Annotated in this window: 49 protein-coding genes, 2 tRNA genes and 5 pseudogenes (1 of these 56 running past the window's edge); 24 read left to right on the forward strand and 32 right to left on the reverse strand. The window is 57.1% G+C overall.

What is annotated here, in order from left to right:
* Positions 1-624: 624 nt before the first annotated feature.
* The 4 genes from MO767_RS26420 to MO767_RS26435 all read right to left on the reverse strand — a co-directional run bounded on the left by MO767_RS26420 (position 625) and on the right by MO767_RS26435 (position 4305).
* The gene (locus MO767_RS26420) at positions 625-1023 is read right to left on the reverse strand and encodes a putative zinc-binding protein (RefSeq protein ID WP_282482940.1); all 399 of its coding nucleotides are present in this window, start codon (positions 1021-1023) and stop codon (positions 625-627) included.
* Positions 1024-1097: 74 nt separating this feature from the next.
* Complete coding sequence (locus MO767_RS26425; protein WP_282482941.1) at positions 1098-1772, reverse strand: Crp/Fnr family transcriptional regulator; 675 nt, start codon at positions 1770-1772, stop codon at positions 1098-1100.
* An 86-nt stretch (positions 1773-1858) separates the two neighbouring features.
* Positions 1859-2506, reverse strand: a complete 648-nt coding sequence (gene narL / locus MO767_RS26430) for a two-component system response regulator NarL (RefSeq protein WP_129444700.1) — start codon at positions 2504-2506, stop codon at positions 1859-1861.
* Complete coding sequence (locus MO767_RS26435; protein WP_282482942.1) at positions 2503-4305, reverse strand: HAMP domain-containing protein; 1803 nt, start codon at positions 4303-4305, stop codon at positions 2503-2505. The genes narL and MO767_RS26435 overlap by 4 nt, the downstream gene beginning before the upstream one ends.
* A 305-nt stretch (positions 4306-4610) precedes the next feature.
* Between MO767_RS26435 and MO767_RS26440 the strand changes: the two genes are divergently transcribed.
* From MO767_RS26440 to MO767_RS26495, 12 genes are all read left to right on the forward strand, one after another.
* On the forward strand, positions 4611-5915 hold the full coding sequence (locus MO767_RS26440; protein ID WP_282482943.1) for a nitrate/nitrite transporter: 1305 nt from the start codon (positions 4611-4613) through the stop codon (positions 5913-5915).
* Positions 5893-7290, forward strand: coding sequence for a NarK family nitrate/nitrite MFS transporter (locus tag MO767_RS26445; RefSeq protein ID WP_282482944.1), 1398 nt, complete (start codon positions 5893-5895; stop codon positions 7288-7290). The genes MO767_RS26440 and MO767_RS26445 overlap by 23 nt, the downstream gene beginning before the upstream one ends.
* Before the next feature lie 69 nt (positions 7291-7359).
* Entirely contained in the window at positions 7360-11133 is a 3774-nt protein-coding gene (locus tag MO767_RS26450) for a nitrate reductase subunit alpha (RefSeq protein ID WP_282482945.1), read from the forward strand.
* A 1-nt stretch (position 11134) separates the two neighbouring features.
* Positions 11135-12673, forward strand: a complete 1539-nt coding sequence (gene narH / locus MO767_RS26455) for a nitrate reductase subunit beta (protein ID WP_282482946.1) — start codon at positions 11135-11137, stop codon at positions 12671-12673.
* 2 nt (positions 12674-12675) lie between these two features.
* Positions 12676-13431, forward strand: a complete 756-nt coding sequence (gene narJ, locus MO767_RS26460; RefSeq protein WP_282482947.1) for a nitrate reductase molybdenum cofactor assembly chaperone — start codon at positions 12676-12678, stop codon at positions 13429-13431.
* On the forward strand, positions 13424-14104 hold the full coding sequence (gene narI / locus MO767_RS26465; protein ID WP_282482948.1) for a respiratory nitrate reductase subunit gamma: 681 nt from the start codon (positions 13424-13426) through the stop codon (positions 14102-14104). The genes narJ and narI overlap by 8 nt, the downstream gene beginning before the upstream one ends.
* A 10-nt stretch (positions 14105-14114) precedes the next feature.
* The gene (locus MO767_RS26470) at positions 14115-15074 is read left to right on the forward strand and encodes a peptidylprolyl isomerase (protein WP_282482949.1); all 960 of its coding nucleotides are present in this window, start codon (positions 14115-14117) and stop codon (positions 15072-15074) included.
* A 24-nt stretch (positions 15075-15098) separates the two neighbouring features.
* Complete coding sequence (gene moaA / locus MO767_RS26475) at positions 15099-16091, forward strand: GTP 3',8-cyclase MoaA (protein WP_282482950.1); 993 nt, start codon at positions 15099-15101, stop codon at positions 16089-16091.
* Between the two features lie 316 nt (positions 16092-16407).
* Positions 16408-18423 carry a ribonucleoside triphosphate reductase gene (locus tag MO767_RS26480; RefSeq protein ID WP_282482951.1) on the forward strand — a complete coding sequence of 672 codons (2016 nt, stop codon included), beginning with the start codon at positions 16408-16410 and terminating at the stop codon, positions 18421-18423.
* Between the two features lie 32 nt (positions 18424-18455).
* The gene (gene nrdD, locus MO767_RS26485) at positions 18456-18623 is read left to right on the forward strand and encodes an anaerobic ribonucleoside-triphosphate reductase (protein ID WP_017338867.1); all 168 of its coding nucleotides are present in this window, start codon (positions 18456-18458) and stop codon (positions 18621-18623) included.
* A complete protein-coding gene (locus MO767_RS26490) occupies positions 18620-19315 on the forward strand; it encodes an anaerobic ribonucleoside-triphosphate reductase activating protein (RefSeq protein WP_046052648.1) in 696 nt (231 codons plus the stop codon). Before nrdD ends, MO767_RS26490 begins: the two co-directional genes overlap by 4 nt.
* A gap of 93 nt (positions 19316-19408) precedes the next feature.
* Positions 19409-21028, forward strand: a complete 1620-nt coding sequence (locus MO767_RS26495) for a methyl-accepting chemotaxis protein (protein WP_282482952.1) — start codon at positions 19409-19411, stop codon at positions 21026-21028.
* 33 nt (positions 21029-21061) lie between these two features.
* On the opposite strand, the gene MO767_RS26500 is transcribed toward MO767_RS26495, so the two are convergent.
* The 5 genes from MO767_RS26500 to MO767_RS26520 form a co-directional block, all read right to left on the reverse strand.
* Positions 21062-22441: a 4Fe-4S binding protein gene (locus tag MO767_RS26500; RefSeq protein WP_282482953.1), complete on the reverse strand. Its 1380-nt coding sequence runs from the start codon at positions 22439-22441 to the stop codon at positions 21062-21064.
* Positions 22429-23283, reverse strand: a complete 855-nt coding sequence (locus MO767_RS26505; protein WP_282482954.1) for an FTR1 family protein — start codon at positions 23281-23283, stop codon at positions 22429-22431. Before MO767_RS26505 ends, MO767_RS26500 begins: the two co-directional genes overlap by 13 nt.
* A 22-nt stretch (positions 23284-23305) precedes the next feature.
* Positions 23306-23638, reverse strand: coding sequence for a cupredoxin domain-containing protein (locus tag MO767_RS26510; protein WP_150636922.1), 333 nt, complete (start codon positions 23636-23638; stop codon positions 23306-23308).
* The gene (locus MO767_RS26515; RefSeq protein ID WP_008153602.1) at positions 23639-24169 is read right to left on the reverse strand and encodes an iron transporter; all 531 of its coding nucleotides are present in this window, start codon (positions 24167-24169) and stop codon (positions 23639-23641) included.
* 93 nt (positions 24170-24262) lie between these two features.
* Complete coding sequence (locus MO767_RS26520) at positions 24263-24610, reverse strand: hypothetical protein (protein WP_282482955.1); 348 nt, start codon at positions 24608-24610, stop codon at positions 24263-24265.
* A 173-nt stretch (positions 24611-24783) separates the two neighbouring features.
* On the opposite strand from MO767_RS26520, the gene MO767_RS26525 reads away from it, so the two are divergent.
* The 3 genes from MO767_RS26525 (at position 24784) to MO767_RS26535 (ending at position 25564) form a co-directional block, all read left to right on the forward strand.
* Positions 24784-25005 carry a DUF3079 domain-containing protein gene (locus tag MO767_RS26525; protein ID WP_033055179.1) on the forward strand — a complete coding sequence of 74 codons (222 nt, stop codon included), beginning with the start codon at positions 24784-24786 and terminating at the stop codon, positions 25003-25005.
* A 203-nt stretch (positions 25006-25208) separates the two neighbouring features.
* Positions 25209-25282, forward strand: a tRNA-Cys gene (locus MO767_RS26530).
* Between the two features lie 195 nt (positions 25283-25477).
* Positions 25478-25564, forward strand: a tRNA-Leu gene (locus tag MO767_RS26535).
* Between the two features lie 94 nt (positions 25565-25658).
* On the opposite strand, the pseudogene MO767_RS26540 reads toward MO767_RS26535, so the two are convergent.
* From MO767_RS26540 to MO767_RS26550, 3 genes and pseudogenes are all read right to left on the reverse strand, one after another.
* Positions 25659-26348: pseudogene (locus MO767_RS26540) on the reverse strand (tyrosine-type recombinase/integrase); the annotation flags it as partial.
* Between the two features lie 90 nt (positions 26349-26438).
* Positions 26439-26573, reverse strand: a pseudogene (locus tag MO767_RS26545) (methyl-accepting chemotaxis protein); the annotation flags it as partial.
* A 331-nt stretch (positions 26574-26904) separates the two neighbouring features.
* Positions 26905-27810: a LysR family transcriptional regulator gene (locus MO767_RS26550; RefSeq protein WP_140678275.1), complete on the reverse strand. Its 906-nt coding sequence runs from the start codon at positions 27808-27810 to the stop codon at positions 26905-26907.
* A 97-nt stretch (positions 27811-27907) separates the two neighbouring features.
* On the opposite strand from MO767_RS26550, the gene MO767_RS26555 reads away from it, so the two are divergent.
* The 3 genes from MO767_RS26555 (at position 27908) to MO767_RS26565 (ending at position 31831) form a co-directional block, all read left to right on the forward strand.
* Entirely contained in the window at positions 27908-28693 is a 786-nt protein-coding gene (locus MO767_RS26555; protein ID WP_282482956.1) for an SDR family NAD(P)-dependent oxidoreductase, read from the forward strand.
* Positions 28694-28992: 299 nt separating this feature from the next.
* Positions 28993-30393 (forward strand): aspartate aminotransferase family protein, encoded by a 1401-nt coding sequence (locus tag MO767_RS26560; RefSeq protein ID WP_282482957.1) that lies wholly within the window; start codon positions 28993-28995, stop codon positions 30391-30393.
* A gap of 70 nt (positions 30394-30463) precedes the next feature.
* Positions 30464-31831, forward strand: coding sequence for a glutamine synthetase family protein (locus tag MO767_RS26565; RefSeq protein ID WP_282482958.1), 1368 nt, complete (start codon positions 30464-30466; stop codon positions 31829-31831).
* A gap of 304 nt (positions 31832-32135) precedes the next feature.
* Here MO767_RS26565 and MO767_RS26570 read toward each other — a convergent pair whose 3' ends face one another.
* From MO767_RS26570 to MO767_RS26605, 8 genes are all read right to left on the reverse strand, one after another.
* Positions 32136-32834, reverse strand: coding sequence for an outer membrane beta-barrel protein (locus tag MO767_RS26570; RefSeq protein WP_282482959.1), 699 nt, complete (start codon positions 32832-32834; stop codon positions 32136-32138).
* Positions 32835-32921: 87 nt separating this feature from the next.
* Positions 32922-33395, reverse strand: coding sequence for an SRPBCC family protein (locus MO767_RS26575; protein ID WP_282482960.1), 474 nt, complete (start codon positions 33393-33395; stop codon positions 32922-32924).
* Positions 33396-33455: 60 nt separating this feature from the next.
* The gene (locus MO767_RS26580; protein ID WP_282482961.1) at positions 33456-36872 is read right to left on the reverse strand and encodes a beta-ketoacyl synthase N-terminal-like domain-containing protein; all 3417 of its coding nucleotides are present in this window, start codon (positions 36870-36872) and stop codon (positions 33456-33458) included.
* A 75-nt stretch (positions 36873-36947) separates the two neighbouring features.
* Positions 36948-38033 carry an acyl carrier protein gene (locus MO767_RS26585; RefSeq protein ID WP_282482962.1) on the reverse strand — a complete coding sequence of 362 codons (1086 nt, stop codon included), beginning with the start codon at positions 38031-38033 and terminating at the stop codon, positions 36948-36950.
* Positions 38034-38151: 118 nt separating this feature from the next.
* On the reverse strand, positions 38152-39912 hold the full coding sequence (locus tag MO767_RS26590; RefSeq protein ID WP_282482963.1) for an FAD-dependent monooxygenase: 1761 nt from the start codon (positions 39910-39912) through the stop codon (positions 38152-38154).
* A 3-nt stretch (positions 39913-39915) separates the two neighbouring features.
* On the reverse strand, positions 39916-40527 hold the full coding sequence (locus tag MO767_RS26595; RefSeq protein WP_201181655.1) for an HAD-IB family hydrolase: 612 nt from the start codon (positions 40525-40527) through the stop codon (positions 39916-39918).
* Positions 40514-42037 (reverse strand): class I adenylate-forming enzyme family protein, encoded by a 1524-nt coding sequence (locus MO767_RS26600; RefSeq protein ID WP_282482964.1) that lies wholly within the window; start codon positions 42035-42037, stop codon positions 40514-40516. The genes MO767_RS26595 and MO767_RS26600 overlap by 14 nt, the downstream gene beginning before the upstream one ends.
* Positions 42038-42117: 80 nt before the next feature.
* Positions 42118-43131 carry an SDR family oxidoreductase gene (locus MO767_RS26605; protein ID WP_282482965.1) on the reverse strand — a complete coding sequence of 338 codons (1014 nt, stop codon included), beginning with the start codon at positions 43129-43131 and terminating at the stop codon, positions 42118-42120.
* A gap of 615 nt (positions 43132-43746) precedes the next feature.
* Here MO767_RS26605 and MO767_RS26610 point away from each other — a divergent pair.
* On the forward strand, positions 43747-44343 hold the full coding sequence (locus MO767_RS26610) for a TetR/AcrR family transcriptional regulator (protein WP_282482966.1): 597 nt from the start codon (positions 43747-43749) through the stop codon (positions 44341-44343).
* A gap of 245 nt (positions 44344-44588) precedes the next feature.
* Complete coding sequence (locus tag MO767_RS26615) at positions 44589-44783, forward strand: hypothetical protein (protein ID WP_282482967.1); 195 nt, start codon at positions 44589-44591, stop codon at positions 44781-44783.
* A gap of 77 nt (positions 44784-44860) precedes the next feature.
* Here MO767_RS26615 and MO767_RS26620 read toward each other — a convergent pair.
* A pseudogene (locus MO767_RS26620) lies at positions 44861-45910 on the reverse strand (carbohydrate porin).
* Between the two features lie 265 nt (positions 45911-46175).
* On the opposite strand from MO767_RS26620, the gene MO767_RS26625 reads away from it, so the two are divergent.
* The 4 genes and pseudogenes from MO767_RS26625 to MO767_RS26640 all read left to right on the forward strand — a co-directional run.
* Positions 46176-47468: an MFS transporter gene (locus tag MO767_RS26625; RefSeq protein ID WP_282482968.1), complete on the forward strand. Its 1293-nt coding sequence runs from the start codon at positions 46176-46178 to the stop codon at positions 47466-47468.
* Positions 47469-47481: 13 nt separating this feature from the next.
* Positions 47482-48956 (forward strand): annotated as a pseudogene (locus MO767_RS26630) (glycoside hydrolase family 32 protein).
* A gap of 105 nt (positions 48957-49061) precedes the next feature.
* Positions 49062-50060, forward strand: a complete 999-nt coding sequence (locus MO767_RS26635) for a LacI family DNA-binding transcriptional regulator (RefSeq protein ID WP_282482969.1) — start codon at positions 49062-49064, stop codon at positions 50058-50060.
* A 174-nt stretch (positions 50061-50234) separates the two neighbouring features.
* Positions 50235-51008, forward strand: a pseudogene (locus MO767_RS26640) (AraC family transcriptional regulator); the annotation flags it as partial.
* A gap of 126 nt (positions 51009-51134) precedes the next feature.
* Here MO767_RS26640 and MO767_RS26645 read toward each other — a convergent pair.
* From MO767_RS26645 to modA, 11 genes are all read right to left on the reverse strand, one after another.
* The gene (locus tag MO767_RS26645; protein ID WP_282482996.1) at positions 51135-51365 is read right to left on the reverse strand and encodes an IS3 family transposase; all 231 of its coding nucleotides are present in this window, start codon (positions 51363-51365) and stop codon (positions 51135-51137) included.
* Between the two features lie 31 nt (positions 51366-51396).
* The gene (locus MO767_RS26650) at positions 51397-51993 is read right to left on the reverse strand and encodes an IS3 family transposase (RefSeq protein ID WP_349016936.1); all 597 of its coding nucleotides are present in this window, start codon (positions 51991-51993) and stop codon (positions 51397-51399) included.
* Positions 51990-52295 carry a transposase gene (locus MO767_RS26655; protein WP_282482970.1) on the reverse strand — a complete coding sequence of 102 codons (306 nt, stop codon included), beginning with the start codon at positions 52293-52295 and terminating at the stop codon, positions 51990-51992. Before MO767_RS26655 ends, MO767_RS26650 begins: the two co-directional genes overlap by 4 nt.
* Positions 52296-52574: 279 nt before the next feature.
* Positions 52575-52784: a hypothetical protein gene (locus MO767_RS26660; RefSeq protein ID WP_282482971.1), complete on the reverse strand. Its 210-nt coding sequence runs from the start codon at positions 52782-52784 to the stop codon at positions 52575-52577.
* A 292-nt stretch (positions 52785-53076) separates the two neighbouring features.
* On the reverse strand, positions 53077-53361 hold the full coding sequence (locus MO767_RS26665) for a hypothetical protein (RefSeq protein ID WP_282482972.1): 285 nt from the start codon (positions 53359-53361) through the stop codon (positions 53077-53079).
* Positions 53362-53668: 307 nt separating this feature from the next.
* Positions 53669-53899 (reverse strand): hypothetical protein, encoded by a 231-nt coding sequence (locus tag MO767_RS26670; RefSeq protein WP_010460746.1) that lies wholly within the window; start codon positions 53897-53899, stop codon positions 53669-53671.
* Between the two features lie 125 nt (positions 53900-54024).
* Positions 54025-54246, reverse strand: a complete 222-nt coding sequence (locus tag MO767_RS26675; protein WP_282482973.1) for a hypothetical protein — start codon at positions 54244-54246, stop codon at positions 54025-54027.
* A gap of 73 nt (positions 54247-54319) precedes the next feature.
* On the reverse strand, positions 54320-55360 hold the full coding sequence (locus MO767_RS26680; protein WP_282482974.1) for a DNA topoisomerase IB: 1041 nt from the start codon (positions 55358-55360) through the stop codon (positions 54320-54322).
* A 75-nt stretch (positions 55361-55435) separates the two neighbouring features.
* A complete protein-coding gene (modC, locus tag MO767_RS26685; RefSeq protein ID WP_282482975.1) occupies positions 55436-56515 on the reverse strand; it encodes a molybdenum ABC transporter ATP-binding protein in 1080 nt (359 codons plus the stop codon).
* Between the two features lie 3 nt (positions 56516-56518).
* Positions 56519-57199: a molybdate ABC transporter permease subunit gene (gene modB / locus MO767_RS26690; RefSeq protein WP_282482976.1), complete on the reverse strand. Its 681-nt coding sequence runs from the start codon at positions 57197-57199 to the stop codon at positions 56519-56521.
* Positions 57200-57671: the 3' portion of a molybdate ABC transporter substrate-binding protein gene (gene modA / locus MO767_RS26695; RefSeq protein WP_282482977.1), read on the reverse strand. The gene runs 296 nt beyond the window's last position; the window shows 472 of its 768 coding nt (coding positions 297-768); its start codon lies off the right edge, out of view; it ends in the stop codon at positions 57200-57202.

A 57671-nucleotide genomic window follows, 5' to 3' on the forward strand; every position in this document is an offset into this window, starting at 1 on the left:
ATCCATGGCCGGGGGCGGCTACCGCGGCATCCTTGCCGCGGTGCCCACTGCGCAGAACCTGCACTCGGCCTTCCGACGGGGCAGATCAAGATCAAGATCAAAATCAAAAGCGAGGCGGCCCACCGGTCGGCCCTAGATCATCGGCGGCGTACACCAAACCCGCACCTGGCAAAAATCCAAATGTGGGAGTGGGCTCGCTCGCGAAGACGGACTGGCATCCACCATTGATGTCGATTGACACGGCCCCTTCGCGAGCAAGCCCGCTCCCACAGGGGGAATGCGTGCGCTTAAAGAGACAGGCCGGCCGGTAGGCCGCCTCGCTTTTGCAGTACACGCCCCCTCGAGAGGCCGAGTGGAGGTTCTGCGTAGTGGGCAACCCGGCATGGATGCCGGGTTAGCCGCCCGCGGCCATGGATGGCCGATGGCGGTGGGCCCACGGAGCAGGACCGGAGCGAGGGAATGGCGAGCCTAGGCGAGCCACCGAACGAAAGGGGCAAAAGCGCTTTGGTTACTTTGGCGCTTTTCCAAAGTGACTCGCTGTAAAAGCGAAACCAATAGAAGCCGTTACCGCAGGAATGGATATGTACCCCGACCAAAATTATAGGTCAGCGGTTTTGTTGTTCTTCAGGCCATCGCTTCCGGCCGGCTTTCATGCTGCCGAGCATCACTGGCAATCAACTGCCTGATCTCTCCAAACAACTCATCCCCCTGCGCCTGCGTGCAGTCCTCGCCATTGCGTTTGCGCAACCCGTAATGGCTAAGAATCAAATGCACATCCGCGCGCAGCCCATGCTGCTTCAAGCAGTTTTCAACACACTGCAACGGACAACCATCCAACGCAAAAATCCGCCGCCCCGAGCGTGCCTTGTTGACCAACGCCGCCACATGCCCGCCGACCCCGACGATGCAGGACATTTCCGCCAGGCCGCTGCGATCAAGCCGCACGGCCAGGGTATTGGCCAGTTGGGCAACGTTGGAGCAGCCTGAGCAGGAGTAAATCAGGGGCAAGGTTGAACGGGACATGAGCGCTCTCCATGGATGGACTTCTTCAGTGTGCAAGGCCGGTGGCATTGCGCATTGACTGCGGTCAATTCCGTCTACTGGAAGGCCGCGAGATCCTCTTCGGCGAGGATGCTGATATTGCGTCGTTCCATGGCGATCAGGCCGCTGTCCACCAGTCGGTGCAAGATCCGCGAAAAGGTTTCCGGCTGGATACCCAGCTTCGAGGCGACCAGGCGTTTGGACACCTGCAAGACAATCAAACCGCTGACCGGGTTGCGCTCCTGGAACAGAAAATTGATCACCCGCCGGCTCGCGCTGGCCATGGTCAAGGTGTCGATGTCCCGCAGACGCAGGTGCAAGTGCACACTCATGCTCGCCAGGATCGCCAGGCAGACTTTCGGCTGGTCTTCCAGGGCGTTGCGGTAATGGCTGCCTTCGATACTCACCAGCACGCTGTCCTTCAGCGCCGTGGCGCTCACCGGGTAGAGACGGGCCTGGCTGAACAGCAAGGCTTCGGCAAACGTCTGGCCGGGCTGAATGATCTCCACCAGGTTTTCCTGACCTTCGCCGGTAAGCCGGTACAACTTGATCTGGCCGCTGACCAGCAGGAAAAAGCGCTTGGCCGGATCCCCTTGGTGCATGAGCGTGCTGTGACAGCTCAGGCGCTTGAGCATCGCCAGGCCGCAGACTTCCTCGAAGATTTTCTCCGGCAGTTGGCTGAACAGATGGTGACGACGCAGCGTTAAAACGATGGAAGGGTGGGTCAGCATGGCGTACCTCCGCTGACGCTCATAGTAGAGAGCGCCGGCCGGATGACCTATGCCTCTGCCGGCCTACCTCCAAAGAGGCATGCCCCTCAGCCTGCATTGCGCAAGTGCTCCATGGCCCACACCGCCGCCTCGACCCGCGAGCGCAAACCGAGTTTGTGCAGCAGGTTTTTCACGTGAACCTTGACCGTGCCTTCGGTGATGCCCAGCTTGTGCCCGATGACCTTGTTGCTGAAGCCGCTGGCGATGGTTTTCAACACCTGGCGTTCACGCTCGGTCAGTTCCACCACGGTCTGACGCTGCGGTGAGCGCAGCGCCTGGGCCATGACTTGGGTCAGCCCCGGGCTGATCACCAATTCGCCGTTCAAGGCATTGCGGATGTACTGAATCAACAGTTCGGGCTCCATGTCCTTGAGCAGGTAGCCGTCGGCATCCAGGCGCAGTGCATCGCGAATATCGTCTTCGGCATCCGAGACCGTAAACAGCAGCACCTTGCCGGTGTAGTGCATCGCCCGTAATTGGCGCAGGGTTTCAATGCCATTCATCAGCGGCATGTTGTTGTCGAGCAACACCAGGTCCGGTTGCAGCGGCTCGATCAGTCCGAGCGCTTCTTCACCGTTGCTGGCTTCACCGACGATCAGGAAATCGTCTTCGAGCTCGAGCATCTGCCGGATGCCGTGACGCATCATCGGGTGGTCGTCGACCAGCAGTATGGTGTGTTGCAGGGACGGGTTCATGTGACGCTACCTTCTGTTTGCTGCCCGAGAAACTCCGGTTGGAATTCCAGTTGGACGCGGGTGCCTTGCGGCTCCCTGGACACTATTTCGAGTTGACCGCGCAAGCTGCGGGCCCGCTCATCCATGATTTTCAGGCCGTGGTGTTCGCGCTGGTCGACGTCGCCGCTGAAGCCACGCCCGTCGTCTTCGACGATGAGCCTGACGGTTTCACCGTCCTGACGCAGTTGCAGCCAGGCGTTTTGCGCGTGGGCGTGGCGCAGGCAGTTGGAGAGCGCTTCGCGGGTGATCTGCAAGATGTGGATTTGCTCGCTGGCCGATAACTGAAAGGCCAGCGCGTCGACGTGCAGGTGTACCTGGAATTCCCCGCGCCGGGAAAACTCCTCGGCGGTGTCCTTGAGCTCCTGCACCAGTCCCGCATCGTGAATCTGCAGGCGAAAAGTGGTCAGCAACTCGCGTAACTGACGGTAGGCATTGTTCAGCCCTTCGCGCAATTCGGCGGTGACGTTTTCCAGGGTTTCGACCGGTTCGCCACGACGCATCAGGGTCTGCAGGCGGCTGACTTGCAGCTTCATGTAGGACAGGGCCTGGGCCAGTGAGTCGTGCAGTTCGCGGGCAATGATCGTGCGCTCGTCGAGCAGCAGCAGGCGATGATCCTGTTCCCGTTGACGCTTGAGCGAGAGCGAGGTGCCGATCAGGTTGGCCAAGGCCTGGATCAGTTGGGTTTCCCAGGCTTGCGTCGGGTGCCCGTCGACAAAATGCGCCTTGAGTTCACCCAGTTCGCTGCCCTGATTGCTGATGCTGAAGGTTTGCGGGCTGGCTTTATGGTGCTTCTGACACGTGGCGCAATCGCTGCTGGCGCAGACTTCCCGGATGTTCGCACCGTGGAGGGCGAGCAACTGCTGGGCCGGTGCTTGCAATTGCCCTTGCAGACACAGCGACAGGCGCAAGCCGGGCAGGCGCTGCTGGAAGCGTCGGATCAACTCATCCAACCCTTCGGCATTGGCCAGGCGAGTGGCCAGGCTTCGACTGCTTTGGTACAGCAACTCGAGGGCGGCATTGGCTTGTTGCAGGTTCAGGGTTTTTTGCTGGACCTGACTCTCAAGGGTGCGATGCGAGTCTTCGATCGTCTCGGCCATGGCGTTGAAGCTCATGGCCAACTGGCCCAGTTCGTCTTGGGACTGATGGTTGACCCGCACCTTGAAATCGCCGCGACGAAAGCGCTGGGTCGCATCCACCAACTCTTTCAAGGGCATGACGACCCCGTACTGCAATTCGTAGAGCCCAATCAGCAGCACGAACAGGGTGGTGAACAGGGCCAGGCCCTGGATCACCTGTTGCCAGCCTTGCTTCTGTTCGCTTTGGCGCTGTAACAGGTTGACGAACTGGTTCAGTTGTTCAATGAAGGGCAGGGCCTGGCCTTGAAAATAGGCGGCATCACCGCGCTCCAGTGCCGGACGCAAATCCTCGTTCCAGTGTTGCTGGATTTGCCCATAGCTGATTTGCAGGGCGGCGGTCGGGCCATCTTCCAGCACAGCCTTGAGCGACTGGCTGGTGAGACGGGTTTGCAGGCTGTCGGTGATGGCGATGATTTCTTCGCCGGTTGCACCCGCGGCCAGTTTCCAGCTCAGGTGGTAAGTCTCCATGCGCACCGAGCCTGCGGTGTTGATGGCGGCCGCATCGCCTTGGCTGAACCAGGCGATCAGTCCGGCGCTCAACGAACTGGCGAGGGCGAGCACGGCGATCAGGATCACCGCCAGCCCGGCGCGAGCGGGCAGGGAGCTGCGCAACCAGCGGATCATCAGCGCAGGTCTCGGAGAAAGACAGGAAAACAGAGCATGTGCAGCTCCAGGGTGGGGTTTTGCCGCCGATCCCGGGCGCGCTACCTCTAAAGAGTTGTCGACTGATCCTTGTCAGCAAAAACCTTGGCAGGAAACCTTAAGACGCTGATAAACCGCCGGTTTTAGGGTTTTCCTGTACTACCTCCTTAGAGGTAGACCGCACAAGCATAGGCCTATGCCCCCTGGGGCTTCGTTGACATGGATCAAGTTTTTGCGGGGTTCGCCTCTCTAGTCTGCCGCCATGGCTAATTGATTGGAGAGCATTTGTGAACCCACCGCGTGTACGACAAGGCTTGGTGCTGGGCATGAGCACACTGGCCTTCACTGTCTGTTTCATGGTCTGGATGATGTTTGCCGTGCTCGGGGTGCCGATCAAGGACCTGCTCCAGCTAAACGAAACCCAGTTCGGCCTGCTGGCCGCGACCCCGGTCCTGACCGGCTCGCTGGTGCGTTTGCCGCTGGGCCTGCTGACCGACCGTTTTGGCGGGCGCAGCGTGTTCTTCCTGCTGATGCTGGCCTGCGTGACGCCGCTGTACCTGATCAGTCACGCCACTGCCTACTGGCAGTTCCTGGTGCTGGGCTTGTTCGTCGGCCTGGCCGGCGGCTCGTTCTCGGTGGGGATTGCCTACGTCGCCAAATGGTTCGACAAGGAGAATCAGGGCTTTGCGATGGGCATCTTCGGCGCCGGTAACGCCGGGGCCGCGGTGACCAAGTTTCTCGCCCCGGCGCTGATCGCCGCCGGCAGCTGGCAGCTGGTGCCGAAAGTCTTCAGCGCGATCCTCTTTATTACTGCGCTGTTGTTCTGGTTCCTCAGTGCCGAAAACAAGGACCACCGCAGTGCCACCGGCGCCAGTTTGCGTGAGCAACTCAGCTCGCTGAAGGACCCGGCGGTGTGGCGCTACTGCCAGTACTACTCGATCGTCTTCGGTGGTTATGTCGCCCTCGCGCTGTGGATGACCAAGTACTACGTGCAGGAATACGGTTTCAGCCTGCAAAGCGCGGCGCTGCTGGCGGCGTGTTTTTCCCTGCCCGGTGGTGTGTTGCGTGCCGTCGGCGGCTGGATGTCGGATCGCTGGGGTGCGCAAAGCGTGACCTGGTGGGTGTTGTGGGTCAGCTGGATCTGCCTGTTCCTGCTCTCGTACCCCCAGACCCAACTGCAAGTGCAAACGATCAACGGCCCGGTGGATTTCCACATCGGCCTCAATCCCGCGCTGTTCACCGTGCTGCTGTTCGTCATGGGCATCGCCTTCGCGTTCGGCAAAGCCTCGGTCTTCAAGTACATCGCCAACGACTACCCGAAAAACATGGGCGCGGTGTCCGGCATCGTCGGCCTTGCCGGTGGCCTGGGCGGGTTCGTGCTGCCAATCCTGTTCGGCGCCCTGGTGGACCTCACCGGCGTGCGCTCTTCCTGCTTCATGTTGATGTACGGCGTGGTCTGGGTCTCCCTCACCTGGATGTACTTCAGCGAAATACGCAAAAGCGCGGTGCTGGGTAAAGCGCCGCTGCTGACCCCGTCCCCGATTTCCAGCATTGCCCTAGGAGAAGAACATGTCCGTTCTGCAAAAGCCTGACAAAGGCCCGGTCATTCATGACTGGCGCCCCGAGGACCCAGCATTCTGGGGACGTAGCGGCAAACAGACCGCCACGCGCAACTTGTGGATTTCCATTCCTGCGCTGCTGCTGGCCTTTGCGGTGTGGATGGTCTGGAGCACGGTGATCGTGCGTCTGAACGCCATCGGCTTCACCTTCACTACCGACCAGCTGTTCTGGCTGGCGGCGTTGCCGGGGCTGTCCGGGGCGACGTTGCGCGTCTTCTATTCCTTTATGGTGCCGATCTTCGGTGGCCGTCGCTGGACCGCCCTGAGCACCGCGTCACTGTTGTTGCCCTCTATCTGGATGGGCTTCGCCGTGCAGGACCCGAGCACCTCCTACAGCGTGTTCGTGTTGATTGCCTTGCTTTGCGGTTTCGGCGGCGGCAACTTCGCCTCGAGCATGTCCAACATCAGCTTCTTCTATCCTAAGTCGCAACAGGGCACAGCCCTTGGCCTCAATGCCGGGCTGGGTAACCTGGGCGTTTCGGTGATGCAGTTCTGTGTGCCGCTGGTGATTACCTTCGGTGTGTTCGGTTTCATGGGCGGCTCGCCGCAAGCGCTGCCGGACGGCGGTCAGTTGTGGTTGCAGAACGCCGGTTTCATCTGGGTGCCGTTTATTGTCCTGGTGACGGTGCTGGCCTGGTTCGGCATGAATGACTTGTCCAGTGCCCGCGCTTCTTTCAGCGAGCAGGCCGTCATCTTCAAACGCAAACACAACTGGCTGATGTGCTGGTTGTACCTGGCGACCTTCGGTTCGTTCATCGGTTTCTCCGCCGCGTTTCCGTTGCTGATCAAAACCTCGTTCCCTGATGTCATTGCCTTGAAATTCGCGTTTCTCGGGCCGTTGGTTGGCGCTTTGGTCCGTCCTTTGGGCGGCTGGCTGGCGGACAAGCTCGGCGGCGCGAAAGTGACCTTGTGGAACTTCGTGGCGATGATCGTGATGGTCTTCGGCGTCATGCACTTCCTGCCGCAGAACGGTGAGCCCGGCAACTTCTACGGCTATCTCGGCATGTTCATGCTGCTGTTCATTACCACCGGCATCGGCAACGGCTCCACCTTCCGCATGATCCCGGTGATCTTCCGCACCCAGCACGAAAAAGACTCGGCCGGCAAACCACCCGCCGTGCGTGAACAAGCGCTGAAAAATGCCGGCAAAGAGTCAGCCGCGGTCCTGGGCTTCAGTTCGGCCATGGGCGCCTTCGGTGCGTTCTTCATTCCCAAATCCTTCGGCACTTCGATGGCCCAGACCGGCGGCCCGGAGATGGCCTTCTACATGTTCGTCGGCTTTTACCTGAGCTGCATCGTGGTGACCTGGTGGTGGTACGCGCGCAAAGGCGCCGCGACACCCTGCTAAGACGACCCGAATCCAACCATTGCGTGGGCGGGGCACAGAACCCCGCAGCAAGCCTGAGAGGACTACACCGTGAGTCATTTACTGGATCAACTGAAGTTTTTCAATCGCAAGCAAAACGAGTTTTCCGACGGTCATGGCGAGACCCGCAAAGAGTCTCGCGACTGGGAAAACGTCTACCGTTCACGCTGGCAGTACGACAAGATCGTGCGTTCCACCCACGGGGTGAACTGCACCGGCTCCTGCTCGTGGAAGATCTACGTCAAGAACGGCCTGATCACCTGGGAAACCCAGCAGACCGACTACCCGCGTACCCGTAACGATCTGCCGAACCATGAGCCCCGTGGCTGCCCGCGTGGTGCCAGTTACAGCTGGTACATCTACAGCGCCAACCGGCTCAAGTACCCGAAAATCCGCAAGCCGTTGCTCAAGCTCTGGCGCGATGCGCGGCAAACCATGGCGCCGGTGGAAGCCTGGGCCAGCATTGTCGAGGACAAGGTCAAGGCCGACTCCTATAAAAGCAAGCGCGGCATGGGTGGCTTCATTCGCTCCAACTGGGAGGAAGTCAACGAGATCATCGCTGCCGCAAACGTCTATACGATCAAGCAGTACGGCCCTGACCGCATCGTCGGCTTCTCGCCGATCCCGGCCATGTCGATGGTCAGCTATGCCGCAGGTTCGCGTTACCTGTCGCTGATTGGCGGCGCCTGCCTGAGCTTTTATGACTGGTACTGCGACTTGCCACCGGCCTCGCCGATGGTCTGGGGCGAGCAGACCGACGTGCCGGAATCGGCCGACTGGTACAACTCCAACTACATCATTGCCTGGGGCTCCAACGTCCCGCAGACCCGTACCCCCGACGCGCACTTCTTTACCGAAGTCCGTTACAAGGGCACCAAGACGGTCGCGATCACCCCGGATTACTCGGAAGTCGCCAAGCTCACCGACCTGTGGCTGAACCCTAAACAAGGCACCGATGCGGCGCTGGCCCAGGCGTTCAACCATGTGATCTTCAAAGAATTTCACCTGGACAAACCGAGCGCCTATTTCACCGACTACGCCAAGCGCTTCACCGATTTGCCGGTGCTGGTGCTGCTCATGCAAATGGTCGACAAGGCACCAGGCGCCGGTTACCAGCCGGACCGCTTCCTGCGCGCCAGTGACCTGACCGACAACCTCGGCCAGGAAAACAACCCGGAATGGAAAACCATCGCCCTCGATGTCAGCGGCGAACTGGTGTCCCCTCAGGGTTCCATCGGCTATCGCTGGGGCGAGAAGGGCAAGTGGAACATCCTGCCTCGTGAAGGCGGCGAAGGCCGTGAGATCGATCTGAAACTGAGCCTGATCGGCGATGACGTCGCCGAAGTGGCGTTCCCGTATTTTGCCGGCGAGTCCCACGAGCACTTTCAGCACGTGGCCGGCGAAGCCGTGCAATACCGCCGCGTACCGGTGCATAACGTGGTGCTGGCAGACGGCAGCGTGGCCAAAGTCGCCACCGTGTTCGACCTGTCGGCCGCCAACCTGGCGATCGATCGCGGCCTCGGCGGCGAAAACGTCGCCAAGGATTACGACGACGCCTCGGTGCCCGGCACTCCGGCGTGGCAGGAGCAGATCACCGGCGTCAGCCGCGAGAAAGCCATCCAGATTGCCCGTGAGTTCGCCGATAACGCCGACAAGACCAAGGGTCGCTCGATGATCATCGTCGGCGCGGCGATGAACCACTGGTACCACATGGACATGAACTACCGCGGGCTGATCAACATGCTCATGCTCTGCGGGTGTGTCGGTCAGACCGGTGGCGGTTGGGCGCATTACGTTGGTCAGGAAAAACTCCGTCCGCAATGCGGCTGGCTGCCCCTGGCGTTCGGCCTGGACTGGAACCGTCCGCCTCGCCAAATGAACGGCACCAGTTTCTTCTACGCCCACAGTTCGCAGTGGCGTCACGAGAAAATGAGCATGCACGACGTGCTCTCGCCATTGGCCGATAAATCACAATTCCCTGAGCATGCCCTGGACTACAACATCCGCGCCGAACGCGCCGGCTGGTTGCCCAGCGCACCGCAACTCAACACTAACCCCTTGCACATTTGCCGCGACGCGGCTGCGGCCGGCATGGACCCGAAAGATTACGTGGTCAAGTCGCTGCAGGACGGTTCGCTGCGCTTCTCCTGCGAACAGCCGGACAGCCCGGTCAACTTCCCGCGCAACATGTTCATCTGGCGTTCCAACCTGCTGGGCTCCTCGGGCAAGGGCCACGAGTACATGCTCAAGTACCTGCTGGGCACCAAAAACGGTGTGATGAACGAAGACATCGGCCAGGTCGGCGACTGCAAACCCGAAGAAGCTGAATGGGTGGACGAGGGCGCCATCGGCAAGCTCGATCTGGTCACCACGCTGGACTTCCGCATGTCCTCGACCTGCGTCTATTCCGACATCGTGTTGCCGACCGCAACCTGGTACGAAAAAGACGACATGAACACCTCGGACATGCACCCGTTCATTCACCCATTGTCGGCGGCCATCGACCCGGCGTGGGAATCGCGTTCCGACTGGGAAATCTACAAAGGCATCGCCAAGGCGTTTTCCAGCATGTCCGAAGGGCATCTGGGCGTTGAGAAGGACCTGGTGACCATCCCGCTGATGCACGACAGCGTCGGCGAACTGGCCCAACCCTTTGGCGGCACCGACTGGAAAAGCGACGGCGTGGCACCGGTGCCGGGTAAAAACGCACCGAACCTGCACGTGGTCGAGCGTGACTACCCGAACATCTACAAACAGTTCTCGTCCCTCGGGCCATTGCTGGAGAAACACGGCAACGGCGGCAAAGGCATCAACTGGAACACCGAAGACGAAGTGAAATTCCTCGGTGAACTCAATCACAATGAAGGCGATGCCGGCATCAGTCACGGCCGTCCGAAAATCGACACGGCCATCGACGCCGCTGAAGTGATTCTGTCCCTGGCACCGGAAACCAACGGCCAGGTCGCCGTCAAAGCCTGGGCCGCGCTGTCGGAATTCACCGGCATCGATCACAGCCACCTGGCGCTGTCCAAGGCCCACGAGGCCATCCGTTTCCGCGACATTCAGGCACAGCCACGCAAGATCATTTCCAGCCCGACCTGGTCGGGGCTCGAAGACGATCACGTCAGCTACAACGCCGGTTACACCAACGTTCACGAAGGGATTCCATGGCGCACCATCACCGGTCGCCAGCAGTTCTACCAGGATCACCCGTGGATGCAGGCGTTCGGCGAGCAACTGATGAGTTATCGGCCGCCGGTCAACACCCGCACCATCGAAGGGGTGAAAGGCAAGCGCAGCAATGGCGAGATCGAAATCGTCCTGAACTGGATCACGCCACACCAGAAATGGGGCATCCACAGCACCTACAGCGACAACTTGCTGATGCTCACCCTCAGCCGTGGCGGGCCGATTGTCTGGCTCTCGGAGAACGACGCAAAACGCGCCGGTATCGAGGACAACGACTGGATCGAGTGCTTCAACATCAACGGTGCACTGACTGCCCGTGCGGTGGTCAGCCAACGGGTCAAGGACGGCATGGTGATGATGTACCACGCCCAGGAACGGATCGTGAACGTGCCCGGTTCGGAAACCACCAAGACCCGTGGCGGTCACCACAACTCGGTCACCCGGGTAGTGCTCAAACCGACCCACATGATCGGCGGCTATGCCCAGCAGGCCTACGGTTTCAACTATTACGGCACCGTCGGTTGCAACCGTGACGAATTCGTCGTGGTGCGCAAAATGTCCAAAGTCGACTGGCTCGATGGTTCAAGTGGCGATGACCTGCCGCGTCCACTGCCGACCGATATCGAGGAGAACTGAGATGAAGATTCGCTCACAAATCGGCATGGTTCTGAACCTGGACAAATGCATCGGTTGCCACACCTGTTCGATCACCTGCAAAAACGTCTGGACCAGCCGCGAAGGCATGGAATACGCCTGGTTCAACAATGTCGAATCGAAACCCGGGATCGGCTACCCGAAAGAATGGGAAAACCAGGACAAGTGGAAGGGTGGCTGGATCCGCAATGCCAACGGCACGATCAACCCGCGCATCGGCGGTAAATTCCGCGTGTTGGCGAACATTTTCGCTAACCCGGATCTGCCGAGCCTCGACGACTACTACGAACCGTTCGACTTCGATTACCAGCACCTGCACACCGCGCCGCTGGGCGAGCATCAACCTACCGCGCGCCCGCGTTCGCTGATCTCCGGCAAGCGCATGGAGAAAATCGAGTGGGGCCCGAACTGGGAAGAAATCCTCGGCACCGAATTCGCTAAACGTCGCAAGGACAAGAACTTCGACAAGATCCAGGCGGACATTTACGGCGAGTACGAAAACACTTTCATGATGTATTTGCCGCGCCTGTGTGAGCACTGCCTCAACCCGACGTGCGCAGCGGCTTGCCCGAGCGGGGCGATTTACAAGCGTGAAGAAGACGGCATCGTCCTGATTGACCAGGAGAAATGCCGTGGCTGGCGGATGTGCATCAGCGGCTGCCCGTACAAGAAGATCTATTTCAACTGGAAAAGCGGCAAGTCCGAGAAATGCATCTTCTGCTACCCGCGTATCGAAGCCGGGATGCCGACCGTTTGCGCGGAAACCTGCGTTGGGCGCATCCGCTACCTCGGTGTGCTGCTGTATGACGCCGACCGCATCAGCGAAGTGGCGAGCACCGCCAATGAGCAGGACCTGTACGAGAAACAGCTGGAGATCTTCCTCGATCCAAATGACCCGGGGGTGATTCGCCAGGCCCTGGCCGATGGCGTACCGCAATCGGTGATCGATTCGGCGCAACGTTCGCCGGTCTACAAAATGGCCGTGGACTGGAAACTGGCACTGCCGCTGCACCCGGAATACCGCACCTTGCCGATGGTTTGGTATGTACCGCCACTGTCGCCGATCCAGAACGCCGCCACTGCCGGCACCGTCGGTATGAACGGGGTGATCCCTGACGTCGACAGCCTGCGTATTCCACTGAAGTACCTGACGAACCTGTTGACCGCGGGCGATGAAAAGCCGGTCAAGCGTGCGCTTAAACGCTTGCTGGCGATGCGCGCCTACAAACGTTCCGAGCAAGTCGACGGCGTCCAGGATCTGCAAGTGCTGGCGGATGTCGGCCTTAGCGTGACCCAGGTCGAGGAGATGTATCGCTACCTGGCGATCGCCAACTATGAAGACCGTTTCGTGGTGCCGAGTGCCCACCGTGAAGACGCCATGAGCGACGCCTTCGCAGAGCGCTCCGGGTGTGGTTTCAGTTTCGGCAGCGGCTGTAGCGGCAGTTCCGACACCAACATGTTCGGCGCCAAGAAAGCCAACCGCCGCGACATTCTGAAAACCGTCCAGTTGTGGGAGGAATGAGCATGCAAATTCTCAAAGTGATTTCGTTGCTGCTCGATTACCCGACCGAAACACTGATTGGTGGTCGCGACGAACTGGAGCAAGCGATCATCCAGTCGCGGGAAATCAGCCCGACGCAGCGCGGTGCGTTGTTCGAATTGCTCGAGCTGATCTGTGCCAATGACCTGATGGACGGGCAGGAGCACTACGGTGCGCTGTTCGGTCGTGGGCGCTCGCTGTCGCTGCTGCTGTTTGAACATGTGCACGGTGAATCCCGCGACCGTGGTCAGGCGATGGTCGACATGATGGCGCAATACGAAGAAGCCGGTTTTGCCATCGGCGTCAAAGAGCTGCCCGATTACATCCCGCTGTACCTGGAGTTCCTCTCCACCCGCGAAGACATCGAGGCCCGCGAGGGCCTGGCGGATGTTTCGCATTTGCTGGCCTTGCTCGCTGCACGTCTGGAAGAGCGCGAAAGCGCCTATGCCAGCTGCTTCCGGGCGCTGCTGCAAATTGCCGGGGCCGAGCCGCATCAAGTGGTCGCCGACCTGCGGGCGCAGGTCGCGGCGGAACCTCGCGACGACTCCCTCGAAGCCCTCGACAAGATCTGGGAAGAGGAGGCCGTGGACTTCCTCCAGGCTGAACAGCAGGACCGTTGCAGTTCGCTGCCAAGCGCACCGGGCAAGGCCCGTGAGGAAAGCGCGGTGCCGTTGCACTGGGTGGATTTTCAGCATGAAGGGTTGGCCGCCGTGCCAGCCAAGGAGGTAGGCAATGTCTAAATGGAACCTGTTGTTGTTCGGGGTCTATCCCTACGTCGCCCTGGCGATTTGCCTGATTGGCAGTTGGGCGCGCTTCGATCTGTCGCAGTACACCTGGAAGGCGGGCTCCAGCCAGATGCTCAATCAGCGCGGCATGCGCGTGGCGAGCAACTTCTTCCACATCGGTGTGTTGTTCGTGCTGGCCGGGCATTTCGTCGGCCTGCTGACCCCGGCGTCGATTTATCACCACGTGATCAGCACTGAGAACAAGCAGTTGCTGGCAATGGTTTCGGGCGGGCTCTTCGGTCTGTTGTGCCTGATTGGCTTGCTGATGCTGGTTAACCGGCGGCTCAGTAATCCTCGGGTACGTGCCACCTCCAGTCCTTCGGACATCCTGGTGCTGCTGGTGTTGCTCGCGCAGTTGCTGCTCGGCCTGCTGACCATCGTCGCGTCTACCGGGCACATGGACGGCTCGGTGATGGTGATGCTCGCCGATTGGGCGCAGAACACCGTGCTGTTGCGTCCGGTGGAAGCAGCGGCGGCCATCGCGCCGGTCGGACTGATTTACAAGTTGCATGTGTTTCTCGGTTTGACCCTGTTTGTCCTGTTCCCCTTCACCCGTCTCGTACACATGATCAGTGCACCGATCTGGTACCTGGGGCGTCGTTATCAAATCGTTCGTCAGAAGTACTGAGGAGACAATCATGTCAGGTGGATGTGGATGTGGTGGTGGTAACGGGGGCAGCGGTGGCTGCGGTTCTTCAAAAAAAGCCGAGGACGTTCTCGACATCGCGCCGGTCGCACAGGCGCAGTTTGAAGCCCTGCCGGTTGAGCCCGCAGGGGCCGATGACGCCCCGGCGCAGTTGATCGCCAGCAGTGAACAGGAGTGGCCGATCATCAGCGTCAACGAGGTGTCGATCACCTCGGAAGCGATGGCCCAGGAGCTGCAATATCACCCGGCCGAAAGCCGCGAAGAGGCGGTCTATCTGGCCGCCCGGGCGCTGGTGATCCGCGAGTTGTTGCAGCAGCGCATCACCGAACTCGGTGTGTCGCTGGAAATCGGCGCCGGTGAGAACGAAGAAGAAGCGGCCACTCGCTTGCTGCTCGAACGTGAGGTGAAAGTGCCTCAGTGCGACGAGGAGTCGAGTCTGCGTTACTACGAAAATAATCGCGGGCGCTTCCACAGCGCGCCGTTGCTGGCGGTGCGGCACATCCTGCTCGAATGTGCACCGGACGATGTCGAGGCCCGCGAGCTTGCGCAGGGTCAAGCCGAAGTCCTGCTGCAGCAACTGGATGAGTTTCCCGGCAGTTTCGCTGAGCTGGCCGTGAAATATTCGGCCTGTCCGTCGAAAGCTCAGGGTGGTTCTTTGGGACAGATCAGCAAGGGCCAGACTGTGCCCGAACTGGAGCGTCAGCTGTTCACCCTGGCACCGGGCCTGGCCAGCAAACCGCTGGAAAGTCGTTACGGCTGGCATGTGGTCAGTGTCGATCAGCGAATCGAAGGCATGCCGTTGCCCTATGAAGTGGTGTCGACGGCGATCCGCACACAGTTGCAGCAAGGCGTCTGGCAGAAAGCGCTGGTGCAATACCTGCAAACCCTGATCGGTGCAGCCGATATCCGTGGCATCCACTTGCAGGGCGCCGACTCACCGCTGGTGCAGTGAGCCTTGGGCAAACCGGGAGAAGTGATGAACGCTGTGATGCAGGATGGTTTTGGGCGGCAGATCGATTATCTGCGGATGTCGGTGACGGACCGCTGTGATTTTCGCTGTGTGTACTGCATGGCGAAAAACATGACGTTCCTGCCGCGGCAGCAGGTGCTCACGCTGGAGGAATTGCAGCGTTTGGCAACGTTGTTCGTTGGCCTGGGTGTACGCAAAATCCGTCTGACCGGCGGCGAGCCGCTGATCCGTCCCGGCATTGTCGGACTGTGCCGCAACATCGCCGCCTTGCCCGGTTTGCGCGAACTGGTGATGACCAGCAACGGCTCGCAACTGGGCCGTTTGGCCCGGCCGTTGGTCGACGCTGGGGTCAAGCGGATGAACATCAGCCTCGATAGCCTGGACGGGCAGAAGTTTCGGGCGATCACCCGTAACGGCGACCTCGATCAGGTGCTCAACGGCATTGAAGCGGCGCGGGACGCGGGGTTCGAGCGGATCAAGCTCAACTGCGTGGTGATGAAGGGGCGCAACTTCGATGAAGTCCCGGCGTTGGTGCAGTACGCCATCGACCAGCGCATCGACATCAGTTTTATCGAAGAAATGCCTTTGGGCGACGTCGGTCGTTCCCGGGGCGAATCGTTCTGTTCCAGCGACGAAGTGCGCACGCTGATCGCCAGCCAGCATCGGTTGCTCGACAGCACCGAAAACAGCGGCGGACCGGCGCGCTATGTGCGTCTGGAACGCCATCCCGAGACCCGGATCGGCTTCATTTCGCCCAACAGCCACAATTTTTGCGGCAGCTGCAATCGGGTGCGGATGACTGTTGAAGGGAAGCTGTTGCTCTGTTTGGGTCAGGACGATGCGCTGGATTTACGCGGATTGCTGCGGCGATACCCGCTGGATGACCAACCGGTGGTCAACGCGGTGCAGAAGGCCCTGCGCGGCAAGCCACTGCGCCATGATTTCAGCCCCGACGGGGAGGTGCAGATTGTGCGGTTCATGAACATGAGTGGTGGTTGAACCAATCTGTAAATCACTGCAATTCCAATGTGGGAGCGAGCTTGCTCCGGGCGGCGTTCCGACGATGACGCCAGCACCTTCAACTTTAATGCCGACTGTTCTACCGCTATCGTCGGAACGCCGCCCGGAGCAAGCTCGCTCCCACATTGGATCTTCGCTGATCAAAGAGTTTTTTATCCGCCCCGCATCTGGGGCGGTTTTTTTCGCCGGAAAATCTTGATATCGATCAATTGCAGAACAGCACTTTGTCCGTAGCCTTCACTGCATGTTGTGGTTTTAAGTTTATTTAAGTCTATATGTAGTGTCTGGAGGCCAAATGCAGAGCACGCTGATCGCAGTAGGATGTAACCGCTTGCACAAACGCGATGGCAGTCAGGTTGCCTTCGATGCCGACAAAATCCGTCAGGCATTGATCGCCGCCGGCAAGGCGACGGGGGAGTACGGCGAGGTTGAGGTTGAAGGCTTGCTTCAGGCGGTTTTGGCCAGACTGGAAGGGTTGCCGAGGCTGCATGTCGAGCAAATCCAGGACCGTGTTGAACGGGTGTTGATGGATGCCGGTTTTTTCCTCGCCATGCGGGCCTACATCGTCTACCGCGAACAGCACGGACGCTTGCGCCGCGATCGCCGGACCATGGTCGAAGTGGCAACTTCGATGAACGAATACCTGGACCGTGAAGACTGGCGGGTCCAGGCCAACGCCAATCAGGGTTACTCATTGGGCGGACTGGTGTTGAACGTGTCGGGCAAGGTCACCGCCAACTACTGGCTGGACGAGGTGTACAGCGAGGCCATCGGCCAGGCCCACCGCGAGGCGGATTTGCATGTGCACGACCTCGACATGCTCGCCGGTTACTGCGCCGGCTGGTCGCTGCGCACCCTGTTGCACGAAGGGCTCAACGGTGTACCGGGGCGTGTCGAAGCCGGTCCGCCGAAGCACTTGAGCAGTGCCTTGGGGCAGATGGTGAATTTCCTCGGCACGCTGCAAAACGAATGGGCCGGCGCCCAGGCGTTCAGCTCGTTCGACACCTACCTGGCGCCCTATGTGCGCAAGGATCAACTGAGCTTTCAGGAGGTGCGCCAGGCGATTCAGGAGTTCATTTATAACCTCAACGTGCCCTCGCGCTGGGGCACTCAAACGCCGTTCACTAACCTGACCTTCGACTGGGTATGCCCGCAGGATTTGCGTGAGCAGATACCCGTCATCGGCGGTGAGGAGATGCCGTTTGCCTATGGCGACCTGCAAGTCGAAATGGAGCTGCTCAATCGCGCCTACATCGAGGTGATGCAGGCCGGCGATGCGAAAGGGCGGGTATTCACCTTTCCGATCCCGACCTACAACATCACCCATGACTTTCCGTGGGACAGTGAAAATGCCGACCGCCTGTTCGAGATGACTGCGCGTTACGGCCTGCCGTATTTCCAGAACTTCCTCAATTCGGACCTGCAACCCAATCAGGTGCGCTCGATGTGCTGCCGCTTGCAGCTGGATGTTCGCGAGTTGCTCAAGCGTGGCGGCGGTTTGTTCGGCTCGGCGGAACAGACCGGATCGCTCGGCGTGGTGACTATCAACTGCGCGCGTCTGGGCTATGTGTTCAAGGGCGATACCAGCGGTTTGCTCAAGCGTCTGGACATGCTGATGGATCTGGCGATGGAGAGCCTGGAGGTCAAGCGCAAAGTCATTCAGCACCATATGGATGCCGGTTTGTACCCGTACACCAAGCGCTACCTCGGAACCCTGCGTAACCACTTCTCGACCATCGGCCTCAACGGTATGCATGAAATGCTGCGCAATTTCACCGGCGACGAGGAGGGCATGCACACCGAGCTCGGCCGGCAGTTTGCCCTGAACATGCTCGATCATGTACGCGCCACGTTGCTGCGTTTCCAGGAAGAAACCGGCCACATGTACAACCTCGAAGCGACGCCGGCCGAGGGCACGACCTACCGCTTCGCCAAGGAAGACCTCAAGCGCTACCCCGACATCCTGCAGGCCGGCAGCCCGCAAGCACCGTATTACACCAACTCCTCGCAACTGCCCGTGGGCTACACCGAAGACCCCTTCGAGGCGCTGGAACTTCAAGACGAGCTGCAATGCAAATACACCGGCGGCACGGTCTTGCACCTGTACATGGCCGAGCGGATTTCGTCGACCGAGGCCTGCAAGCAACTGGTGCGCAAAGCCCTTGGCCGCTTCCGCCTGCCGTACCTGACCGTGACCCCGACATTCTCCATCTGCCCGGTGCACGGCTATCTGGATGGCGAACATGAGTTCTGCCCCAAGTGCGACGAGGTCCTGCTGCTGAAAGAACAGAAACTCGGCACCGTTCATTGATTTAGATCCACTCAACTGCAAGGAGCTTCACCATGACTGCATCGCAAACATTACCCCAGGCTCAACGTCAACGCTGCGAAGTCTGGACCCGGGTGATGGGCTATCACCGCCCTGTGTCGGCGTTCAATCCGGGCAAACAGTCGGAGCACCGCGAGCGGGTGCACTTCACTGAAAGCGCGGCGCTGGCCGGGCGCCAATGAGTCGAACGCTTCGGGTCGGGGGCATGGTGCCCCTGACCACTATCGACTATCCGGGACAGCTCGCCTGCGTGCTGTTTTGCCAGGGTTGCGCCTGGCGTTGTCGGTACTGCCATAACCCGCAGTTGATCCCGCCTCGTGGCACAGACGAAGTGGATTGGCGGCGGGTATTGGCGTTTCTGCAACGGCGTCAGGACCTGCTCGATGCGGTGGTGTTCAGTGGTGGAGAGCCCACCTTGCAAGACGGTTTGCTCGGCGCGATGGATGAAGTGCGGGCGATGGGATTTCGCATCGGTTTGCACAGTGCCGGCATCAAGCCCGCAGCGTTCGCCAAGGCACTGACCGGGGCCGATTGGGTCGGTTTCGATGTCAAGGCGTTGCCCGAGGATTGCCAGGCGATCACCCGGGTCGAGGGCAGCGGAACGGCCAACTGGCGCAGCCTTGAGCATCTGCTGGCCAGCGGTGTCGACTACGAATGCCGCACCACGGTGCATTGGCATCTGTTTGAGCCGGCGCGTCTGCTGATCCTCGCCAAGCGCTTGAGCGAACTCGGCGTCAAGCGCTTCGCCGTGCAGTTGGTTCGCACCGAGCGGATGTTCGATCCGCTGCTGCCAAGCGTTTCGGCACAAGCCTTGCTACCAGAGCTGTGGGAGGCCATGCGCGAGTTGTTTCCAGCCTTCGTGTTACGGGGGTAACAGAGGCTGAGGTTTAACGTTTAGCGGTGAGATCCACCATTAGGTTTTCAAATGCGCTGCCAATCGGCAGGTATCAAACGGGGAGCATTTGATATGGCCAAATTAACGACAGCACAACGTATCGTCATCGGTTTTGCAATCGCGCCGCTGGCATTGATGGGCATGGCATTTTACGCGTTGCACGATCTGGCAACGCTCAAAGATCAGGCAGTGGTCATCGTCAAGCAGGACTGGCCGAAGATCGATCCGATCATGGTCATTGCCACCGGCGTGCGCGATAACGCCAGGAACACCCGTGATTTGCTGATCGACAAAGACAATCAGCAAGTGCAGCAATCGATCGATACCACCAAGAAACGGATCACTCAGGCACTCGAAACGCTCGAGCCGTTGTTCTATTTGCCCGAGGGCAAAACCGCTTATGCCGCGCTGAAGAAGAATCGCGAAGCCTACGTGGCGGCGTTCACTCAAGTGCAGGTGTTGATCCGGCAAGGTGCCTTCGATGATGCCATGGCACAGCTGAAACAAAAGGTCGTGCCGGCCGAGCGCGAGGTTTATGGCAGCCTGGATCAGTTGATGGCGCTGCAAGGGAAAATATTCGCCGACCGGGAACAGTCTGCGCAGGAACTGTACAGCGATGCCCGACGCAATATGCTCGGGTTGTTTTTGTTCTGTGTGGCGCTGGTTATTGCTGCTGCGGTGATCGTCACGCGCAGTGTGACCCGTCCATTGGGCGGCGAGCCGGATGATGCCGCACGGTTTTTGAGTCAGATCGCTCAAGGCGATTTGACGATTCAGGTGCCCGTGAACTCAAGTGTTGGCGGCAGCGTGATGATGAACATGCATCAGATGCAGCAAAGTCTGAATGCCATGGTCAGGCACATCGCGACATCGGTGGACCAGGTGGCCAGTTCCTCCGAAGAACTGAGTGCGGTCAGCAGCCAGACCAGCAGTAACCTGCAATTGCAGGGGCTGGAGATCGAGCAGGCGGCCACCGCAGTGAACCAGATGACCGCTGCGGTCGATGAAGTGGCGCGCAATGCGGTCAGCACCTCCGAGGCCTCGCGGCAGTCCGAGCAAACCGCGCAACGCGGGCGTGAGCAGGTTCAGGAAACCGTGGTTTCAATCGGCGCACTGGCCGATGGCGTCACCGACACCTCACAACGCATCGAGCAACTGGCGGGCCGGGTGCAGGACATCAGCAAGGTGCTGGACGTGATTCGCAGCATCGCCGAGCAGACCAATCTGCTGGCCCTCAACGCGGCCATTGAAGCGGCCCGTGCCGGGGATGCCGGACGCGGTTTTGCCGTGGTCGCCGATGAAGTGCGCGCCCTGGCGCATCGCACTCAAGAGTCCACCCAGGAGATCGAGCAGATGATTGGCAACATTCGTCTCGATACCGGCCATGCGGTGACGGCCATGCAAAGCAGCAGCAACCTGGTCCGGGCCACCCTTGAAGTGGCGCAACGCTCGGGGGATGCACTGGATGAGATCACCCGGTCAATCTCGCAGATCAACGAGCGCAACATGATGATTGCCAGTGCGACGGAAGAGCAGGCATTGGTGGCGCGGGAGGTGGATCGTAATCTGATGGGGATTCGCAACTTGTCCGAGCAGGTCTTGCTGGGGGCCCAGCATACTCACACGGCGGGTCACGATTTGGCGCAGATGGCCGGGGCGCTGCACCAGACGGTGGCGCGTTTTAAGGTCTAGGTAATTCGGGCTGGTGGTTGTGGATGAGGGCGCTCAGGACCAGCCCCAGAACTGCAACCACCAGCCGAACCCTACCAAGCCGATGGCGAGTAACAGGCAAGTGCTGCCAGCGCAGCGACGAACCTGAGAAAGGCCTTCGCGGTTAAGCCGTTTCCATCCCAGCAACAAGCTCCAGCCCATCGCGGCCAGTAACAGACCGGCCCTGGCCGGTTGTACCCATTCCAGCAGCAGACCTTCGTAGCGCAGCAATTTCACCGTCGTGGCCGACAGCCCGAGAAACAATCCCGCCCCACCCAAGGGCGTCAGTGTCAGCGCCAGGGGCCAATACAGTGCAGGATCTTGCGCCAGTCGCGCCGTCAGGCGCAGAAGGATCATCAACGCCGTGCCCAACACCATCGAACTCAAACTCAAGTAAGCGACGATGCTGAAACCGTCGAGCCAGCTGAAGCTGTCGTTGAGCTGCGGGTAATGGGTGAGCAGCCACCAGGGCGCGTTGTCTTGCAGCGCCCAGAGTTGGTCGTGCTCGACCAGCCATTCGGCGAGGGTTTGTTTGAGGACGACGAACCATGGGCTGACTGTCCACTGAAAGGCGCCCATCGCCAAACCGATCACACCGAACAGCAATAGGCGCGCGTCCCACGGTGACAGCGTCTGCGCTGTTGCGTGAAGAATCTCCTGATTGCCGGAACGGGCGATCAGTTGAACGGCGCCGCGTTGGCCGCTGCAACGTCCGCAGGCATGACAGTCACTGGCGCCTTGCATGCGACGGATATCGAGCAAGGGTGCGCAGTTGGGCGGCGGCAGGCGCGGTGCGGCGTTTTCCATCCAGCGTTGTTCGTCTACCTGGAAATGCACGGACGCCAGACGGGCAAGCAGGGCGAAGACGCCGCTGACCGGGCACAGGTAACGGCACCAGACCCGCTTGCCCCGGGCGAACAGCAGCCCGACGACGACCGCGGCGACGGTCGAGCCGCCCAGAATCAACAGCGCCGCTTGAGCGTAGTCATAGACGCTGATCAATTGGCCGTAGAGGGTCGTCAGGCAGAACGCCAGGGTTGGCCAGCCGCCCCAGCGCAACCAGCGCGGTACACCCAAACCTTTGCCGTAATGGCTGGCCCATTCGCTGAGTGAGCCTTCCGGGCACAAAACGCCACACCAGAGTCGGCCCAATAGCACAATCGACAGCAGCACGAACGGCCACCAAATGCCCCAGAACAAAAACTGCGCGAACAGGGTCAGGTTGTCGAGTAGCCGTGCCTGGCTGTCCGGCAGCGGCAACACCGCCGGGATCACCAACAGCAACGCGTAGAACAGTACAACGCCCCACTGCATGGCACGAATGACGGGCGCGTGACGACGCATGCCGTCGCCCAGGCGTTGCAACCATCGATTGTGGCGACTCAGCTCAGGCATGGGGCTTTTTCCGCAGCACGTTGACGCAGCCAACCGCCGACGGCCAGCCAATAACCTGCCAGCACCAGTAACGTCATGCCGCTAGGTGTTGCGCGATATCCGGCAAAACCCGCGAGAAAACCACCCAACCCATGGCTGTCACTGAGCAAGGCACTGCTGTCCCAAAGCGCATCACCTACGAGGCTGTACATCACCTCCGGTAAATCCATAGCGAGTAATTGGCCGCCGATTCGCTCGGTGCCGCTGACCAGCAATGCCGCGCCGAGTACCAGCAAAACAGCTTCGCTGATGGCAAAGAATCGTTGCCACGAAATGAACCGGCGACTGCTGTGCAGCAGGGCAATGGTCAGCGCCGACAGTACCAGTCCCATTGCGCCACCGATGGCAAACAAACCGAGCTGCGGACCTCGCAACTGAGCACCGGCGCCATAGAGAAACACCACCGTTTCACTGCCTTCGCGGCTGACGGCGAGCATGGCCAGCAGTAACAGACCTGCGCCACCTTGCCGGGCCAGGTGGCTATCGGCGTGTCGTTGCAAATCGTGCTTGAGCGTGCGCCCGTGGCGGTGCATCCAGCCGACCATTTGCACAATGAGCAGGCTGGCCACCAGCGCGAGCGCGGCCTGGAACCATTCACTGGCTGAGCCGCTCATGGCCTCACCGGCAAACAGAATCAACACCGCCAGCAGGCCCGAAAGCAGCAACCCCAGCACCACACCCGCCCACAAATACTTGGCCAGACGAACGCCCTGACTCTGCTGATTGAGCCAGGCCTGGAGAATGCCGATCACCAGCAGCGCCTCGACGCTTTCGCGCCAGACAATGAACATCGATTGATTCATGAAAACTCCGTGTTTGAACGGGTTATTTCGCGAGGATGCCGCCCTCGGGCAGTTGCGGATTGAACTCGTCGAAGAAGGGGTAGTGACCGGGCCTGAGGGGGTGAATGACCACGAAGGTCGTCACACCAGGCGACAGTACTTTTTCAACCCGCAATGGCGTGCTCTCGAACTCGGCTGGCCCTTGGCCGATATTTTTCAGGACGATTTTGAAGCGCTGTCCGGCCGGAACCTCCAACAGGGCGGGGGAGAAGTGGCCATCGCTCAGGCTCAGCTCGTAGCTGGGTAACTCGGCATGAACCGTCAATGGCACCACTGCTCCGGCCAGCATCAGCCAGGCTATGTGCAGGCGCTTCATTCAATAACCGCCTTTTTTACCAATGCCGGCGTAGATGAACTCATAGTGCAATTCGCAGCGTTCAAACCAGGGGGCTACGCCGGTTTCCTTATCGGTATGGCGGCCAAGGGACCCATGACCGCCGGGTGGCAGGACGGTGAAGGTCAGCTGATATTTGCCTGGACCGAGCAGTTTTACATTGTCGCCATAGTGCGGACCGTCATTGGCGACCATGGCGTGGAAATCGCCTTTGAGTTCGTTCTCGTTGCCCTGTTTTTTCAGGTTGAACGAGACATTGAGGTAAGGCACGAAACTGCCTTCCTGAAAGCCCTGTCGATTGTCCGCCGTGGCGCGAATGTCGGCTTCCAGATGCACATCGGAATCCGCGGTGGCGCGCATCATGCCGGCAGGCGCCATCTCGATCGGCTGCAAATACACCGCCCCGACTTCCAGCCCCGGACACAACTGGGGTTCCCCGATCGGGTATTCCTTGGCCTGAGCCAACGGTGTGAGCAAGAGCAGGGCGAGTGACAGCGAAAAGGTCGTACGCATGAGGTCTTCCTGGGCACTAACGAGTAGGAGCCCGAGTGTAGGAAGCTTTCCTGCGAATAATAATGATTGGTATCAAGTTTTCAGCGATTAAGGCTATGACCGGGAGCGCTTTCGAAATCGCTCAGCGCGGTCGACGCTGTCGCTCATCTGCGCAGCCGCGTGAATCGTCAGAGGATGCTGGGTGAAGCCGGGCCTGGGTGAAATGTAGGCGGCCATTTCGCGGGCGACGGCTAACTGTTGATCTGAACCTTGCGTCAGTAACGCGATGACCAGGTTTTCCAGGGCAATCACCCGGACACGAAGGTGGACCAGTTCTACATTGGTCAATTCGGGGGGAGAGGAAAATGCTTCAGCATCGAGTGAGTTTTCTGCGCCTTCATCATCCCAGGTCGACAATCGAATAGGGGTCTGTTCTCCGGCAGGTGTTTTTTTACCAGGCATAAGAAGCTTCTCCAGGTGTTTTTATGTGACTGCCCAAGGACCGGGAAAACGCTATGACGTAGCTGATTTCCCGGCATGACAAAAGCTTAGCCGTACCTTGATCCGTATCAAGGTCACTTTTGCCCGAGCAATGTAGGTTGGAGGCACATCCTAGAGGCGAACCGGGGATCGACATGGCCAAGAATTTTCCCATCAGCCCCAAGCATCCCGAGCGCATTTGCTGGGGCTGCGACAGATACTGTCCAGCCAACTCCCTGGCGTGCGGCAATGGCTCCGACAGGACCATGCATCCGGCCGAAATGATCGGAGACGATTGGTATCTGCATGGGGACTGGGGCATTGAACCGTTGATAGCGGTAGAAGACGTGACGGACGATCCCGGCCTGAAGGGCTGAGCAACCCCTTTAAACATAGAAACCACCTGACGGAATTTTTTTTGAAATCAAGGGGTTGCCAGCCTCGGGAAATCAGTACATAATTCACGCCATCGAAAGCACTGACCGCTGAAAAAGCTCAATGTTTTCAAGGGGTTAGATCATGAATCTTACTCCAAGTTTGTACGCGTTTGATGTTGTGCTACATGACATCAGATGTTTGAGGCCGAGTAGCAAAATGGTTATGCAGTGGATTGCAAATCCACCTACGCCGGTTCGATTCCGACCTCGGCCTCCACTTTAAACGAGCTCCGTAGATCTATGATTTACGGAGCTTTTTTATTTGTACTGTCCTGCAAGATTTAGTCTTGAAAAGGGCAGTCGCGAACTTGCTTCGCCGGAGCGGGATGTATATATTTCCCCCTCTGCTGCACAGGCGTCAGAACTGCCAGATCGTTATTTGACAGTCTTCAGACTGCTTCACCGCGCTACCGCCCGAATGGCGAAACTGGTAGACGCATGGGACTTAAAATCCCCCGCTCGTAAGGGCGTGCCGGTTCGATTCCGGCTTCGGGCACCATGAATATCAAGGGCTTGCGTGACATACATCACGCAAGCCCTTATTTATTTGCTCCGCAAAAACCAATCTCTGCTCCGCAATTCGTTACCGTTGGTCATTTCGTAGGCGTGACTTTCATGCCTTTGGGCATTCGAATGTACTGCTCTGTCATACCGACGGTGGTATGCCCAAGTTGATCGCGGGCTGCTCTTATATTGCCTGTCGACTCCTCCTTGTCTGTCGCTGCCTTCGCCCGTAAATCGCGCATCTGAAAGTCAGCTTTCGGAATGCCAGCGGCTTCCTGCGCATCATCAAATCTTTTTCTGAGCATGCTTGTCGTAATCGGCTGCCCGTTCTCCATCACCACAAGGCGAGTGGATCGGATCTAGTAGCCAGCCTTGCGAGCCATCATTCGGTCAATCACAACTTTCAATTCACCGACTATCTCAATGCGCCGTTTCACGCCGGTTTTCCCTTACCGAACCGAAAGCTGCCCATCGCGAATATCCCGCTCGTCCATCTTTAAAGTATCGGCAACCCTTTGTGCTGTGAGATAGAAAAAATCCAGGGCATCTTTCGGCGGTTGCTCTGCGTGCTGATAGACCTTTAATAGAAGGTCATCCTCGACATAAACGTCCCGCCCTGTTTCTTTGTTTCCTTTTATCCCTGAACAAGGGTTTGCCAGCGCGGTGTAACCGCTCTGGCGCGCGAAATTCCAGATTGAGCTGATGAGTGCCTTTTCACGATTTGCCCGGACAGGGGCGGTTTTTGAGCGGTACCGCAGGTACTGCCTGACATTCTGAGGTGTTGGCGCCGATGCCGAATACACCCACTCATCGAACGCGCCAACTCATGCCAAGATCGCCGCATCCAGACTTGGTCGACAGACGCTGCGCGCGCGGGCTGCTTCAATCGCGGCGTTCAATGTCAGCCGGTTAGTTTGATCGGCAATATTGCGAATCATCTCAATAACTTCGTCGATTTGCTGGATGTGCTGGGCAAGCGCCGAAATTTTTTTGGGCGCTACTTGTGCGCTCGAGGAGCGTATCTGGCAAGGCGCCTGATGGAACGGGCAGCGCTAGATGGCTATCAGTTTCGATATGGACAGCGTCAGCCTGACCAAGTGTATGGTCCCCGAAGGCATGGGTCATTCCATTCTTGCTAACTGAATTTTGCCGAGGAAACCATTGAACCAGTTCACTCACTCGCTTAGTTCGATTTACTTGAGGTGATTCAGGCGCTGTTGCAGATTGTCGCAGCTACCGCCGGCCTTCAGTATCTGGTCGATTTTGTTGATGGGGCGCGTCACGCCAGAGGAAGCAGTTGGGGGCCACTAAGAATGCCCCGTAATTTTTGACTCCTCAAACACGACGAGGCTCGCCCTGGACAATTTCGCGCATCAGACTCAGGTAACGACTCGCTCCCAGCCCCAGAGGTCGGTTCTTTACCCAGATGATATCGACCCATAACCGCATCTGACTCGGCATGTTGTCAAACACCACCTCCGTCAATGCGCCCGAAGTAATTAGAGGTTGTACCAGTGGTTGTGGAAGATAAGCCCAGCCCAATCCTTGCTGCACCAGATCCAGCGTTGCCATATAACTGTCGCTGAGCCAAATCCGCCGCGACAGCACAACACGTGGGTCAGAGTCTGTAGGTCCTCCAGTAGCTACTATGATCTGTCGAATGTTCACCAGTTGCTCTTCACCTAAAGGGCTTTTCTTGCCGGCGGCCGCAGGATGATCTGGAGATGCAACTGCTACTAACAACTGGCTTCCCGCTTCAAGAAACGTCTCCCGCTCGTCAAGCCCTGGTCGTTCAAATCCAAGTGCCAATTGCACACGCCCTTCATGGAGCATGCGAATTGCCTCCGGATGGGAAGCGGAGCGAATCTCGATTTCAAGCGTAGGAAACTCTCTGGCGATAATTGACAGCGGGCGATTCCATACGCCGGTTTGCAGCTCCGGCGCCATCGCAAGGGTCAAGCGCCCCTCCAACCCCTGATGAAGCTGGAGGGCATGCGCGTCCAGCAGGTTTAACTGGCTCGCGACCTGTCTTGCTTGGGGCTCAAGTGCTTTGGCGGCTGCTGTAGGAATGGCTTTGCGGGTTGATCGGTCAAAAAGCAAGAGATCCAACTCTGCTTCAAGCTGTGACACAGCCATGTTGATAGCGGAGGGAACCCGGCCTAATTTTCGTGCGGCGGCGGAAAAGGAGCCGCTGTCCACGACCGAGAGGAAAACTTTAAGTGACTCGCTGGTAAACGCCATTATGGTTGTCAAATTTTCTGATAATGATCGTCTTTATTTATCAGATTTATTAGCCTAATTTCTACTCCTATTACAAATTAAATACGTGGGGAACACCATGTTGGGTACGGAATTGAGGGGGCATGTGGCACTTGTCAGTGGTGCCGGAAGTGAAGCAGGTATTGGTATGGCGATCGCTCGCAGGCTAGGTGCATCTGGGGCGAAGTTAATCGTCACTGCCAGCAGCAAGCGCATCGTGGATCGGGTTTCAGAGCTACGCGTCGAGGGGTTTGAAGTTGAAGGCCGGCCAGTTGATCTCACCGATGAAAGTCAGGTGCATGAATTCAGCATATGGGCAGAGTCAGTCTGGGGGCGGGTCGATATTCTGGTGAATAATGCCGGAATGGCCATGCAAGGAAGCCCTGAGCTTTTCTCGGAATTGGCAGCTATGGAGTTGCATGAGTGGAATCTTTCACTGGCAAGAAATTTAACGACAGCTTTTCTTCTAACTCGAGCCGTTCTGCCCGGCATGAGGGCGCGAAATTACGGGCGCATTGTCAATATCAGTTCCACCACAGGCACCCGGTGCAGTAATCCAGGCGAAGCAGCTTATAGCGCCGCTAAGGCCGCGATGGTTGGCATGAGCATGGGCCTCGCACTTGAAGTCGCTAAGCAGGGGGTCACTGTAAACAGTGTTGCTCCCGGCTGGATCACGACGGGATCAACCTCACTCGCTGAAGCAGAGGCGGGGCGTTTCACCCCAATAGGGCGGGCGGGCAGTCCCCGCGAAGTGGCTGCGGCGGTTGCATTCCTGGCGTCTCCTGAATCCAGTTACATCACGGGTGAAGTCATCGTGGTGGATGGCGGTAACTGTTTGGTCGAGAACAAAACCCCTCAAGCCTGAGGTCAGGACACGGCCGGTTTATTCTCTTTTGGCCGAAAGTAAAACAGAGAAATTGATCTACTCAAACTGGCTATTAACTTTGAATGCTTTCTAGTGCGATCAACGAATGATCCTGGGTGGGGTGGCGGCTATCGCCGCGATATATAAAAGCGCGATATATCAAAGAGCAGGTAAGTTCACTGAGCAGCATTCATACGTCATTCCGGAAGTGATAGGGGAGTGAGTACGGCGATGGATTGTTTCCTATCTGAGCGGCAACGACTTTTAATTACTTTGATAATTAACATAGGGTTTTGATCATGTCGAAAAGTGGAATTAGTGAATCAGCGATTGCTGCGTTTACCGCATCCGAGCGTGCCCGATTCATTGAAAACAACCCAACGTCAATGGCGCTGGCCAAGCGTGCTAAGGCTAATCTGTTCAATGGTGTTCCCATGCACTGGATGAGCGATTGGTCGATGCCTTCACCGCTCTTCGTCCAGCGAGCCAAAGGTGCGCGCTTCCAAGATGTTGACGATCATGAGTACGTTGATTTTTGCTTGGGCGATACAGGCACTATGTTTGGCCATTCGCCGGACCCTATTGCCCGCGCCATCGCAGAGCAAGCGAATAACGGCTTAACGACGATGCTTCCTGGCGAAGATGCGGTGGTCTGCGGAGAGTTGCTGGCTCAGCGATTTGGGCTGCCTTATTGGCAGGTCACCGCCAATGCTACTGACGCCAATCGTTATGTGCTGCGCTGGGCGCGAGCTATCACCAAACGCAATGTGTTGCTGGTGTTCGACGGCTGTTATCACGGCACGGTGGATGACGTGATGGTACGGTGCCGCGAGGGCAAAACAGTGCACCGTTCAGGTCTTGTGGGTCAAGCCTACGACTTGACCCAATACAGTCGATCTATCCCCTTCAACGATGTCGCCGCACTCGAGGCTGCTTTAGCCCAGGACGATGTGTGCGCGCTGATGTGCGAGCCGGCGATGACGAACATAGGCATGGTCCTGCCCGATCCAGGATTCATGCAAAAGTGTCGAGAGTTGACCCTTAAATATGGCAGCCTACTGGTCATTGATGAGACCCATACTATTTCTACCGGCATCGGTGGATGCACTCGCCAATGGGATTTGAAACCTGACTTTTTTGTGGTGGGTAAACCCATAGCAGGTGGCGTGCCCTGCGCTGTCTTTGGCGTGACCGAGCAAGTTGCGTTGGCAATGCACGACGCGCAGAAGACCGTTAGCGAAGAGTGCGGGGGGCATGGCCACAGTGGTATGGGAACGACGCTGTCCGCCAACGCGCTGGCGATGCGTTGCATGCGAGCCAATCTCGAAGAGGTTATGACAGAGTCTGCCTACGAGAACATGTTGCATTTCGCATCAGGATTGGCAAAGGGATTTCGATACTTGTTTAAGCAGCACCAACTAAATTGGTCGGTAACAGAGTTGGGGGCGCGGTGTGAGTTTCAATTCTGTGCCACCCCGCCAAGAACAGGCGCACAAGCCGAGGCGGCTTTTCATGACAGCCTTCAAATGGCTCTGCACCTGTATCTAATCAATCGCGGAATCCTGATCACGCCTTTTCACAACATGACGCTGTGCTGTCCACAGACAAGTTCATCGGATATCGACAGGTTGCTCGTTGAGTTGGATAACGCGCTAACCACGCTGCTTGCCATACCTGGGGCTCGGCTCATACCTAAATAGTTGGTCAACTGAAGACTCCACCTTTCTCAAATATTGCCAAGGCGCTTCAATGAGTGCTAAGAGGATTGATATGAAATTTGCTGATAAAAAAGAGGCCGAAGATTATCTGGCCGCCCATCCTGAAGTTCTGAGCATCGAGTTGTTCCTTATCGATGCTTGCGGCGTTCCTCGGGGCAAACTATTGCATCGCAACGAACTACTGGCGATCTACGAAAATGGTCGGCCGCTGCCAAGTTCCATTCTCGCCTTGACCGTGCAGGGTGAAGACGTCGACGAGACGGGCTTGGTCTGGGATGTCGCTGACGCCGACTGCTGGACCTACCCTTTACCGGGAAGCCTGACCCTGCAACCTTGGCGCACCAATCCCACCGGCCAAGTGCAGGTGAGCATGCACCCGACCCAAGGTATTCCGGCCGCACCGGCCGACCCACGCCATGTACTGGTGCACACCATCGAGCGGCTGAAAGCCGATGGATTCCATCCGGTAATGGCCGTTGAATTAGAGTTTTACCTGCTGGACCAGCAATGCGACGTCAACGGGCGACCGCAGCCGGCATTGCAGACCAATGGGGTACGCCCTGTTGCTCCGCAGGTCTATGGCGTATACGAACTGGAGCAGCTTCAACCGTTTCTTGATGACCTCTACGCGGCTTGCGCCCTACAGGGGTTGCCCGTGCGTACGGCGATATCCGAGTATGCTCCAGGCCAGGTCGAGTTGACTCTAGAGCATCGTTTCGACGCACTCCAGGCCATTGATGAAGGCGTACGTTACAAACGCTTGGTCAAAGGTGTGGCCAACAAACATGGGCTACAAGCGTGCTTCATGGCCAAGCCATTCAGCGATCAGGCCGGCAGCGGTATGCATTTGCACGTCAGTCTGGCCGACGAGGAGGGTAACAACCTGTATGCGAGCGAAGACCCACAGGGCACGCCGCTGTTGCGTCACTCAATTGGAGGGATGATGGCGACCTTGTTTGACTCGCTGGCGATATTTTGCCCCCATGCCAATTCATATCGCCGGTTCCAGACCGGTAGTTACGCGCCACTGGCCAAAAGTTGGGGAGTAAACAATCGTACCGTATCGTTCCGCGTGCCCGGCGGCCCCGCGATAAGTCGGCACATCGAACACCGCATTTGCGGTGCCGATGCCAACCCGTATCTCGCCGCCGCCGCAGTACTTGCGGGCATTCACCACGGCATCACTCATCTAAGCGATCCTGGCGCGGCGATTGAAGGCAATGGCTATGAGCAGGCGACCGATTTTCTACCCACAGACTGGCTTACAGCGCTGCAGGCACTGCAACGTTCAACCTGGGCACGTGAGGCGCTGGGAGCCGAATTCCTAAAGGTGTTTCTGGCGATCAAGTGGCGCGAGTTCCGTAAATTCAATGCTGAAGTCGGGGAGCAGGACTGGCGCTGGTACCTCACTCATGCATGAGTGTTGGTCCGTCAGCGTGACTTCAAGATGGATCGCTGACGGCAACGACTCAGGCGGCTTAAAGCTGGGTTATCGTTGGTACATTGGTGATGGCGATTGCCAGTGCCTTGATTGTCCCTGCCATCGTATTGATGATTGCTTCAAGTGTTTGCGCTTGGACAGAGCCCATCCTCTCGTAAATGATGGGTAGTGCAGCGATTTCTTTGGCTGAATACGTCCGTTGCACAGGCTCAGATACTGGCGCTTTTCACCGGCTTGTCGTAGCGACGCGTTGCCAGTTTAAGGCGCCGATCTGTTTAACCGCTTAGAACCAATAATGCAGGCCGAGCATTAATGACTGGGCGCTGTAGTCAGTGCGCACATCGCCTTGGGGCAGGCCCTGAATATCACCGAAGTGCGCATCGCGAGTCTTGAGGTATCGATAATCCAGGGACGTGGACCATTGATCGGTGAGCTCGAAACTTACCCCGGCTCCGAGTTGATAGGCCGATACGTTGTCGCGATGAGTATTGCCGAAGTCGACGCCGCCGGCTTCCAGGCCACTGATTGACACGGTGCTGTAGCCCAGGCCGCCGCCAATGTAGGGAGTGAACCGACTGAAGGGCGCCGGGAGATTCAGGAAGTCATACCAGAGGTTGGCCATCAGGCTGGTGACTTCCTCTTTGCCTTTGCCCGGGATGCTTCCGCCGCCTTCGTAGACCCGGTTATTGAACTGGGTCAGGGTGTTTTTGCGGTAACTGAGTTCCACTTCAGGTCTGAGCCCGACGGGGAATCGCCAGCCCAATGCCAGTCCAGTGGCGTAGCCGGAGAATAACGGGTGGTTAAACTGCATCTCGACAAAATCGAGGTTGTTCTGGTTAAGGTCCTGCGGGGCAACCCAGTTCAGGCCGCCCATGACACTGATGTAGGGGCCGAGCGTGTCGGCGGAGCTGGACGCAGGGCTGATAAAGCCCAGGCCAATGACGCCCATCACGAGATACTGAGTGCTTTTTAGTAGGTTCATGCTCGGTCCGAAGTGTGCCGTTATCGATAGGTAAGCGAAGCGTGCTCAGGCGCGAGCGTCCAACACGCCCGTTCCTGGGATGTTTCATTAGTGCTGCAAATGCGTGCCAGGCTTGTCGAGCACGAGGTTGTTCATCGCGTTCGCCCGTTGTTCCGCCAGAGTGCGCAGGTTGTCCAGTGCGGTGGTCATTGCTGCCGTCAGCATTTTTCGTAACAGCCCGCGGTATAGAAAACTGAAGGGGCCGGAGATCTTCGCGCTGTGGGTGACCTGGGTTTCATGCGGGGAAAGTCTATGCATCCGGTGATCGAACTCGAGGTCGATCCAAAGCAGTCTTGCCGTGTTCCGATAGCTTTCATGCAGCCTCACCGCTTCCAGTTTCAGTGGCATGCTCAGGCCATTCTTGAGGACACACTTGCCCCGCGTTCCGGGCTGGAACGGGCCATCGAGTTCACAATGGCTGACGTCGGTATCCCATAACGGCGCTTCTGAGAAGTTGCTCCAGATCTCCCAGATTTCAGAAGGCGTCGATTTGACTCGGACTTGCACATTTACATCGTTCACGGCGACACCTTTGTTGTGTGGGGCGCTGTCATGCTGGAGTTTTGAGATCAACTCAATGCCTCACGCAGCAGGCGCGGATTGACTCAGCACTTGAGCGGTAATACTGGCTTGACCGATTTTTTCACCCCGGTTGAACAGGTCGATGTAGATCCGGTTCGTTTTGAAGGGCTGATCCTGCGCGTCAAAACCGGCTTGCGGTGCCAACGACAGCGGGCTGTTCCTGGGGATTGGCCGATCGAGAGTGAAACTCAAGGCCAGCAGGTTCATCGGGGTATTGAGTGGGATTCGTAGATGGCTGTGGGCAATCTGCATGTAGCACTGACGGGAAACTTCGAGGAAATAGACCATCGAATAGTGCTCTGGGTCGCCCTCCTGGAAGATGTGCTCATCCGGCAGTTTGAGCGTGTCTACGCTCAAACCCTGGGCGATACCGCTTATGTCACTGACGATGATGTTTTCTTCTCTGGCCTTGTGCAGCAAAGCCTTGTCGCGGCAGCGAACAGCCGTGAACTCGGCGGCGGGCGATGTCTCGAACGCCGAGTTGTAAGCCATGCCAAGGATGCATGTGCACATCAACTTTCCGGCCTGCATGACCTTGGCATTGAAGACCTGAGGGTCTTTGCCTTGTTCCAGATGAAGATCAATCGCACCCTGCTTCTGTACGTATTGCTGGAACTTGATACTCAGGTTTTTGACATAGGCCACTCGGCCGCTCAATGGGGGCATGGCGAGTTCAATCAGTTGCAACACGCCTTCGAGCAATAAAATGCCGGGGATGTGATCAAGAGGATGGTCGAAGAAGTAAGGGTGCGCTTCATTCACCACGAGCTGGGCGTGCAGTGACTGAGGGCCACGCTGGACGTTGGCGATCACGATATTCTCCGGGCGACGTTGCCAGTGCACGGGGCGCTGGGCTTCAGAGCCACGGTGCAGTGCGAAAAGGCCCTCCATGGCGCGAGTTCTGACACGTAGCCCTGAGAGCAGGGTGCTGGTTAGCAACTCGCTGAGTTCCAGCACGTCGACGCCGTCGTGTCGCGGCTCCCTGACCAGGCTGACAGGGCGTGCAGGCGAGATGACCTTCTGCAATTGCTGGGGCGCCGAGTGAGCGAAACGCAACGTGAAGGGATGCTTGACGGCAGCGGTGGGTTCGGCTGCGGTCGGGCGCCACTCCCGAAGTTTTTCAGTAAATAACCACATCACTGCCTTGCCGGCCTCGCGCACCTCGATCACCGTGTGAGCCGAGGCACCCAGCAGCACCGCCAACAGGGTTTCGATGCCACTGGCTTCAGCCAGGAAACCGGTCATTTCTTGCAGTGAGCTGCTTGCATGAGTTGCATCAGGCTGCAGCTCGCAGACTTCAATGTTCTGGTATTGACTCCGCGCTTTGCCCAGCAGTTGGCAAGCCTCTTCCAGCGAGTTCGCGGCATGGGCCAAGACTGCCGCGTGGATCACCAGTAAAGGCTTGTCGCTGGAGCTTGGTAGGTAGGGGCGCAGAGCAATCACCCCCAACCCTTCGCCTTGCAGTGTCGCTGAGTGCCGGGCGCGTTCGATCTCTATTTCGCCACTGATAAAACGCCCTGCACCGAGCAAGAGCGTCGTCACGCCTTCCTTGAACCATTGCTGCGATGCCAGCAAGGTTTGCCAGAACAAGCCCGGGGTGCCGACCAGTGTTTGATGGAAACCTTTGAAGTCAAAAATTTTCGCCGGGTAGCCGGACAACATGTTCGGCAACATGGTTGCCACGTCCGTCACCTCCACACCCGGTGGTCTGCCTTGAGCCTGGGAGTAGAACGTGTGGGCGCCGCTATACGCATTGCTGAAGCGCTCCCCACCCATGTTGCAGCACATGACCATCGCGGTGCCGGGTGAGCCGGCCACACCCGGCAGGCATTGCAGTAAATGATTGATGCGATCGGTGATCAACAGCTTGAACGGGTCGACATGGGCCAGATGTTTGGGGCCCATGCCGAAACCGTCGATATCAATGACGCGATCCTGTGCCAGGAATTTTCCCAGTAAAGGCTGGCCCGCAATGGCGGCGCAATCAATGAAGCGCCCATAAGGGAAACTGACTGACGGTGCTGCTGGCTGATCGAGTTGTTGCTTGAGAGCCTGCAACGAGAAATGACTGCCGATCGCCGCTTCAGCCTCGACAATGGCAAGGTCCAGCATCAGCACGCCGGGGGCGACCCGGGGGACGGGAGGGCGGTTGTCGGGAATGTACTCATCCACCACCAGATGCGCATTGGCGCCGCCAAAACCAAAGCTGGATATGCCTACCCGGATCGCCGACTGACGATCAGCGAGGGGCTGTACCTGCTCTGTGGCTAACTGCAGGCAGGTCTCATCGACTTTTGCGCTAGGGCGGTAGTCGGGCTGAGGTGGAATACCTTTGTGACGCAATATCATCAGCGCCTTGGCGAGCGAAGCACCTCCGGCGGCAGCCAATGGGTGACCAATGACGGATTTGATCGAACCGATCATTATCTTTTTGCCATCTGTGCGATGAGGGGCGAAGAAGCTGTTCAACGAGTCCAGCTCTGTCGCATCACCCAGCGGTGTACCGGTGCCATGGGTCTCGATGTAGTCCACGTCGTTGGGGTCAAGACCGACATAGGCACGCTGGTAAGCCGTGCACTGAGCCTGTTTGCCAGGCGCAAACACTGAGCCTTCGGCGCCGTCGGCCGAAAGTCCCAATGCCCGCAAAACACCCAAGGGACGGCGCTTCGCAATCAGGGCCTGCGATACAGGCTCGACCAGAAAGGCGACCGCACATTCGCCCGGCACAATGCCGTCAGCGTCCTGGCCGAACGCCTGCATTTGGGCTCGGGAGGAAAAGGCGGTCAACTGCGAGAACCCCAGAAACAGCGCCGGTGGCAATACGGTGTTCAGTGCCATCACAATCGCGTTATCCGCCTGTCCGCTGTTGACCAGCGCTTGAGCCATATCGATTGCGTAGGGGAACGAACTGCAGGCGGTGTCTACTGATAACGCAGGGCCACCCAAGGCAAAAGCCGCCGCCAGTTCAGCAACTTGTTCACCCGGCGTATAACCCCGTGGTGCATCGGCTGTACCGCAGACGCCGGTGACGAAGTAACTCTCATCACTCCAGGACGTCGCGACCACCAACGCAGTGCGCTCCTTGATCAATACCGAGCCTTGTGCGGCAAGCTGGGTGAGGAGTGTCTGGAGTACTTTCTTGCCGATGGCGACTTGTCGTCCTTCATGGCGTGAAGGGGTCGATGCGTCATCGGCCAGGCAAAAAGCACTGTCCAGATAAGTACGATCCTTTTCCCCTTTCTTTGCTGAATAGATTGACGCCTTATCCAGCTCCCAGCGTGTCAGCATCGAATGGATGGGCGCTACCTGCCCCTGCGAGAGCAAGTGCCAAAGCGCATCCGTTGAGGGTGCCCCGGGAAACTCCCCAGCCATTGCACTGAAGCAAAAATCGCCCTCTGTCGTTACCGCGCCACTCATACCCGTTCTCCTGGTTGTCAAAATGCTGGGTGATCTTTGCGATCACCCGGATTCCATTCCATTTTTTGTAGTGGCTCAGCCCAGTCTTGCCAGCAACGACATGGCGTCTTGCGGCGTACGACGCGACATCAGCGCCTCACCGGCAAATTCGCTGACAGGGCACTGTTGCGCCATTGATTGGCAGAGTGTTTCTCGGGCAAAACCGCTGAGCCCCAACTGTGCGAAAGGCGTCTCGATGTCGATCGAATTTGTGGCATCGGGGATCAGGGGGGACAGGGCGTTTAAAAGCAGATTGCTTATCTGCTCTTGGGGGGCTGTTGTGCTTGTTGGTTGCGTTTCGCAGGGCGTTACTGAGGTCGATTCTGGGGTGGCCAGAGCGACTTTAATCAGTGCGATTGTTTCCTGTGGAAACTTAGCGTTGACCAACTCAGTGCTGTTGGCCTTGAGTTGCGGCCACAAAGCGACGATCGCTTCCTGGAAGTCCAGTTGCACCAGGGAGTCCAGGCCCAGGCTTTCATAGCTTTGTTTCTGGTCGATCTGGTCAACCGTAAAACCGGTAATATTCGCCAGTTGTTCAAGTACCCATGCTTCGATATTCACGGCAGGCGCCTGCGGATTGGCTTCAAGCCGTGCCAGCAAGACGGTAGGCGAGGGCGCATCAAAGAGCGACGAAGTGAGTTCTTTCTTTTCCGGGAAGTGCTGAGCCAGGGATTCGAAAATATCGACCAGCCCCAGGGAGTCGATGCCCAGACTTTCGAAACTTTGATCGAAGTCGATTTGTTCCTTTTTGAATCCAGTGACCGAACTTATTTCGGCGCGCAACCATTGCCCGTAGCTGAGCGCAGGCGGTTGTTCCGCAACGGGTGCCGATGCCAGCACTACCGGGTTCGAGTGTACGGGCTCCAGGACGGGCAGGCTTCTATTGACAGGAGCTTCAACCCCATGGGCATAAACGCCTTCCAGGACTTGTTGATGAGCGTTGAAGTAATGCGCAGTGACAGTTTCGGCCTGCTCCAACACACGCATCAATATTGATTCTTTTTCGATATTGGAATCGCAAAGTGAATCAATGATTTTTTCTGAAAGAGAGAAATAGCTATGAGCTATTTTTCCATTGGACACGATGAATTCCTGCACAACATCGTTGAGTTGGGCGCGCATGAGGTTCTCCTAACCAAAGTCGGTATATGTTTTCTATCAACAAAAAATCAAAAGTCATGGCCTAGGGTTGGGCCTTGTGTCATTCAATGAAGCAACCAGGCAGTAGCCATATAGAGACTTAAAGTTGGAGTTCCACTGCGTCGATCTCGGAAGATGTTGTTTTTCTTGCCCCTTTGAGCAGCCCGGATCTTACGTTCAGATAAGTGAAGAGCGTGATTGCATCAGCCCCCTGGAAAGCGATGTAGCCGTCAGGACGAATCAGCATCAATGTGCCTTCTTTGGCATGGTAGCGCTTGTGCAGCCGCCAATCGGGGTCCAACAACATTGAGTGCCAGAAAGGCAACTCGGAGCTACCCAAAGCATCAATGACGCAATAAGCCTTGATGCCTGGGTAATCCTTCTCCACCGACTCGGCCAGCGAGTAATAGCCCGGTAGCAAGGGGGAAAACTGATCGGCTGCGCTAAAAATAAGCAGCGTGAAGGTTCCCTGGAACAAGTCAATCAAGCGTTTTGGCGGCATACCTTGCAGTTGCCATAACTCGACATCGGGAGCCAGTTGACCTGCACGAGGTGCAGACGTCCGGAATTCGGGTTTTTCCCCTTTTTTGTCCCAATTAATGCGCTGCTTTTTCGTCAGCGATTCTTGAATGTAGTCACTTTTGCCGTAGTGGTACTGATGACCGGAAATCATCGTGGGCAACTTGCGCTGAACCTTACGCCTGTTGCTCAGCAGTGGCAGAACATTGTCGCGCAGCCAAACGAGGGCGCGATGCCTGAGGGTTATCAGTGCGGTCAGTCGGTGTGCCGTGTTCTCGACCTCCAGGGCGACCGGGTAGCGTTCTTCGTTGTAGCTTTCCAGCAGTGATTGATCCGCCAGGCCCTGATCGACATAGGCCATTTTCCACGCCAGGTTGTAGGCCTCGGAAACACCCAGGTTCATCCATTGCCCGCCGATCGGGCTGCCGATATGAGCCGAATCGCCCACTAGAAACACAGAGCCTTGTTGCAGCGTCTGCACGCGACGATGTTGAAAGGAGGCAATGGTGGTCGATGAAATATTGGACAGCGTCATCTTTTGCCCGCGTCCTTCGCACAACCGCTGAAAGTTCTCCAGGCTCAAGGACGGGCGCTCATCTTCTGGTGGCAGGTCGTAGGGCATCTCGATGAACAGTCGATAACGGGACTGGGCGCTGATCGGCGCGACTGCCACATAACCATCCTGCGCACCCAGGAAGAAAGCCCCTTCGTCCTTGCTTCCAGACCACTCGATATCGGCATCGGCCAGCATGAAGAAACGATCATAGGACGATCCTTCGAAGGTCATCTCAAGACGTTTTCTAATGTTGCTGCGAGCACCGTCGCACGCGACCACCCACCGACTGGAAAAGGATTCGTCGTTGCCATCCGCATGATGGAGCGTCATTCGCACGGATCCCTGCTGGTTTTCTATATCGACCAGTTCGGTATTCCACTCGACATCCACCCCCAACTTGTTAAGTCGCTCAAGCAGAATCTTTTCTGTTTGCGGCTGTGGCAGGCTGAGGAGCAGGGGATAGGTCGTATCCAGGTAGGAGAAGTTGTAGTTCAGCACCCGTTTGGCGTTCGACTGCACCGAAAACTGGTTGATCGTGAACCCGTCGCTGATGGCCTGATCGGCAACACCCAGATCGCGAAAAATTTCCAGGGTTCTGGAATGGATGGCCATTGCCTTGGTAGCGGTCGAGGGACCGGCATTCTTTTCAATAATGCGAAAAGAGACGCCCCACTTTTTCAGCATGATTGCCAGGGACAGGCCTATAGGGCCAGCACCGACGATCATTACTGTCGGGGTGTTACCGGGGCCGAAGTGCTTGGGTGCCAACGAGTTCAGAGTGTTCATCTGTTAGTACCAGTTTCTATAGAAGGGAGAGTTGGCAATGCCGAGCAGGGCATCGTCACCTGATGAATCTCCGTAGGCATAAATGTAAAAGTCATCAAGGTTGCTCAAACAGCCTTTCAGCCGTGTGACTTTTTCTCTCTCAACACAGTTGGTACCTGATATCCCGCCGGTCAGTTTGTTCTTCGCCGTCGCCAGGCGGGTGCCGCATACATAGTCAAAACCTGCTGCCTGTCCCCAGGGAATCAGATAGTTCTCCGGCGAGTTGCTGACCAGTGCCGTGACATGCCCCATGGACTGATGCCATTGCAGCCGGCGCAAGGCTTCGGGCCTGAGCCAGAGCGGTAGCTGTTCGGTAATGAAATACTTGGCATGCTCGCGCTCTTGCTCAACTGACAGGCCGCCCAGGTAGCAGGCAATGAACGCCAGGCGCGCCTGCATCAACGGTGTGATGCCAAGGATCACACTGAGCATTTTGGGCAGCAGGGGAACGATCCTTAGCCAAAACGACTTGGTCCCCACGATAAAACGCATGTAGCGCCAGAACGTATGCCTGTCGGTCAGAGTGCCGTCAAAGTCGAAAACGGCCAGTACCGGTTGTGTGCTATTTGCTTGCATGAATCTCTTCCTTGAGAGAGATAATCTCGATGGTTCTGGGCAGTTTGAAGCCTGAGAGGTAGCGCGAGAGCAGGGTGGAGATAGCGCTCTGGGTCAGGTCACCGCTCCCTTCGACGCACAGGTGCAATACGTTGACCTCCTTGTTGTCAGGGACGATGTAAGCTTTCGCGCGCACCACCCCAGGATGCTTCAGGGCAATGGATTCGATTTCGGTCAGGTCGACCATTTGCGCTTTAATCTTCGAGATTCGCAGGCGTTGGCAATAGAAGAACACATGTCCATCATCGTCCCGCCAGACCAGATCCCCCGTGTGTAGCCAGCCATCACGGAAGAACCGGGCATTGGCGTCCGCGGCATCGTTATATCCGTCAATCACCATCGAGCCGCGTATCAACAGTTCGCCGATACGCCCAGTTGCGACGTCTTGACCCTGAGCATCGACGACCCGCAGTTCTACGTTGCGAATCGGCTGCCCCATGGCGCCGCGATGGACCTTGCCAATCGAACTCTGGACTATCACTGGCATGCTCTCGGTCAATCCATAGCCTTGCAGCACCGGATTGCACCCCAGCAGCCTTCCCAGTTTTTCGGCTTCGTCGGCGGGTAGATGGCTGCCACCTGAATAAATCATCAGTTGTGGGTGCATCGGCAACAGCGCGCCTTTGCGTTTGGCCAGTCGCGTATTGAAGTAGCGAATGACGTCAGGCACCAGACAGGCAAAGGTGACCTGATGCTGGGACAAGACTTCCGCCAGATCCCTATTGAGTAGGGTGTTGGTCATTAACAGGGTGGCGCCCACGCTCAATGGAAAGACCATCATCACGGACAGTCCGAAGATGGCATACAGCGGCAGCGTCACCAGATGAACGGATCCGACCCCTTGAAGATGAAACTGCTCATGCAGCCCATCGCTCGATTGCGTCAGGTCAAGGTAGCGGTGAGAAACGGCCAGAGGTTTACCGGTGCCCCTATACGTGAACTGTACCGAGACGATCGGATTGCCTTCGGGCAGTAACAAAGGTTCTGCCTGTCGAGGAAGCCGTGATTCAGCCGTTGCGTTGTCGGGCAGGTGAGAGGATGGCTCGCTTGCGGTGTTCAACACCAAGGAGTGATGAACGCCGTAGGCAGGCTGAAATGTCTCGCTATGTTGCTCGAATAGCGTTTCGGTGGTCACGACCAGCGTCGGCCGGGCAATACTGATGACGCTGCTCATTTCGAATGGCGTCAGTTTGTAGTTGAGGATAACCGGAGTCGCCCCACGCCCGATGATCGCCAGATAGTAAGCGATGAACTCCACCCCATTGGGTAGAATAACCGCCACTTTGTCGCCTGGTAATACACCTAGATTTTTGAGTGCAAAGTTGCACTCTTCAGCCTTTATTCGCAATCCACGGTAAGTGACGGTCTCATCTTCCGCGTCTAGGTTTCTGATAGCAACGTGGTCCGGGAAAGATTCTGAAAAGCCGACGAGCCGATGCAGAAAACCTTCTTTATATGAAAGGCTTTTCATTTACCAACCTCTCTCAATCCTTGAAGTAATGGTTAGACAAAAAAGTACTACAGAGGCAGGCTATATATAAATTGTTTCAATTACGCATTTATGTAGTTGTTTTTCCGATACCAGTCCAGGGTATCGGTCAATGTTTCAGCTACGGGGCGGAACTTGCACTCCAGCTCTTCTAGGCTTTTGTTATGGCTGAAATGAGTGCGCCCTTGCTCTTGCTCTATGAGCTTGACGGTGGAGGTGCTGATGAGTACCGGCTTTTTCGTAACTCGGTAATAGCCTTCATACATCAAGGCAATTATTCGCAGCATGAACAGTGGGATTTTTCGCTCCGGAGCTTTTACGCCGCTGACACTGGAGAGTGCCTGGAAAATGCTTTTCATGTTCATATGATTGCCGGCTGCCAGATAACGTTCTCCGGATCTGCCGCGTGTGATTGCTGCGAGCTGATGTTCCGCCACATCCCGGGCATCTACTACGGAAAAACTTCCAGGCAACACGCCAGGCAATTTCATTCCGACAAAGTCGAGCAGGAACTGTCCTGATGAGGTAGGACCGATATCCCCGGGACCAAACATCCAGCCCGGTAATACCATAGCGATGAACATGTCCGGGTGTTGCAACAAAAATTCCTGAATTTTTTGCTCGGACAGTATTTTGCTCAAGTAGTAATCGTCAGCATCCGATTCGCTGCGAGACATCGTCTCATCGATCACTTCATCTTTGTTGCCCTTCAATACGGCAATGGATGAAGTATGGACTGCACGACGAATGCCAGCGGCGTAGGCGGCTTGCAATAATTGCTCGGTCCCGGTGACGTTGGTGTCATACAGTTTCTGCCAGTGTTTTCCACCTTTATAACTGTCGCGGAAGTAGGCAGCGGTATGAAACAAGGCATCACAGCCTTGCAGGGCATGGCTGAAGGCGTCGACATTGAGCATGTCGCCTTCGACAAATTCGACAGGCAAATTGCCGAACTGCTTCCTGGCTTTCTCTATGGAACGAACCAGTGCTTTTACTTTGATATTTCGCTTTAAAAGCGCATGAACCAAATTATTACCGAGCAGGCCAGTAGCGCCTGTAACAAAGGCATATTCCATTAAAATCCAGCTCCTGTGGGGTAACCTGCTGCTGCATTGAGATTGATGCTAGTGGTCTCGATGCTCTGATCAGGTGTTGGCTGAACCAACGACGCAAGTAAAAACCATTCGGTATCTGAAAATCAAGCGGTATTTCGTTATGAGCATAGAAATAATGTCGCTAAGTTTGACCTAAAGCTAGTGAAATCAGCTTCTTAGCGCTTGATCGGCAGTGGGTGTTTCACCTGGATTGGGAGGATTAAGGCCATTGAAATAAATGTTTCGACGCTCGCCCTCGGCCTCTTGGGGGAGTCACAAGACAACCTTGCTGATTCGATCGATCGGGTGGGCCACGCGTCAGGCTGGATACCGAAGTGCCTGAGCGTGCTGGAGTTGACACCTCTTTATGAGTTGCAAGCGCTTGCAGTGCCGGCGCTGCATGTCGATGCAGTGCATCTCGCCGCCTCCGTTCCCATACATGGCATTTACATGGCGCTTTTTAAAAGCTTAAATGTAAATTATTAAGATGGTCTAGTATAAGGTATAGTCGTTAGATCCGTGTTTTTCAGTGAATAGCAAGCTTGTTGCGTTTAGTTACAAATAGATATTTTTTGTTTGGCCAAAGGAACCGAAGGTGTGATTAAGAAGAGAATGGGTCGTGAAGAAAGTCAGCAAGTAACAAGAGATAATTTGTTCGATACTGCCACTGATCTTATGGTTAGGAAAGGCTTTCATGCCGCCAGTGTCAATGCTATATCTGAGGGGGCCGGCTTTTCGAAGGGGGCATTTTTTTCAAACTTTACAAGTAAGTCAGACTTGCTTCTGCAATTAACCCAGAGGTTCAAGCGAGTTGAAATCGATCGATTGGGTGTTACTCTGGCTGCTGGGTATTCATCAGAAGAGTTGGCTCATGGGTTGAATTCTTATATTGATACGCTTAAAGATAATGCCAGTTGTGCAATTCTTGATGCTGAACTACAACTGATTGCCTTGCGCGATGAGGAATTTTCAGCGCATTACTACGCTCTGCATCAGGAAAATAGTGAGGCCTTGGGCAAGTTAATTACGATTATATTCAGCCATGCAGGCAAGAAGCCTCCTTTGGAATGCGCCACTCTTGCAAAGACATTTACCGCTCTGTCGGAAGGGTTGATACTGCAAGGACATAAAGACCCGGCTTCTGAAATAAAATTGGTGTTAAACTCGCTTATTCAAACAGCAGAGCCCTTATAGAGTATTTGCCAATCTTGTGTTGTACGCATTATTCACATGTCCGAGGCTCAGCTTCTCGGACAGAATGTGAGTGGCTCTCCTCTGTGTTTCGACAACTTTTCGGTGCTGTTTTCGCTAACTAGAAAGCCTCCGTATATTGTTGTGGTGCGTTGCTGCTTAATACCTAAAAAAACAAGTACAAGAACGCTCGGCGAAACACCGAACGTACATTTCTGACAACTGTTCAGCACTCCTGAACGAATGCCGTGGATGAATATTTTGTCCTGAACTCGATCGTGCTGGAGCAGGAAGCTTTCCGCAACGTTAGTGCTGCTGATGGCGATATCGATCAAGCTTTTCAGCTTGATCATGAGCTAGTCGGCGCGGCGCCCGACACCCACGAAGCCGTGCATTCGAGCATCGAGTCGTTAAATTGGCAATCATTGGCCAGGACCGTCTGAGGCCACTCAGGTAGGGCTTTGGTCGTGCAGCAACTAGCAATCAGTTCACGTATAAGTTGTTGCGCGACCTAATACTTCTAGAACCAAGTCTCCATTTGCACACCCAATTGCCACTCGCCGCCGGACTTGAAGCCCTTCTGACCAAAATCATCGGTTGCGCTGAAGTTATCCAGGTCGCTGGACCAGTTCATGTAGGTGGCGAACAGACGCAGTTCCGGGCGAATGAAAAAGTCACCGGTCTGGGCCTTGAAGGTCGGGGCGAAGGTGAGTTTCCAATAGTCGCCCTTGGCTGCCTGGCGGCCATCGTAGCCCAGTGCATTGAGGTCCATTGCCTGCCAGCTCAGCTCATACTGCATTTCCAAGTTGCTGGTCAGTTCGTTGGCCAGGCGCACGTTGTGTGTCATGTAGCGATAGTCGTCGCCGGGGACGTAACGATTCTTGCTCTGCTCGGCTATCAAGGCCTGTGCGATGCGCCAGTCCTGATTCAGGCGGGTATTGTCCCGATCAAAGCGCTTGCCCGCCCACAGGGTGGCATCGCGCAGTAGGGGGCTGTCTTGAAAGGACGTTAGGTGACTAAGTTCGGCGTAGGCCTTGCGCACATTGAGCGCCCTTTGCGCCGCGGTCCAGTCGTTGGGCGTCTCCAGACCGTCGGCGAGCATCAGCGTGTACTTGGAGCGTGTTCCGTTGGCGGCCTGGTTCTCCTTGGTGAACTTGGCTTCCATGTAGGTATCGACTTCATTGCCCAAATGGCCAACCGCGCCACCTACGGAGCTGGCGGGGGTCACGTAAGGGCCGCCGCGACCGGCACCTGATTTGTTGCTCATGATCCCGGAGCGGGCATAGCCTCCGAAGGTGAAGCCATCGCTCAAGTGCTCGGTCGGAGTGGCTGCAGAGACGGTCGCTGGAAGGGACTGTTGATTGGCTTCTACCCGCGCAACGCGTTGGTCGAGGGCGGTTTGTGCAAGCGTCGGCAGCCTGCCAGTGATTTACTGGTTGAGGTGTTCGACTTTCTGGCGCAATCGCGCTGCGTCGGCCTCGGCCATCGAGGCTCGGGCTTCGGCGGAGGAGGTCCTGGCTTCAAGTCTGGCAAGACGCTCTTCGATGCTTTGCGCCGGCGCGGCGAACAGTTACGTGGAGAGAACCAGCAAGGAAAATCCAGCCAAAGACCGGTAAACCTCAGAACGCATAAATAACCCTCTTTTTTTGTATTCGGGTACTGCAAACACCTTTCGAACATATCCCCGGCTCCAGTCGGGCTGGGGCTTCTGCTGGATCGTCCTGCGCGATATCAGCGCCTTTTGCACTGCGCTCCACTTGACAGCGAACTGTTTGGGGATGCGTAATGCGGCGCGATGTTAACGTTAACTCAAATAAAAACTAGAGGGTCATCACATGCAGCTTGCAGTCAAACGTGAGTACTGGCTTATCAGTGGTTTGTTGTTTTTCTTCTTCTTTTCGTGGTCATCCAGCTATTCGCTGTTCTCGATCTGGCTTCATCGAGTCATTGGCCTGAATGGCACGGAAACCGGATTTATTTTCGCGGCCAACGCAATTGCGGCACTGCTGATTCAGCCGTTCTATGGCGCTCTTCAAGACCGACTTGGGCTGTCCAAAAAGCTGCTGGTGTGGATTGGCATCCTGCTCTGTGCCGCCGCCCCGTTTGCGATTTACGTATATGCCAACCTGCTGGCTCAGAACGTGGTGTTGGGCGCCGTGGTCGGCGCGGCTTTCCTGGCGCTGGCGATGCTTGCGGGGGTGGGCGTGATCGAGTCCTACACGGAGCGACTTTCGCGTCACGCCGGCTTCGAGTTCGGAACCACCAGAATGTGGGGGTCGCTGGGCTGGGCTAGCGCGACAGGCATTGTCGGCGTGGTCTTCAACATTGACCCGGACATCGCGTTTTACATGAGCAGCACTGCCGGCGTCGTGTTCTTGCTAATCCTGTTCCGACTGGATTTGAGCAGGTTCAACCAACCAAAAGTGCAAACCGGTGAGGAAGCCGCCAAGCCCGTACGCCTGCACGATCTTTGGACATTACTGACACTGCCGCGTTTCTGGGCATTCAGCTTGTACCTGACCGGTGTGTGTGGGATCTACATGATCTACGAACAGCAGTTTCCGGTGTATTTCTCCTCGTTTTTCCCCACCCCAGAGGAGGGCACCCGAGCCTACGGCTACCTGAATTCATCCCAGGTACTCGTCGAGGCGGTATTGATGCTATTCGCCCCCTGGGTGGTCAGCCGCACGGGCGCTAAATACGGATTGATCATGGCCGGCAGCATCATGTTCGTGCGTATTCTTGGCTCCGGGTTGGCAACGGAGGCCTGGACCATCGCTGCCTGCAAGATGTTGCACGCTTTGGAAGTGCCAATACTGCTGGACTCGATATTCAAATACATTTCGTTCAACTTCGATTCCAGGTTGTCCGCCTCTATCTATCTGGTGGGATTCCAGTTCGCCCAGCAATTGACCGCAATGCTGCTGTCGCCGCTCGTGGGCTACGGCTACGACCATATTGGGTTTTCGAGCGTTTACGTGCTGATGGCTGGCCTGGTCGGTGGTTGCCTGCTGCTGTCATGGAACCTGTTGCGCACGGACCCGGTCCGAAAACCCTCCCAAGCCAAGGTTGCCGAATCGCTGGAGCTCCCTGCCATTGCTCAATCTGCCACTCGTTACGAACCCTAGAAAGGACCAAGCCATGCACGCTGCACTGCTGGGCGAAGCACATCGCGCCATCGAAAAAAACTACCCGAACGCGGTAACGAATATCGCCTTGGATATCACTGGTCGCCGCCGGCGGGATGGATGAATGACCCGAATGGACTGGTTTTTTTTCGCGGTGAATACCATGTGTTCTACCAGCATCATCCTTACTCTGTGCAGTGGGGGCCGATGCATTGGGGGCACGCCAAGAGCCGCGACCTGGTGCATTGGGAGCATCTGCCCATAGCACTGGCACCCAGCGATGCTTACGATCGGGACGGGTGTTTTTCAGGATCGGCGGTGGTCGCGGACGATACGCTTTATCTGATCTATACCGGGCACACCTGGTTGGGGGAACCGGGCGATGACCAGAGCATTCACCAGGTCCAATGCCTGGCCAGCAGTACGGATGGCATTACCTTTACCAAGCTCGGGCCGGTGATCGAAACACCGCCCGATCTGGAGATCATGCATTTTCGCGACCCAAAAGTCTGGCAGCGAGGCGGGCAGTGGTGGATGGCGCTTGGCGCTCGTCAAGGCGACGACCCGCAACTCTTGCTCTATCGCTCCGAGGACCTGCATCACTGAGAGTATCTGAGTTGTGCCCTGCAAGGTCAGCGCGAGCCGGACGGCTACATGTGGGAATGTCCGGAGCTGTTTGAGTTCGATGGCTGCGACGTTTTTCTCTATTCGCCGCAAGGTCTGAAGCCCAGTCGCTACGACAACTGGAACAAGTTCCAGAACAGCTATCGAATGGGCCTGCTAGGCGACACAGGGTGCTTCAGTGAGTGCGGTAAGCTGCGCGAACTCGATCACGGTCACGATTTCTATGCCGCGCAAACCCTGCTGGCGCCGGACGGGCGCCGCCTGTTGTGGGCGTGGATGGATATGTGGGACAGCCCGATGCCGAGTCAGGCGCAACACTGGAGTGGCGCGCTGTCGTTGCCCCGCGAGCTGAGCCGCGACGGCGAACGGCTGCGCATGCGTCCGGCCCGGGAGTTGGCAGCGCTAAGGACGTCACGACGGACGCTGCAGATCGGCGCGGTTGAATCCCGCAGCCATACACTTGATGTACGTGGTGCCCTGCTAGAGTTTGAGCTTGAACTGGATCTGGCCGGCAGCAACGCTGAGCGTTTTGGCCTGGCGCTGCGCTGCAGCGAAGACCAGCAGGAGCGGACATTGTTGTATTTCGATGCCATGGCCCGCCGACTGGTTCTCGACCGGCAAAACTCGGGAACGGGCGTGAGCGGTGTTCGCAGCGTCCCGGTGACTGTCGAGCAAACGCGGATTGCCCTGCGGATTTTTCTCGATCGCTCTTCCATCGAGGTGTTCGTCGACGATGGCGCCTATAGCCTTACCAGCCGGATTTATCCACGGCCCGAAAGCCTCCAGGTCAGCGCTTTTGCAGTCAATGGGGTAGGGGTGTTCGGGGAAACTTCTGTCTGGAACCTCTCCGATCTCCAACTCTGAATACACCTGAAGTGCCATTCATGCAGTCTGCTGCCAGGCATCGTGTTGTCATGCTTTTATCAAGCATGACATGATGCCCGGCCAGACAAGCAAGGGCACCCGCGAATGGCTTCAGTTAAAGATGTCGCACGGCTGGCGGGGGTTTCCTTCATGACCGTTTCCAGGGCGCTCAACACCCCGGAAAAACTGAACCAGGAAACCCTGGCGAAAGTTCGTCAAGCGGTCGAGGCCTTGGGCTATGTCCCCAGCCTTTCTGCTCGCAAGATCCGTGGTGGTCACTCCAGTGGCAAGACCATTGGCGTCTTCGCGCTGGATACCGCGACAACCCCCTTCGCCGTGGAAATGCTCCTTTCAATGGAGCGCACGGCACGAGAAAACGGCTGGAACGTTTTCATCCTCAACGTGTTCGAAGCGCCGCCGAGTCAGCAGACCATCGACCTGATGCTGTCCCATCAACCCGACGGGATCATTTTCAGCGCCATGCAGTTACGCACTGTGGAGATCCCTCCGGTGCTGCGCAGCCTGCCGCTGGTGCTGAGTAATTGCATGAGTTCAGAACCCGGCGTGGCCTGTTACGTGCCCGACGACGCGGACGGTCAGTATCAGGCCGTGCGACAGGTGCTGAAACGAGGCTACCGGCATCCGCTGTGCATCAACCTGCCGCAAGCCAGCCTGGCCTGGGAACAGCGCCAGCTGGGATTGCGTCGTGCCCTCGCAGAGGCCGGGATGTCCGCGGACGATGTTCCTCAATACAACCTGTCGACCGATGACGCCTATCAGGAAACGATTGGAGTGCTGGAGAACCAATTGTGGCGGCTAAAAGGAAGACCGGCATTCGATCTGCTTATTTGTGGTAACGACCGCATCGCGTTGGTCGCCTATCAGTTTTTACTCAGTCGCGGATTGCGTATTCCGGCCGAGGTGGCGGTTCTGGGCTACGACAATATGATCGGTGTTGCCGAGTTGTTCTATCCACCGCTGAGTACGGTGCAATTGCCGTATTACGAGATGGGGCGTCGCGCTGCCGAGTATGTGATTGAAGGCAGGAACGAAACCACGATTCACAGGGTTGCATGCCCCCTGGTTGAGCGTGAGTCCTGTTAACGACGATGTTGCATGGCTTCTTCTCAATAGATAGGGGGCATACGATTTTCTGGGGCTTAGTTGCTTTGCAGCCGCTGAAGATAATGTTGATGACAAAGACCCGTTACGTTACGGCTTTCAGCTTGCCTGATCAGGGGGCGGACGTTGATTGAACGACGCCAATTCAGCGGAGGCATGAGGGGTAAAAACCTCCGCTATCTGAATGAGCACATCGGCGAAACCAGGCAAACTGTTCGGGCAGGATTTCTTCTGCTCGAGTATTTTTCGCTTCCTGCATTCACTCAAGTGCTGGACACGATTGTCACTGCCAATCTGCTAAGGCCTGATTTATTTGCTTCCCGAACGTTCGGCTTGAACGATGGAGAGGTTGTCAGCGATTTGGGGCTGATCATTCGCCCAGATGCCCAGATTTACTGCTCAATAGTTAGAGGTTTGGATCTGCTTGTCATTTGCGGCGGCTACAGGACAGAGCTCAAGGCCACGGACGAGTTTCTCCATATCCTAAAAGTAGCTGCCGAACGGGGTGTCATCCTTGCCGGGTTGTGGAATGGCGCTTGGTTTCTGGGCCGCGCAGGTTTACTTGATGGTTACCGTTGTGCAGTTCACCCAGAACATCACCCCGCACTCGCTGAGTTTTGTAAGTCTACCCAGGTCAGCAGTGAGCCCTATGTCATTGACAAAGACCGGCTCACGGCTTCAAGTCCTTCCGGGGCATTTCATATGGCGCTGGACTGGATCAAGGGTCTCCACGATAAGGCTCTCGTCGAGGGTATTGAGGACATCCTTGCTTTCGAAGAGTCGCGCTATCGACGCGTAAAACCAACTGAAAACGTTTGTCTGAGCGCGCCGTTACGCGAGGTCGTGAAACTCATGGATGCCAACCTCGAAGAGCCGCTTGAGTTGCTGCAACTGGCTGCCTACGCCGGTCGCTCACGCCGGCAACTCGAACTGTTGACGCCGACGCCGAATTTACCCACGTGCTGACACAAAACTGACCCACCTCCAACTCTGTACAAATCCAACAAAGGCAATGGTCCGCGAGGAACAGGTTGGGTCTGAATCGCCCCGGATTCTCTAGGCATCTTGCAAGCTCTTTGCGTAACGCTTTTCAAACTCTACCGGTGCCAACTGACTGTTGAAACCATGGCGGCGTTTTGCGTTGTAGAACCTCTTGATGTAATCGAACACATCACTACGAGCATCTTGCCGCGTGGCGTAGATTTTCCGCATTATCCGCTCCCGCTTTAGAAACTGGAAAAAGCTCTCGGCCACGGCGTTGTCATGACAGTTGCCTCGGCGGCTCACGCTGACAACCAAATTGTTCGCCTTCAAAAAACTACGCCAATCGGAACTGCTGTACTGGGCACCCTTGGTCAGAGTGAAACAGCACTCCCTTAGGCCCCCCTCTCAGTTCAACGGCCATGCGCAGGGATTCGCTTACCAGTGTTGCGTCGGCGACTAACGAAAAAGACCAGCCAACTACTCGCCAGGCAAATAAATCCAGTACGACCGAAAAATACAGCCACCGCTTGCCTAGCTGGATATACGTAATGTCTGCACACCAAACCTTGTTGATATCCGCCACGTAAAACTCACGTTCAAGTTCATGCTGAGCAACCAGTGACTCGACGCCTGATGACTTGTACTTATGATCCCTGCGTTGACGGCTAACGATCCCTGCTTCCCTCATCAAACTGCGAGCCATGTGGCGCCCTACCTGATGACCAGCGCCTTGCAGGTCTTCAGAGAGGGTTCGTGAACCCGCCGAGCCCCGTGATGCCTTGTGATACTTGATCAGAACCAATTTGAGCGCGTCGCGCTCCAGGTTGGTTTTACCTTGTCGCCGACGCCAGGCGTAGTAACCACTACGGCTGACCTCGAACACGCGGCAACAATCTGCGATGCCATATTGCTCACCTAGCTCACCGATCAGCGGAAATGATCGTTGGAGTCCAAAAGCAGGAGAGCACTGGCCTTTTTTAGGATTTCGATATCCCGATCTTTTTGCCTGAGCAGCGCCTTAAGCTCCTGGATCTGTTTCTGGTCAGCCGTTATCGCCTTGGTCCCGGCCAGCACCGATCCAGCCCGTTCTCTTCTCAACTGCTCGACCCAGCGGCGTAAGGCTGTAGGGCCGATATCCAGGCTGGCGCAAATATCGAGGATAGGCTGATCCTCATCCAGCACCAAGCTTGCAGCTTTGACCTTGAACTCGTTGGAGTAGGACTTACGCATCATCAAACACACCTCAGATTTGGGCGCAATCATAGCGCCCTATTGATGTGTCCGAATTCATTAGGCCAGTTCAACTGCACTCCTGTCGTACCATTGGAAAAGCCCAGTGAGGGTACACATAGAGGTACAGAAATTTTCGAATTTAAAAATTTCCTTTATTTTCAGCGACAAAGAGGAGGGGTCGATTCCGGCTTCGGCACCATCTAATATCAAGGGTTTGCGAGCGAAAGCTGATGCAAACCCTTGTTTGTTTCTGGCTTGCTGTTTTTTAGCCTTTAGCAGTTATTGACCCCGGTCGCTAGCCCCTGGATTAGCGCCGCGTCGATCTTCGCCAGAAGGATTGCCGGTATCGACAAGCCTTCTCTCGACCAAGACATTTTGAAGGGCTTGGCGGGCGTCAGCGTCCAGCTGGTGTTCTCTCTCCTTGAGTTCAAGCAAGATTGGGCTGGACCAAGTGCGATAGGTTTGCTCGGTCTTACGAATTGATGTCATCTGTCCCCTCCTTGATGAGTGCCCGCCAACACCGTCGGCGAAATTTTGATTCGATAGAACCCTAGTCGAGGAATCTGTTTGCCGCAAAAAAACGGCAGGGTGCCAGGGGCACCCCGCTGTTGCCGTTATTGGGTTCGTGAGCGAATGCAAAACTGTGCACAGTGATGGTGTTTCGCGTTTTGTCGCAGGGGCGATTTCATCAACGGCTTCGGCAAAAGCGCATGTCGTTGCTGGAGATCATGGCGCCAGCGGCCGAATCGAGTGAATTCGATTCAGCCGCTGAGGCTGTCAGTTAAACGAAAGGCTGACCGGTAAAACCACGAGGCAATCGTTGCAGTCCATTCATGGCGGTGAGCCGTTCGACCCAAGCCGCACGCCAGTCATTGGCGGTGTGCGTAACTTTGGCTTTGCGTGCGGCGCGGCGTGCAGCGTTGCGCTGGTCTTTGCGCGCATCCTTGAACGCGTCGGTGTTGCGGCAGCTTCTGCATTTCACCCGGGTAAGTTCGCTGGTTGAAACGAGATTGCTGCCTTTGTGACCGCAGGCCAGATGCCCGCCGACTTTGAAGTGAGTAACCATCAGACGTCTCCTTCGTTGCGTGTAATGGTTTGACCTCTAGCGTACGGCGACGTTCGTTACCTGAGTAATGGACAAAAAAAAGCCCGCATGCGGGCGGGCCAGGGGGAATCTTCAAAGGAGTCCGGTCACTGTAGGGCGTGAGTTGTGAACACGGTGTGAAACAGACTGCGCAGTAATAAAAAAGCCCAGCGCCAGGCCGGGTTGGGGGATGTAGCGAAGCGTTCAGGCAAGGACGCACCCGGTGACGATAAGGTCGCCGTTCATGCGTCCCGAATCAGGCCGTGTCCTTGAGGATGTCCAGATCGAATCATCTGAACCGCGGCAGGGGCGGGTCGACAGGTTTGAGCGAAGACAGCGTATTGCGAATCAGTGGCGCGTCCTTCTCGATGTCGTTCAGCCGATCACGGATTCTGAGGGCCGTCGGGTGCCCGCCTTGATGATCGACCCAGTCGGCGATTTCCTTGCACGCCGCTGCCAGGCGAGCCTGGCGGGAGTCGAGCAGGGTTAGCAGGGTGGTGATGGACTCTTTTTCGGACATGGCAAACACCTCCGTTCAAGAAACCTGTATTTGGCAGCAAAAAGCCCGCGGGAAGCGAGCTTTCTGCCGATGGGGTCACTGTTCCTTCAGCTTTTTCAGTATAGACCCGTAAAAGGCAGGTGACCTCAGCCTTGTCGGGCCTTCACTTGGGACCTGGCATTGAGCTGCCAGCATTCACGCCGGGCGTCTTCTTCACGATCGAAACCGTCCCCAATGAAGCCGCGGGTTCGAGTATCGGCGATGCGATACCAGACGGCGGCGTCGGGTGGTGGATGATCGGTTTCTCCGGCCCGGCGACCATGGATGATGATCTTGTTGCATCGCTTCACAACGAAAATGTCTTCCATGGCGTCACCGCAGCTAATTCAGGTTCACATTAACTATAGAAGCCATTGGCGATCATGCAAAAAAATAGACAGTTCAGTTCGTCGCCTCAGCCATTGTTACCTTCATCTCCAAAAACTTCGCCAGCCCGACTTCCTCCGCCCTGAGCCCTTTGCGCGCTCGTGGTCTGGGCAGCTCAGCCAACACCCCCAAAAGAAAACCATCGAGCACCGCCGGGTGGATGTAGCACTTGCGGCAGACGGCCGGGGTGTTGCCCAGTTGTTTGGCGACGTTCTTGACCATCTCCACCATATGCCGCTTCGCATCCGACTCGGGCTCCCACTGCAGTTCCCGCAAAACCGCCAACGCCAACGCGCTGCCGGCCCAGGTTCGGTAATCCTTGGCAGTGAAGTCGGCACCGGTGAGGGTTTGCAGGTAGGCGTTGACGTCGGAGGAACTGACGGTGTGTCGCTCACCGTTTTCATCCAGGTACTGAAACAGGTTTTGCCCCGGAATTTCCAGGCAGCGTTTGATAATCCGCGCCAGGCGCCGGTCTTTCACGGTGATCTGATGCTCGACGCCGCTCTTGCCGCGGAACTGGAACAGGATCGCATTGCCGTTGACCTCGACGTGACGGTTGCGCAGGGTGGTCAGGCCGTAGGAGCGATTGTCCCGAGCGTACTGGGTGTTGCCGACCCGGATCAGCGTCGCATCGAGCAAGGTGATGACCGTGGCCATGACCTTGTCGCGACTGAAGCCGGGAGCCGCCAGCAGTGCTTCGAGCTGTTTGCGCAGTTTCGGCAGGGCCAGGCCGAAGTCCCGCAGGCGTGAGTATTTGTCGGCATCGCGCACTTCTCGCCAGCGCGGGTGATAACGGTATTGCTTGCGACCTCGGGCATCACGGCCGGTGGCTTGCAGATGACCGCGCGGGTCGGTACAGATCCACACATCGGTGTAGGCCGGGGGCACGGCGAGGGCGTTGATGCGTTTGATCTCATCTTGATCGGTGATGCGCTGACCCGCAGGATTGTAATAGCAGAACGTGCCGCGCAGTTTCTTGCGGGTGATGCCGGGCTGGGTGTCATCAACGTAATGCAGGTCGGATGGCAGCGCATCGGGCAGCGCGATATCGGGCATGGCGATGGTCCTCGGCGATGGATCAGGGGTCGTTACAGCCATTGACCGCACGCCGTTGCAGTCGTGCCAGCGGATTTAGGCCAGCACCGCCACCGCCTTGATCTGTGCCCAGAGTTGCTGGCCGGGGTGCACGCCCAATTGGTCCCGGGAGTAGCGGGTGATCCGCGCCAGCAGCGGTGTGCCGCCAGCGTCCAGACGGATCAGCACATGGGCGGCATTGTCCGCGCCCATTTCACTGATGACGGTGACCGGCAGGCGATTGAGGATGCTGCTTTGCTCGACGCTTTGCAGGCTCAGGCTGACATCCCGCGCCTGAACCTTGCAGCGCAGCGCCTGACCCAGGGTCATCGGTGAGTGAGCCACCCGAATGTTCAGGGTTGTGTCGGGCAGTTGCAGGGTCAGTAATTGGTAGTCGACGTCATGGGCACTGACGTGCCCCTCGATCACCACGCCGGCGTCGTCGCCCAGCGCCAAGGGCAGGTCGAGACGGGCCAGCGTTTCGCCAATAGCGCCGCTGGCCAGCGCTTTGCCTTCACTCAGCAAGACGATGTGGTCGGCCAGCCGCGCGACTTCATCCTGTGAGTGGCTGACGTACAGCACCGGGATGTCCAGTTCATCGTGCAGTCGTTGCAGGTAAGGCAGGATTTCGTTTTTGCGCTGGCTATCCAATGCCGCCAGCGGCTCGTCCATCAGCAACAGTTTCGGGCTGGTGAGCAGGGCGCGCGCGATGCCGACCCGCTGTCGTTCACCGCCGGAAAGGTGCTGCGGATGGCGATCCAGCAAATGCCCGATCCCGAGCAGTTCGGTCGCGTGTGCCATGTCGACCCGGCGCTGTTGATGAGGAATGCGCTTGAGGCCGAATTCCAGATTGGCCAGTACCGACAGATGGGGAAACAGGCTGGCTTCCTGGAAGACGTAACCCAGCGCACGTTTGTGTGGCGGTACGAAAATCTTCTTGTCGCTGTCCTGCCAGACTTCATCGTTGACCTGGATGAAACCCTGCTCAGCCTTCTCCAGGCCGGCGATGCAGCGCAGACAGGTGGTCTTGCCTGAACCGGAATGACCGTAAAGTGCAGTGACTCCGCGGCCGGGCAATTGCAGGTCCACCTCCAGGGCGAACCCCGAATACCTCAGTTTCAGAAGCGCATGAATCATCGATCAGCTCCAGCCCGATTTGGTGTTACGGCTGGAGTAGAGCGCCAGCAACACAACAAAGGAGAACACCAGCATCGCCCCGGCCAGCCAATGGGCCTGGGCGTACTCCATGGCTTCGACGTGATCGTAGATCTGCACCGAGACCACGCGGGTTTTGTCGGGAATGTTGCCGCCGATCATCAGCACCACGCCGAATTCACCGACAGTGTGGGCGAAACCGAGAATGGCAGCGGTGATGAAACCGGGGCGGGCCAGCGGCAGGATCACGCTGAAAAACGTGTCCCAGGGATTGGCGCGTAAGGTCGCGGCCACCTCCAATGGGCGAGTGCCGATGGCAGAAAAAGCGTTTTGCAGTGGCTGGACCACGAACGGCATCGAGTAGAGCACCGAGCCGATCACCAGCCCTGCAAAACTGAACGTGAGGGTACCGAGGCCGAGTGATTGGGTGAAGTGGCCGACAAACCCGTTCGGGCCGAGCGTCAGCAACAGGTAAAAGCCAATCACCGTCGGCGGCAGCACCAGGGGCAGGGCGACGATTGCCCCGACCGGACCGCGCAACCACGAGCGAGTACGCGACAGCCACAGCGCAATCGGAGTGCCGATGACCAGCAGGATGGCTGTCGTCAGCGACGCCAGTTTCAGGGTCAGCCAGATGGCGGAAAAGTCGGCACTCGATAGCGTCATTTAGAGTTGGTAACCGTAGGATTTGATGATTGCGGCGGCTTTCGGACCTTTGAGGTAGTCAACCAGCGCCTTGGCAGCCGGGTTGTCCTTGCCTTTGTTGAGGATCACCGCGTCTTGTTTGATCGGGTCGTGCATATCGGCCGGAACGATCCAGGCCGAGCCGCTGGTGACTTTGCCGTCTTTGTAGATCTGCGACAAGGCCACAAAACCGAGTTCGGCGTTGCCGGTGGAGACGAACTGGTAGGCCTGGGTGATGTTCTGGCCTTCAACGATCTTGGTTTTGACCTTGTCGGTCAGGCCCAGCTTGGCCAGCACCTGAGTGGCGGCCAGGCCGTAAGGCGCGGCTTTCGGGTTGGCGATGGACAGATGCTGATACTGGTTGTCGCTCAACACTTTGCCCTTGGCATCGACGTAACCTTCCTTGGCCGACCACAACGCCAGGGTGCCGATGGCGTAGGTGAAGCGCGAGCCC

The organism is Pseudomonas sp. UYIF39 (assembly GCF_029963765.1).
In the GTDB taxonomy this organism is placed as follows: Bacteria; Pseudomonadota; Gammaproteobacteria; order Pseudomonadales; family Pseudomonadaceae; genus Aquipseudomonas.

What these genes read in the sequence shown, in the direction of transcription:
- narI (WP_282482948.1), top strand. Translation starts at nt 13,424, where the DNA reads ATGTCTAAATGGAACCTGTTGTTGTTCGGGGTCTATCCCTACGTCGCC.
- modC (WP_282482975.1), bottom strand. Translation starts at nt 56,515, where the DNA reads ATGATTCATGCGCTTCTGAAACTGAGGTATTCGGGGTTCGCCCTGGAG.
- MO767_RS26600 (WP_282482964.1), bottom strand. Translation starts at nt 42,037, where the DNA reads ATGAAAAGCCTTTCATATAAAGAAGGTTTTCTGCATCGGCTCGTCGGC.
- MO767_RS26480 (WP_282482951.1), top strand. Translation starts at nt 16,408, where the DNA reads ATGCAGAGCACGCTGATCGCAGTAGGATGTAACCGCTTGCACAAACGC.
- MO767_RS26585 (WP_282482962.1), bottom strand. Translation starts at nt 38,033, where the DNA reads ATGCGCGCCCAACTCAACGATGTTGTGCAGGAATTCATCGTGTCCAAT.
- MO767_RS26500 (WP_282482953.1), bottom strand. Translation starts at nt 22,441, where the DNA reads ATGCCTGAGCTGAGTCGCCACAATCGATGGTTGCAACGCCTGGGCGAC.
- moaA (WP_282482950.1), top strand. Translation starts at nt 15,099, where the DNA reads ATGAACGCTGTGATGCAGGATGGTTTTGGGCGGCAGATCGATTATCTG.
- MO767_RS26590 (WP_282482963.1), bottom strand. Translation starts at nt 39,912, where the DNA reads ATGAACACTCTGAACTCGTTGGCACCCAAGCACTTCGGCCCCGGTAAC.
- MO767_RS26665 (WP_282482972.1), bottom strand. Translation starts at nt 53,361, where the DNA reads ATGGTTACTCACTTCAAAGTCGGCGGGCATCTGGCCTGCGGTCACAAA.
- narL (WP_129444700.1), bottom strand. Translation starts at nt 2,506, where the DNA reads ATGAACCCGTCCCTGCAACACACCATACTGCTGGTCGACGACCACCCG.
- MO767_RS26445 (WP_282482944.1), top strand. Translation starts at nt 5,893, where the DNA reads ATGTCCGTTCTGCAAAAGCCTGACAAAGGCCCGGTCATTCATGACTGG.
- MO767_RS26680 (WP_282482974.1), bottom strand. Translation starts at nt 55,360, where the DNA reads ATGCCCGATATCGCGCTGCCCGATGCGCTGCCATCCGACCTGCATTAC.
- MO767_RS26420 (WP_282482940.1), bottom strand. Translation starts at nt 1,023, where the DNA reads ATGTCCCGTTCAACCTTGCCCCTGATTTACTCCTGCTCAGGCTGCTCC.
- MO767_RS26515 (WP_008153602.1), bottom strand. Translation starts at nt 24,169, where the DNA reads ATGCGTACGACCTTTTCGCTGTCACTCGCCCTGCTCTTGCTCACACCG.
- MO767_RS26555 (WP_282482956.1), top strand. Translation starts at nt 27,908, where the DNA reads ATGTTGGGTACGGAATTGAGGGGGCATGTGGCACTTGTCAGTGGTGCC.
- narJ (WP_282482947.1), top strand. Translation starts at nt 12,676, where the DNA reads ATGCAAATTCTCAAAGTGATTTCGTTGCTGCTCGATTACCCGACCGAA.
- MO767_RS26490 (WP_046052648.1), top strand. Translation starts at nt 18,620, where the DNA reads ATGAGTCGAACGCTTCGGGTCGGGGGCATGGTGCCCCTGACCACTATC.
- MO767_RS26580 (WP_282482961.1), bottom strand. Translation starts at nt 36,872, where the DNA reads ATGAGTGGCGCGGTAACGACAGAGGGCGATTTTTGCTTCAGTGCAATG.
- MO767_RS26595 (WP_201181655.1), bottom strand. Translation starts at nt 40,527, where the DNA reads ATGCAAGCAAATAGCACACAACCGGTACTGGCCGTTTTCGACTTTGAC.
- MO767_RS26565 (WP_282482958.1), top strand. Translation starts at nt 30,464, where the DNA reads ATGAAATTTGCTGATAAAAAAGAGGCCGAAGATTATCTGGCCGCCCAT.
- MO767_RS26560 (WP_282482957.1), top strand. Translation starts at nt 28,993, where the DNA reads ATGTCGAAAAGTGGAATTAGTGAATCAGCGATTGCTGCGTTTACCGCA.
- nrdD (WP_017338867.1), top strand. Translation starts at nt 18,456, where the DNA reads ATGACTGCATCGCAAACATTACCCCAGGCTCAACGTCAACGCTGCGAA.
- MO767_RS26675 (WP_282482973.1), bottom strand. Translation starts at nt 54,246, where the DNA reads ATGGAAGACATTTTCGTTGTGAAGCGATGCAACAAGATCATCATCCAT.
- MO767_RS26570 (WP_282482959.1), bottom strand. Translation starts at nt 32,834, where the DNA reads ATGAACCTACTAAAAAGCACTCAGTATCTCGTGATGGGCGTCATTGGC.
- MO767_RS26655 (WP_282482970.1), bottom strand. Translation starts at nt 52,295, where the DNA reads ATGATGCGTAAGTCCTACTCCAACGAGTTCAAGGTCAAAGCTGCAAGC.
- MO767_RS26470 (WP_282482949.1), top strand. Translation starts at nt 14,115, where the DNA reads ATGTCAGGTGGATGTGGATGTGGTGGTGGTAACGGGGGCAGCGGTGGC.
- MO767_RS26635 (WP_282482969.1), top strand. Translation starts at nt 49,062, where the DNA reads ATGGCTTCAGTTAAAGATGTCGCACGGCTGGCGGGGGTTTCCTTCATG.
- MO767_RS26625 (WP_282482968.1), top strand. Translation starts at nt 46,176, where the DNA reads ATGCAGCTTGCAGTCAAACGTGAGTACTGGCTTATCAGTGGTTTGTTG.
- MO767_RS26605 (WP_282482965.1), bottom strand. Translation starts at nt 43,131, where the DNA reads ATGGAATATGCCTTTGTTACAGGCGCTACTGGCCTGCTCGGTAATAAT.
- MO767_RS26550 (WP_140678275.1), bottom strand. Translation starts at nt 27,810, where the DNA reads ATGGCGTTTACCAGCGAGTCACTTAAAGTTTTCCTCTCGGTCGTGGAC.
- MO767_RS26660 (WP_282482971.1), bottom strand. Translation starts at nt 52,784, where the DNA reads ATGACATCAATTCGTAAGACCGAGCAAACCTATCGCACTTGGTCCAGC.
- MO767_RS26435 (WP_282482942.1), bottom strand. Translation starts at nt 4,305, where the DNA reads ATGATCCGCTGGTTGCGCAGCTCCCTGCCCGCTCGCGCCGGGCTGGCG.
- MO767_RS26670 (WP_010460746.1), bottom strand. Translation starts at nt 53,899, where the DNA reads ATGTCCGAAAAAGAGTCCATCACCACCCTGCTAACCCTGCTCGACTCC.
- MO767_RS26505 (WP_282482954.1), bottom strand. Translation starts at nt 23,283, where the DNA reads ATGAATCAATCGATGTTCATTGTCTGGCGCGAAAGCGTCGAGGCGCTG.
- MO767_RS26525 (WP_033055179.1), top strand. Translation starts at nt 24,784, where the DNA reads ATGGCCAAGAATTTTCCCATCAGCCCCAAGCATCCCGAGCGCATTTGC.
- MO767_RS26425 (WP_282482941.1), bottom strand. Translation starts at nt 1,772, where the DNA reads ATGCTGACCCACCCTTCCATCGTTTTAACGCTGCGTCGTCACCATCTG.
- MO767_RS26495 (WP_282482952.1), top strand. Translation starts at nt 19,409, where the DNA reads ATGGCCAAATTAACGACAGCACAACGTATCGTCATCGGTTTTGCAATC.
- MO767_RS26520 (WP_282482955.1), bottom strand. Translation starts at nt 24,610, where the DNA reads ATGCCTGGTAAAAAAACACCTGCCGGAGAACAGACCCCTATTCGATTG.
- narH (WP_282482946.1), top strand. Translation starts at nt 11,135, where the DNA reads ATGAAGATTCGCTCACAAATCGGCATGGTTCTGAACCTGGACAAATGC.
- modB (WP_282482976.1), bottom strand. Translation starts at nt 57,199, where the DNA reads ATGACGCTATCGAGTGCCGACTTTTCCGCCATCTGGCTGACCCTGAAA.
- MO767_RS26510 (WP_150636922.1), bottom strand. Translation starts at nt 23,638, where the DNA reads ATGAAGCGCCTGCACATAGCCTGGCTGATGCTGGCCGGAGCAGTGGTG.